Raw genomic sequence first — 42,397 nt, 5'->3', positions numbered from 1 at the left:
ACAACACCAAAAGAAGACATACTGAAATCGGAAAAGTACCTCCAAATCAAATATTTTATCAAAAACAAATGGCTTCTTAGAAATTAAAAATATCTTTATCCTGTCCTAAGCATTGGGAGTATCATATTTCTTTATTACAAAAAATATTTTTGAACTATCGTTCTTCAGTATCCTGATGAATAAATCCGTGATTAACAAGTTCATAAAAAACATTATAAATATGCTTATTACGCTCAAAATAATCAGGATGCTCTTTTAGAATTTTTAAAGAAAAACTCTTTATAGTTCCGGACATTCTGGGTCTGGTTGTCTTTTTAGGAAAGGTTGGTTTCTTTTTTATATTGAATTCTTCAAATTCATCTATTAATTGCTCCATAAACTCCTCACAAGTATAAAAAATTTCTGGAGTCAAAAAAGTGTTTTTGTACTGTCTTAAAAGCAGAACCAGAAAGTTATGAAAATCTAATTTATGATTGGCATAGGTATATTCTAAATGATGTTTTAGAAAAACATCAATGTATTTTATCCGTTCATGATACTGGCTTAACTTAAGAACAAACCAAAAATCAAAATCTTCATCTTCTTTAGGAATTTGTATCTTTTGATTATAATAAAATAAGCTGTCTCCGCTTGCAAAATATGATAAACGTATACTATCTTTTAGTTCTGCAGATTGTTGTATAAACTGTACTTGTTCGTTATAAGTATCTTGGTCTTCTTGATAGGTTAAAAACGGCTCACCTTTATCAATTATGATATCTTTCACATTTTTCTGTAGGTCTAGTATATGATCAATACCTATACGTGTTGATAAAAATACTTTCTTTTCAAAATTCCAAATATCCCCAATCTGAATTTCAAATAGTTTAAAATTTGTTTCCCCCATAGATGTATTCCTTGCCTTACTTCATGTAAATGACTTCAATAACTATTCCTTACTTCAACTTTTCCGTGATATTGAAGTATTAGGTATAATTACAGCCAATAATAAGAAAAAAACAAGATATACTGGGTTTTAAGCTTGTAATAATCACTATTTCTGTATGCAAATTATATGCACATGAAAAAAGGCTTTGAGAGAAGAAACTCTACAAAGCCTTGATTTTACTTGTGGTCCCACATGGGCTCGAACCATGGACCCCCTGATTATGAGTCAGGTGCTCTAACCAGCTGAGCTATAGGACCCCGAAACGGACGGCAAATTTAAGTAATTATATAAACAAGGCAAACATTTTTCTGTATTTTATTTAGAAAGTTTTTCTTGTTAGAAAGTGACCACTATAGTAGATCGGTAGGATCCGTTTTATTTTCTAGGATTAAGAAACAATATTTTGACAAAGCTCTACCAGCACCCCATGTGTAGTTTTAGGATGTACAAAAGCTACAAGTTTATGATCCGCTCCTTTTTTTGGAGTTGTATTGATTAATTGAAAGCCTTCATTTTCTAATCGATCTAATTCTTGCACTATATTATCTACATCAAAAGCGATATGATGGATACCTTCTCCTTTTTTAGCAATAAATTTTGCAATAGGTCCTTCCTCATGAGTACTTGCCAATAACTCAATTTTACTATCTCCCACCTTAAAGAAAGAGGTGATCACCGCTTCGCTTTCTACAGCCTCTTTTTTATAAGGAGGAACCCCCAGTAATTTTTGATATACATCATTTGCCGTATCGATATCTTTTACTGCAATACCTATATGTTCTATTTTATTAATATGATTCATCTATTTGATATTTTGCGTTTATAAATGTACAATTTAGAAATAGATAACGGATTTTGATGGGAAATAAAATAATAAACGGATAATTGTCTATTTTTGTAGCCATGGAAACAAATAGACAGAAAAAAATAGGTGGTGTATTACAAAAGGATGTGGCAGATGTGATACAACATGCATTACGTGAGGCGGGAGTACAAGGAATTTTGGTTTCTGTAACGAAAGTGAGTGTAACGACAGATTTATCGATCGCCAAAGTATATATGAGTGTTTTTCCTAATAAAGAAGGTGCCAAAGTACTGGAGGAAGTAAACGCTGTTAAATCGCAAATTAAGCATCAGGTAGCACAGCGAACTAAACATCAATTAAGGCGTATGCCAGAGCTATCCTTTTTTATAGATGATTCGCTGGAGTATATTGATAATATTGATAAAGCGATAAAGGGAAAAGAGAATCCGATCCAGAATCCTGATTTATTACCACGCCTTAAAAAGAAATAACTTTTATTCCTTTATCTTTATTTCAAAATTAGATTTATTCAGATTGCTTAATTTTCAATACATACCTTGAACTTCTCTTATTACATTGCAAAACGCTATTTATTCTCCCCAGGGAGTAGTAATGCAATTAATATAATTACCGGCATCGCGGCTTGTGGTGTTGTTATTGGATCGATGGCTTTGTTTATTGTATTATCCGGTTTTGCGGGGCTAAAGGATTTTAGTCTTCGGTTTTCTTCTTATTTTGATCCCGATCTTAAGATTTTTCCGGTAAGTGGCAAGACTTTTACGTATACAGATGCTCACAAAGAAAAACTGAAGCAACTAGGAGGGGTAGCTCATTTTTCTGAAATTATCGAAGAGCGTGTCTTTTTAGAGTTCAAAGACAAACAAAAAACCGCTTTTGTAAAAGGGGTAGCTCCTGCCTATTCTAAGGTAATTTATACCGATAGTATTTTATCATATGGTACTTGGTTGACAGGCAATAATGCTCAGATTGTAGCAGGTGCTGGTATTAGTATGGAGTTAGGCATGGGGGTAGAGCAGGTATACACTAATTTTCTGAATATTTATGTTCCAAAACCAGGTACAGGAATTCCGAATGATCCTGCTAAGGCTTTCAGAAAAAAAACGGCTGTGAATATAGGAGTGTATTCTGTAAATGAAGATCTGGATAATACTTATATCTTTTCTACACTCGAATTAGCAAGAGATTTATTACAATTACCGGAAGACCGGGTTACTCATATCGAATTGAAATTGTCTCCTGATGCTGATGAAAAGGTGGTAGCTGACGCCTTGCAATCGATATTTGACCATCAGATAGTTATAAAAAACAGGGAGCAACTAAATGATACGTTGTATAAAATGCTTAATACAGAAAACCTGGCCTCTTATCTGGTAGTTACTTTAATCGCCATTATTGCATTATTTAATGTAGCAGGTGCCATCATTATGATGATTATTGATAAGAAAAATAATATCAAAACATTGTATAATCTGGGTGCTACCTTATATAAAATAAGAGCCATATTTTTATTTCAGGGCTCTTTAATGACCGTGTTAGGAGCATCCTTGGGATTGCTTTTAGGTTTTATCATTATTACATTACAACAAAAGTTAGGACTTTTAATGATCACGCCCTCCTTGCCATATCCTACACGAATCACTGCGGTTAGTTTTATAGTTGTATTCCTTACTATTACGGTCATAGGATGTGTTGCATCCTTGCTAGCTTCGAGTAGAATAAATAAACGTCTAGTAAAGGCTCCTTAATTTTAAAGTATTGCAAGCAGAGACGTGCAAGATATCCCCTTGCGCTTAATACTTTGTATCAGATTTAAGCAAACTCAAACCCTGCAAATTTTTTCTCGATTTCATCAAATACATCAAATACATCGATAGCATCATCGCTGGTTACCATTTTCATTCGGTACTCTTTAAAATGAGGGATTCCTTTAAAGTAATTTGTATAATGTCTTCTGGTTTCAAACACGCCTAATTTTTCTCCTTTCCAATCAATTGCCATTTGCAGATGTCTGCGCGCAGCGACCACTCGTTCTTTTAGTGTAGGTGGAGGTAAGTGTTCTCCGGTTTTAAAAAAGTGTTTCACCTCTTTAAAAAACCAAGGATATCCAATGGTTGCACGACCGATCATAGCGCCGTCAAGACCAAATTCATCTCTCATTGCTACGGCACGTTCCGGAGTGTCTACATCGCCATTGCCAAAAACAGGAATGTGCATTCTTTGATTATTTTTTACATCAGCAATGGGTTTCCAGTTCGCGTTACCCTTATACATTTGTGCTCTGGTACGCCCATGGATAGCAATTGCTTTTGCTCCAACATCTTGTAATCGCTCTGCTACTTCAACTATTTTAATAGAGGCGTCATCCCAACCCAATCGAGTTTTTATAGTAACAGGTAGTTTAGTGTGTTTTACCATGGCTTCTGTTAAAGAAACCATTAGATCAATATCTTTTAGAATTCCGGCACCTGCACCTTTGCTCACCACCTTTTTTACAGGACACCCAAAATTAATATCAATAATATCCGGTTTAGAGGCTTCTACAATCTCCACCGATTTTAACATAGAATCCAGATTCGCACCAAAAATCTGAATACCGACCGGACGTTCTTTTTCATAGATATCCAGTTTCATCACACTTTTTGCAGCATCACGAATTAGTCCTTCGCTCGAAATAAATTCTGTGTATACGACATCAGCTCCCTGCTCCTTGCATAATGCTCTAAAAGGAGGATCACTTACATCTTCCATCGGTGCTAATAACAAAGGAAATTCTCCTACATCTATGTCTCCTATTTTTGCCACTATGTATATGTGTTAAATTACAGTTTGTGATTTCGTGAACAAAAATACAAATTCTTTATGATCTGTAAATTTTAAAAATCATAGTTGCTTTTTAATCTATAGAATCCCCAGAGACTTTGCCGTGGGTGTAGCTAATGAAACCAGCATATAGATGCTTAAAACTTATAAAAACAGTTTTGTTTTTTAGCTCTTGTAATAAAGTGATCTTGCTTCTGATACCTTGTGCCCTTGGGTTGAGGTACTTCATTTACTGGTGTGTCTTATTGATTCGCTATGTGTATTATTCATTTTAATTGTATATTTACCTATAATTAATATGCTCGTGCTGTTTTAAAATTTAGGAAACTAAGTCATTAAAAATGCTCCATAAAAAAAGCACTAATGTCTAAGCTACCTAAAAATCATCAATTTATCGACCTCTCGGATTACGGAAGATCACCAGCCAGATTTATCGCTAATTCGCTAAAGAATACTAATTGCACTCCTATCCATGTTACTATAGCATTTATTATTTCTGGAATGATGGCTATTGCTTGTATGGTATATGGTTATTTCTGGGCTGCTGCTTTCTTCTTAATTTTTAAATCTATTCTGGATGCTGCTGATGGTGAGCTGGCGAGAGTAAAAAACACACCTTCATACACGGGGCGCTATTTTGACTCCGTAGCGGATATCATATTGAATCTTTTTATTTTCATTGCACTTTGGCAAATTACTAATGCTAATCTGGGGTATACTATTTTTGCTTTTTTAAGTATACAATTGCAGGGTACGTTGTATAATTATTATTATGTGATTTTAAGAAATCAGGTGAATGGAGATACGACCAGCAGGGTTTTTGAAAACGAAATACCTATTGCTATGAAAGGAGAGAAGCAAACAACCGTGAATATACTATTTGCCTGTTATAAAGCGCTGTACGGGATCTTTGATAAAATAATTTATATATTGGATAGTAATGCTTCTGAAAGTAAGTATCTGCCAAAATGGTTGATGACCGGGGTATCAACTTTTGGCCTGGGCTTTCAACTTTTAATCATAAGTGGGATGTTAGTACTAGGATGGAAAGAGTATATAATTCCATTTTTTATCAGCTATTCTATTATGATATTAGTTTTTATTGGTATCCGAAAATTATTATAACAAACACATTATTAGATCAGGGTAAGAGATACCCATAAAAAATCAATTATATTTGCATTCTCCTTTCTTGCATACTAGTACGGTATGAGCAATGAGAGTGCTATTCGCTGGGAGTTATCAGTGGGTATAATGTACAGCAAGACTTGGAGGAGACAGGTGTATCCTACTAATCGAATTGAAGAAAAAGAATGAAGAACATACGAAATTTTTGCATTATTGCACATATAGATCATGGTAAGAGTACACTTGCGGATCGATTGTTAGACTTTACAGGATCTGTAACGGCTCGTGAGGCGCAGGCACAATTACTGGATAGCATGGATCTGGAACGTGAACGTGGTATTACGATCAAAAGTCATGCAATACAGATGGAGTATACATATAAAGGAGAAGAATATATTCTCAATCTTATTGATACTCCGGGGCATGTGGATTTTTCTTATGAAGTTTCTCGTTCCATTGCGGCTTGCGAAGGTGCTCTGTTAATTGTAGATGCAGCTCAAAGCATACAAGCACAGACAATTTCTAACTTATACCTGGCATTAGAAAATGATCTGGAGATTATTCCGGTATTAAATAAAGTAGATTTACCAAGTGCCAATCCAGAAGAGGTAACTGATGATATTGTAGATCTTTTAGGTTGTGATGCAGAAGAAGTGATTCCTGCCAGTGCTAAAACAGGTATTGGGATCGAAGAAATTCTTACAGCAATCATAGAGCGAGTTCCCGCTCCGGAAGGAAATCCAGAAGAGCCGCTACAGGCGCTGATCTTTGATTCTGTCTATAATTCTTTCAGAGGGGTAGAGACTTATTTTAAAGTGGTTAATGGAGAGATCAAAAAAGGACAGCAAATTAAGTTTGTAGCTACCGGAAAAACTTATTTTGCCGATGAGGTAGGAACTTTAAAATTAAATCAGGTTGTCAAGAAAACCATAAAAACTGGTGATGTAGGTTATTTAATCACAGGGATAAAAGATGCACGGGATGTAAAGGTAGGAGATACGATTACAGATGCTAAAACCCCTACACAAAATGCCATCGCTGGTTTTGAAGATGTGAAACCGATGGTATTTGCAGGGATCTATCCTGTAGATACAGAGGATTATGAAGAACTGCGTTCTTCTATGGAAAAATTACAATTAAATGATGCATCCTTAGTATTCTTACCAGAGAGTTCAGCAGCACTGGGCTTTGGTTTTAGATGTGGTTTCTTAGGAATGTTGCACATGGAAATTATCCAGGAGCGACTAGAGCGAGAGTTTAATATGACCGTGATTACTACGGTACCCAATGTGTCATATCATGCATTTACTAATAAAAATCCTGATGATATTATTATTGTAAATAATCCATCAGATTTGCCGGAGCCATCTTCTTTAAATCGTGTGGAGGAACCGTTTATTAAGGCTTCTATAATTACCAAAGCTGATTTTGTAGGATCAGTAATGTCATTATGTATTGAAAAACGTGGTGAGATTACTAATCAGACCTATCTGACTACAGAACGTGTAGAGCTGACTTTTGATATGCCATTAGCAGAAATTGTTTTTGATTTTTATGATCGTTTAAAAACGGTGTCTAAAGGGTATGCTTCTTTTGATTATGCACCTATCGGTATGCGGGAATCAAAACTGGTAAAGGTTGATTTATTGCTTAATGGAAGTATTGTGGATGCTCTTTCTGCATTATTACATAAAGATAATGCTTACGGAATTGGTAAAAAAATCTGTGAGAAATTAAAAGAACTGATCCCACGTCAACAATTTGATATTCCAATTCAGGCAGCTATTGGAGCTAAGTTTATAGCCCGTGAAACAGTAAAAGCATTACGTAAAGATGTAACAGCAAAGTGTTATGGAGGTGATATCTCGCGTAAACGTAAATTACTGGAAAAGCAGAAAAAAGGGAAGAAACGTATGCGTCAGGTAGGAAATGTAGAAATTCCACAGGAAGCATTTATGGCCGTGTTAAAATTGAATGATTAAGGTGTAAAAAACTAATTATAAAAAAACGTATTTGGTTTTTCTGAGACAGTCTTTTTAAACACCAAATGTTGCTTTTTTAGCTTCAATCATCTTGGCTAACATGTATTCTACGCCTTGATTGTTGTTACTTTTAGTAGTGTATTTAGCGACTGCTTTTACATTAGGATGTGCGTTTTCCATAGCGAAGCTATATGATGCCTGATCCATCATCTCCAGGTCATTATTATAGTCTCCAAAAACCATAGTTTCTTTTATTGATATATCTAAGCGCTCTTGCAATTGCTTGAGTGCATTTCCTTTATGGGCATTGATATGAGATAAATCTAACCAGATTTCTCCTGATACTTTTACTTTTAATCGGTTTTCGAGATGTTTTAATGCGGGATACAGGTATTTTTCTGCACCTTTTTGATTGCAAATAGCAATTTTAAGGTATTGGTCGTCTATTACTTTTGATAAGTCTTTTACGATCTCATATTTCCCAAAATATTCTTTAAATATATTCTCAAAACCTTCACCATGATCCAATGCATATCCTTTTTTTCTGCCACATAAGATTACCTGAGATCCTTCTAAATCCTTAGTAGCTTCCAGTAGTTCTAAATAGGTTTCTCTGTCAATATCTGTAGTTTGTAACTCCTTACCTCGTTGCATCGTTAGTGCTCCATTTTCTGCAATAACGATAATATCGTTTTTAATAGGAGCAAGCTTATGAATAATGCTATAATATTGTCGTCCGCTGGCAGCTACAAAAGTGACTCCTAACTCCTGAAGCTCTTCAAAAAGCTCAAAAAAATGAGCGCTTACTTCTTCTTTGGCATTAAGCAGAGTACCATCCATATCTGTGGCAACCAATTTTATTTTAGATAAATCCATAGCAATAAAAATTAAGTGGCAAAGGTATTGGAGTGAGATTGATTACGGATCGTTATTACTGTAAAATTTATATTAAATTGGTGTTTCAGTAACCAAACCCATCAAAAGCGATGCAATTTTATCAAAAAGAAATACAGCTAGAACGATATGAACGCGGATTTCATCTAATTACACAAGATGTTTTGTCTAGGGTTCCGGAGATTCAACAAATAGCTGTTGGTCAATTACAAGTTTTTATCAAACATACATCTGCAAGCTTAACGATTAATGAAAACGCAGATCCTACCGTACGAATAGATTTTGAAAGTCAGATTAATGCCATGATTCCTGAAAACGAATCTTATTATACACATACGTATGAAGGGCCAGACGATATGCCGGCACATATTAAAGCGTCTTTACTAGGTGCATCTGTACAGATACCAATCACTGATGGTCAACTTAATTTAGGCATCTGGCAAGGAATATATCTATGTGAGCATAGAAATAACGGCGGACAGAGAAGGTTAGTCGTTACTGCTTTTGGGAATTCTTAAAAACTTTACTGTTTTTATCTTAAATCCAACTACTCCATGGAATTCGAGACAACATAAGAATCCATGCCAACGTATAAAATATAGCTAATTTCTTAAACTTGGGTGTAGAGGTCAACTTCTTTTTATGTTTAGAATAGCCCATAGTAATAAATACAACAGTAAGAATCATCACCGTAGGGTGTTCTACATTATACAATCTTAATAGAGGATCTTTCATAATCTGACCTACCGCAACATCACTAAACCACATAACTTTTGGAGATACAAAAAAGATAATAATTCCTATTAGCAATTGTAGGTGAGTAACAATTAAAGCAAAAAGTGATATTCTAAAATCTTTAGGACTGTATTCTTTTTTAGCAAGAAAACCAATTAGTGCATTGATAGTTGCCAGTGTAACAACAAGAACAACAAGATACGCCCAATAAGAATGAACAATTTGAATCGCTTCGTACATAGTGATGTGTTTAGTTTAGACCAAAGGTACATATTATGTATAAAAAAACCTCATTCGTTTAAACGAATGAGGTTTTTAAGATAGTCAAATTGCTTCTAATTATTAGAAATTATAGCTTATACTAGCGTTCCAAGTTCTTCCGATACCTAGAAAATATCCAAAATTATTTAACTGATTTATATAAGGTGAATTAAATACATTTTTAACATTTCCTCTAAAAATAATTTTATCATCACCAAAGTTAAGTTTATATGTAATACCAGCATCTACAAGATCGTAAGATGGTAATCTTTCTGCTTGATATGTTTCTCCATCTATAGATGCGGTTGCCACGTCTTCAGGATCTACAAAACCATATAAACCTGTATAAATATTGTAATCAGTATCGATGGATAGATTATCAGTTATGTTGAAGTATCCTCCAATACCAAAAGACGATTGTGGTGCATTACCAACTTTAGTTCCTGTTAAAGGAATCTCTCCTGATTCTATTATGGTAGCGGTTTGGTCATTTGCTAAAGTAAATGGAGAGTCTCCTTCAAATTTCCAATTACCTAAGGAACCATAGCCTCTTAGTGTTAAATTTCCATTATTTGGTTTGTATTCAAAATCAAATTCTAAACCTTGATGAATTTGTCCAACACTAGTCAGTCTATAAGTTGTAAAATCACCATTATCAAGTTCTGGACCACTAAAAGTTAAGAAACGATTTGCCCAATCTGTTCTATAAATATCTATATTTAATCTAAAATTTTTACCCTTAAAACGGTATCCTGCTTCAATACCAGTAATTTCTTCATTATCGACTCCTGGTTCAACTAGGTCGTTAGAGTTTCTGATATCTGAAAATACATTATCCAAGTAAGGTTGGCGAGAAAAGAAACCTGCGTTTCCAAAAACAGCATGTTTTTCATTAAAATTATAAGAAAGTCCTCCTTTTATATTATATCCAATTTTATTAAGCTTTTCTGATTTGCCTAAGCCATTTCCAGTTCCTGTAAAACGACCAGTTCTTTGGTAAGATTGTGTCGATAATGCTGCTTGAACAAATACTGCGAACTTTTCTGTAGAGTACTCTGCTTGACCAAAACCACCTAGATAGTTAATATTTTCTGAGTAATCGAATTGTGTTCTATTCGCTTCATCAGCAAAATTAAATAAGGATGCCCATGGATCAGCCTCATAAGTCTCAGTAAATACATAATCATCAGGTCTCTGATCATTATTAAAATTATCTACAAATCCAGTAAGCCCTAATAAATTATTTACTTGTCTAAAATGGTCCCCCTTGTATAATCTACCATCAAAACCAAGGTTAAAAGTCCAATTCTCTTCTAGTTCAATGTTAAGACTAGAAAGTAACCCATACCAATTATGGTTGTTAACTGAAGATCTTCTGATATAAGAATCCCCAAAGTTTCCAAATCCATTACTATCTGATGTTGCAATATTATTTTCTACTATTTGATCAAAATCAATTTGACCTATATCATTTCTTACTCGATTACTACTACTACCTAGGTTTCCAGTTCCACCACCACGTCCCCAAGATGCGTATAATACTGTTGATAAATCAAGTTGTTCATTAATATCAAAATCCCAGTTTAAGTTGGCAACTGGTTTATGGTAATAATTTCTACGTTCAGTAAACCGTTCCCCATCTAAAAAACCAGAATTATCGTTGTGTTTTTCACCAAATTGTTCATAATTTTCAAGATCATCAGAGAAGTTTTGATCGTGGTATTGCGGTGCACCTGTTATTAAAAAGTTGAAGGTGTTTCTATCATTAGGTTTATACCCAACGGAAAACAAGTAGTTTTGTCCTTGACCTTCTGTGCCTATAGCGTATTTTCTATGTGCTTGCCAATGATCTACTAAAACTGAAAATGCCCAACCTTTATCGTTAAGTCCAGAATTGTAACTTGCTGTACTCTTAAAATAGCTATCATTACCACCTAATAATCTTAAATAACCACCTTGTTTTTGATCGGTAGTTTTAGATATAATATTTACAGTACCCCCAACAGATGAAATCGCCAGTTTAGAAGACCCTAATCCACGCTGTATCTGAACTGCGTTAGCAACATCAGACATCCCAGCCCAATTGGACCAGAAAACTCTACCATCTTCAGGGCTATTAATAGGTTGCCCATTTAATAAATATGCTGTGTTAGTATCATCAAAACCTCTTAAGAAAACCTGACTATCACCAAAACCACCGGCTTGATTGGCAACATAAACAGAAGGTGTATTCTTCATAGTTTCTGTAAATTCAACATTTCCAGCTGCTTTTAACTGAATATCTTCTCCTTTTATGGTAGATACAGCAATTGGTGTTTTTCTGTCTTCTGCTAAATCAACAATTCCTGTTCCTACAATAATAATTTCTTCCAGAGAATTATCAAGCGATAAATTAATAATTCCTAAATCCTGATCTCCATTAGTAACATCGAATGCAATATTTCTAGAACCAAAACCCACATAGGTAATATTAATTTTTCCTGTAGCATTATTAGTTTTGATTGAGAATTTTCCATCAAAATCAGAAGAAGCTCCATTGCTGGTTCCTAATTCTACAATGTTTGCTCCCGGAAGTGGTCCGTTAGTAGAAGCATCATAAATTGTTCCCGTTACTGTCCCCTGTGCGTAGCCGATTGAAGCCGCTGCAAAAAGGAATACAACAAATAAAAGTGTAATCTTTTTCATTATAGCTAATTGAGTTAATTGTTTGATGCAAAAGAACAAATCTTTACACAGAAAATGTTATCTTAATGTTAAGAATTATCAAGAAGATTTCCACAAATTGTGGATAAACCGTAATGGCATAATAAACTCATTTAAAGCTATTTATAAATAATTAAGAGATAGACAATTGTTAATTTTTTAACTTAGGTATCTTTTTAACAATGTTTTTGTTGATGAATCATGCTCAGAAATCTGCGTATTATTGATTTCTGACAGAATATTTGTAGCTAATTGCTTACCTAATTCTACTCCCCATTGATCGTAACTAAAAATGTTCCAAATGACACCCTGAACAAAAATACGTTGCTCATACATGGAGATTAATGCTCCCAGACTCTTTGGGGTTAATTTGTCTATCAGAAGAGTAGTCGTTGGTTTATTGCCAGTAAATATTTTAAAAGGTATTAATTCGCGTAATTTTTCTTCTGAAAGGTTTTTGGATTTTAAATCTTGTGTGACTTCTGCTTCGGTTTTTCCATTCATTAAAGCTTCTGTCTGAGCAAAGAAATTAGCCATTAACTTGTCATGGTGATCTTTGTCATTAAATAGAGAGTGTTTAAAACCTATAAACTCAGCAGGAATTAATTTAGTACCCTGATGAATGAGTTGAAAAAATGCGTGTTGTGCATTAGTGCCGGGTTCTCCCCAGATAATAGTTCCTGTTTGATAATCAACAGGATTACCAATACGATCTACACTTTTACCATTACTTTCCATAATTCCTTGCTGAAGATAAGCCGGTAATCTATGTAAGTATTGAGAGTATGGGATGATAGCTTCACTCTCTGCTTCAAAAAAGTTATTATACCAAACGCTAAGTAATCCCAGGATCACCGGGATATTGTCCTCAAAGCTAGTGGCTCTAAAATGATCATCCATGTCGTGAGCTCCTTCTAATAAGGCCTCAAAGTTTGTATAACCTATAGAAAGACTGATGGATAATCCTACAGCACTCCATAAGGAGAATCGACCTCCTACCCAATCCCACAATGGAAAAATATTATTTTCTGCAATCCCAAATTTTGTGACATTAGGGATGTTACTGGAAACGGCTACAAAATGTTTGCTTACAGCTTCTGCTGAAGCTTGTTCTATAAACCAGCTTCTTGCAGTGGTTGCATTAGAAAGTGTTTCTTGTGTGGTAAATGTCTTAGAAACAATTACAAACAAGGTGGTTTCTGGGTTTAACGCTTTTAAACTTTGATGCACATGATCTCCATCTACATTAGATATATAATGTACGTGTAGGTGATTTTTGTAGTATGCTAATGATTCTGTAATCATAGCAGGTCCCAGATCTGATCCTCCAATACCAATATTGACAATATCAGTAAATGGTTTACCAGTATGACCTTTTAGTGTTCCATCAATTACAGTGTCACAAAACCCACTTATTTTTTTCTTTACTTCAGTAACCTCTGGTATAACATTAGTTCCATCAATCTGGATATGATGGCTGGAAGGCGCTCTTAATGCAGTGTGTAAAACAGCTCTTTCTTCGGTTTTATTGATGATATCTCCTTCAAAATAACTTTTAATGGCTTCCTCTAGTTTTACTTCTTTGGCGAGATCTATTAACAGGCGTTTGGTGGTTTCATCTATTCTGTTTTTAGAATAATCAACATAAAAATCTTTCCATGCTACAGAGAATGTAGCTGCACGTTCTGGAGATTCTGCAAACAAATCTTTGAGATGTGTGTCTTTTATATTTTGGTAATGTGCTTGTAATGCTTTCCAGGCTTTTGTGGTCGTAGGGTTGATAGTTGGTAATGCCATATGATTATAATATTTCTGGTTCCTCTTCTGGCTCCGGTTCAAAAAGTGTGGAGTCTAATTTGGTTTTTAAGGGATTGATATGTTCGAAAAAAGCAGGTTGCATTTCTTCTGATAAAGGTTTAGATGATGGTAAGTCTTCTTTAAAGGGATCTACTTCTTTACCATTTTTCCAAAATCGGTAACATACATGAGGTCCACCTGTATTACCTGTCATACCGATATAGCCGATGACATCGCCTTGTCTTACATATTCTCCTACTTTTACCGCCTGTTTACTCATGTGTAAATACTGGGTGTCATAGGTAGCATTATGTCTTATTTTTACATATTTCCCATTTCCTCCTCTTCGTTCTGATTTAGTAACAGTGCCGTCTGCTGTTGCGAGAATAGGGGTTCCTATAGGTGCAGCAAAATCAGTACCCCGATGTGGTCTGATTTTATTACCATAATATTTTATCCTTCTTTTAAGGTTATATCTGGAAGAGATTCTGCTGAACTGTACAGGTGCTGTTAAAAACGCACGTCGTAAATTGTTTGCTTCGTGATCAAAATAATCTGAGGAGTTATTAATAGTGTCATCCTCAAACTGAAAAGCATAGAGCGGTTTGCTGCGATGCTCAAAATAAGAAGCTTTTATTTCTCCAATTCCGGCAGGAATTGTATCATTAATAAATTTTTCTGTGTAGATCACTTTAAATTGGTCACCTGCCTGAAGTCTGGTAAAATCAATAGTCCAGGCATAGATGTCTGCCATTTTATAAGCGACAAGAAAACTAAGATTCATATCATCAAAAGTTTGAGATAGATTGCTTTGTATGGTGCCTACTGCTATTTTCTCTACAATTTTTACAGGTTTTGTTCTTTTTGTAGCGGTGATACTATCTCTAAAATCTACTACGGTGTATTCTATCTGGTTTTGTTGGTATACAAATACCTGCGCTTTTTCTGTAGTATCTTTAGACTTGAGCAGTGTATATGGCTTGCCTGCCATAATTCTGGCCACGTTAAAAGTGTCTTTGATTTTATTCGAAATTTCGAAAACTTTGGCTCTGGCAATTCCGTGGCTATCCAGAATAGCTCCGAAGCTATCTCCAGCGCGAACAGTATCTCTCACCACGGTAAAATTAGTAAGATCGTATCCGAATTCTTTAATAATCGGAGGAGGAGTTTCTTGTTCTGCTACTGCTGGTTCCGTATTTTTTGCTTGTTCCTTTTCTTGCTGACACGAAGTCAATACTACTGATATGAGTAGCATATAAAATATCTTCTTCAACTGACTCTATTTTGCGGTATTAAATAAATGAGTAACCCATTGCTGTCCCCAATTCTCTTTTTCTTCTGCACTCCAAAGATTAGGAAAAAATTGTATGCTCTGAAAACTAGGAGGTAAAAAACTTTTCCAATTGGTTCCTCCAGTTGCCAATACCTGTCCTTTATCTTTTTTAAGATATCTGTAGGCAGCACCCATATGCATTAATAACCAATTAATATTCACATTACTGTCAAAAGTACGTAATGCTTTAATAAGCTGTGCATTATTTCGCTCTTTTTCTGGTAGATCAAGATATTTATGATAAATAGTACTCTGTTTTACCTGATTAGCAATTCGCATCATTCTAGGGGTATAGCGATATTCAAACTGCTTAAGCGTTAATGTTTTTTCTCCGGTTTCAAGATCTGTTGCTCCGGATTTCCAGTATAAATGCTCATAGATGTCTTCTAAAAGATCTTGCTCTGAAAATTGAGATCGCTTTTTACTATCCACTAAATGGACTAATGGTGTAGAATAAATTTCAATCATTCTGAATTGTACGGATTGAAATCCGCTGGCAGGAAGTAAAGACATTCTGTATTTAAGAAATTGCTCTTTATCCATTCCTTTGATCATGACATCAAAGGAGTTGATCAATACTCTAAAATAGCGATTGATCCGGTCTAATTTGCCTGTAAAAAATTCGGCATTTTGTAATTTATCATCGATAATTTGCTTTTGCTCGTGGATGATAAGTTTAAAGTATAATTCTGTAATCTGATGATAAGTAATAAAAATTTCTTCATCAGGAAAGTGGGTTCTGGGAATCTGTAAACTCAATAAGGTATCCAGATGGATATAATCCCAATAGGTAAGGTAACGGTCGTGTAATAAACCATCTAGATAGGATCCCAAATCCTGTCCTGAATTCTTGAATTTTTTTTCTAATTGCTTTATTTTTTCAGCAATTTCGGGTTTGATGGATTTGTCCATTAATCAACTACAATTTTAAAGGGGTATTTAAGACCTTTAAAAGCCTCCAAATCTGCTTGTATAGAACCAACAAGAATATCGGCTTTAATTTTTACAGGCATGCGATTATCATCATCGCTTACCCATACAGTCAGGCTTTCTTCTTCTTTAAATACTCTGTCTGCTTGCACGATAGGGCGAAATTTTAAACAACGAATTTTGCCTACTTCTGAGTTAATAACCTCTTTACCTAAATAGCGTAATTTAAACAGGAAGTTTTCATTGTCAAAAAACATATTAACATATGTCTCATCGCCTTTCTTGAGCGAAGATACGTCAATATTATTTCTTAGGTAATAAAAAGAGGACATCATATCCTGAACGTTAGCCTTGATAGGATATGTTTTCTGAGTGCTCCGCTTTTTATCTATAACTAACGCTTCATTTTTTTCATAATCAAAATTAATTTCTGTGTTTTTTGTATGTCCCCCTTCATTAATCTTTCTAATAAATTTATAAGGCTTTACTTCATTTTTGTCAATGTAAGTCTCATAGTAATCCTCTACTTTAAAAAACACACTTAAAAATCCTGAGGATTCCCCAAATCCTTTAATATGATATACAGGTTTGCCGTTTAGGACTTCATCCTTAACTTCTAGAGTAGCATAACTTGCAGTAAATAATCCATAATGAATTCTAAACTTGAACCATTCACCACTGTCAAAAGATTTATGGTTTTCTTGTGCTATGGCTGTGCTAGTAATTACTAACAAAAGGAAAAGAATAGTATTTTTCATAATAGTTCAGGGTGTTGTTATACGTAACGAATATAGAATCAATTAAGTATTGGCAATTTCCATTCCAAAAATACTATTTAATATATTGAGATAAAAATGTATGCGTGACTTAAAAAAAAAGAGAGCCACCACAGCTCTCTTTTACTTTTATTAACCAACTAAAAACTTAAATTATGAGAATAATTATCGTTTTAGATATAAGCAGTAACCACTCCGCTTATACATGCAAATCTCAACATTTTTTGCATAATTATCATACGAAAACGTTTTTTTATTATGATTTTTAACAAATTTTTATGTTAAAATAGATAATTCCTCAATAATTACAACATATTAACGTATATAATCAGAATAGTGCAAAAATTAAGTACATCTTTTACCTTTTATAAAGTACCTCTTTCTTCCTGTTCTCTCTCAATGGCTTCAAAAAGTGCCTTAAAATTACCTTTTCCAAATGATTGTGCTCCTTTTCGCTGTATAATTTCAAAAAACATTGTAGGACGATCAAGAACTGGTTTGGTGAAAATTTGTAACAAATAGCCCTCATCATCTCTATCGATAAGAATCCCTAATTCTTTTAGCGGTTGTAAATCTTCATCTATTTCTCCCACTCTATCCAGCACAGTATCGTAATAAGAGGCTGGTACCGTTAAAAATTCCACACCCCGGTTTTGAAGTGCAGTCACGGTTTCTATAATATTATCAGTAGCCAGTGCCATATGTTGCACCCCAGCTCCATTATAAAAATCGATATATTCCTCTATTTGCGATTTTTTTCTTCCTTCTGCAGGCTCATTAATTGGAAATTTGATTCGTCCATTTCCATTACTCATCACTTTACTCATTAACGCGGTGTAGTCTGTAGAAATATCTTTATCATCAAAAGATACAAGTTGTGCAAAGCCCATTACCTTTGCATAGAACTCACACCATTTGTTCATTTCGTTCCAACCTACATTACCTACCATATGATCTATGTATTTGAGTCCTGTAGTTTCGGTTTTAAAAGGTTTGTTTACTATTTTATATCCTGGTAAGAAAGCTCCGTTGTAGTTTTTTCTTTCCACAAAAATATGGACTGTTTCTCCATATGTATGAATTCCTGATAATGTCACGGAACCATTTTGATCTTCTTCTGTAGTAGGTTTCATATATGATTTGGCTCCACGTTTTACCGTTTCCTCATAGCTTTTTGTAGCATCGTCCACCCATAAAGCAACTACTTTTACTCCATCTCCATGCGCATTGATATGTTTATTGATATCTCCATCCGGATGCAAAGGTGAGGTAAGCACCAATCGTATTTTATCTTGTTGTAATACATAAGATACCCGATCTTTGCTACCAGTCTCTAATCCTGCATAGGCAATCGGCTGGAAGCCCCAGGCGTTTTGGTAATAATAGGCTGCTTGTTTAGCATTACCTACATATAATTCTATGTAATCGGTTCCTAAAAGAGGTAGAAAATCTTCTGCTTGAGGAATTATTTTTTCTAAGTTTTGTGGTGTTATATTTTCAGACATAGTGTTTTGTTTTAATAATGAAAAAAATAATCTTAGGATTCTATATTAATGAAAAGATCTATTAGGTTTATAAAATTAACCAGTCTATATGGTAACTAATTTTCGTAAACTAATACGTTTATTCTAATTTACTACCTTATCATTATACTTACCACATTGCTCTAAGATGTGCAGTTATGTCTTTTCTATACTGTAACATGATGCGTCTTTTTGTTAAAAGTTACTTTTAGTATACACTCATTCATTATTCTAGCCATGATTTATGATACTCTTCATCTGCTATAGTCATTGCTTGTTTAGTGACCATTAAAGGTTTAAAAGTGTCTACCATAACCGCTAATTCATCGGTTTTGGTCTTGCCAATACTTCTTTCTACCGCCCCCGGATGTGGTCCGTGTGGAATTCCTGCAGGATGAAGTGATATGTGACCAGCATCAATATCATTTCTACTCATAAAATCTCCATCTACATAATATAAAACTTCGTCACTATCTATATTGCTATGATTATACGGAGCCGGAATACTATCCGGGTGATAATCATATAATCTGGGAACAAAGGAACACACTACAAAAGCATCGGTTTCAAATGTTTGATGTACTGGTGGTGGTTGATGTATTCTGCCTGTGATAGGTTCAAAATTGTGTATTGAGAAAGCATACGGAAAATTATAACCGTCATATCCTACCACATCAAATGGATGGGTAGCATAGATCATATCAAAAATTTCATCTTGCTTTTTTACTTTAATTAAAAAATCACCTTTTTCATCGTGAGATTCCAACTCAGAAGGAGCTCTTAAATCGCGTTCACAAAATGGAGCGTGCTCCAGCAGTTGACCAAACCAATTTCTATAGCTCTTAGGCGTATATATAGGGCGTCGGGATTCTACAATGAATAAACGATTATCTGTAGTGTCAAAATCAAGTTTGTAGATAGTTCCTCTTGGGACCAATATATAATCTCCATATTTGAAATCCAGATTTCCTAGATGACTTCTGAATTTTCCGGTACCCCTATGAATAAAAATTAATTCATCTGAATCTGTGTTTTTATAAAAATACTCGGAAGTGGACTCTTGTGGAGCGGATAGAACAATATGAACATCGCTATTAGTTAGTATAATTTTTCTGCTCTGTAGATAGTCCTTTTCAGGTGCTATTTTAAATCCGTGTAACCGGTAGGATTTAATATTATTTTTAATTGCAATTTCTGGAGCAACCGTATAGCTTTCTTTAATTTCTTTTACTTGTGTAGGTCTGTGGTGATGATATAAAATGGTAGACATTCCATCAAATCCAATAGTCCCGAATACTTGTTCATAGTATAGACTTTCGTCTGGTTTTCTAAAGATAGTGTGACGTTTAGGAGGGATAGAACCTAGTGAATGATAAAAAGGCATAATAAAGTGAGATTAAATATGAAATAATGCAGTAAAAAAGTAAATGTATGCGTTTCGCTACCGTCTATTCAGGGTTGCGTTTCATAAGATAATGAAGTTGTAATAGTAAATTTTGCCAAAATAAACTCATAATATCACAAATATCGGAATTTTTTATAACAAGTTATGTTAACGTATTCCTATTTGATTGTCAATGTATAGGGTGAAATTAATTGCATTTAATCAATAGCTTTTGAAAATAGAGTTAAAACCAAAACCCAAGACTAAAAAATAATTCACTTTCTTTAATCTCAGGAGAATAGGAGTATTTTACTTGTAACGGTCCAAGAAAAGTTTCAAGACCATATCCTAAGGCATACCCGGAGTATTCTGGTGCTTGTATCCAGACACCGGTATCAAAAATTTGATTCCCCACATTAGCATAGTTTGCAGCAAGGTTGATATGGTTATTTTGAAAGATTTCATAATCAAAGGTAAGCGCAGCTTTAGTGAAGCTATCTCCTACAATATTTAAAAAATCGTATCCATAAAATGGAATGTTATTATTAATTGTTTTTGCGCCATAACCACCAACAAAAAAATTAAGACTTCTGAAACTTTCTTCTCCAATTCTTGCACCGGCACCTAAGTTCAGATTTAGGGTCGCATTTTTGAATAGTGTAGTGGCATACCCAAAATTTGCTTTTGCAATAGTAAAATCACTATTCTCGCTATTCGGATTCGTGTTAAATGCATAAAAATTAATCTCTGAATCAAATAAAAATCCCGATGAAGGAAAATATTTATTGTCATAGCTATCAAATTTTAAATAAGAATAGCCACTCCAATAATTACTATTATCAAAAACAATTCTTGGTAACTGATCTTCATCTTCTCCTATGGTTTTAGAAATAAGTCTAAACCGTCTGTATTCTGCCCCAATGCCTAATGAAAAGGTCTGATTTAACAGAGTTTCCACATAAAATTGAGTTTTAAAATCTAAATAGTCAAGATTAATTTGATTTACTTCAATATCAGGCAATCTAAAATCTTCTTTTACTAGATCATAAGAAATATTCCTGCTAAACCGATTATAACTATTTTTTAACCCAATACTCCAGTAAAAACCTTTATCTATATAGTAGTCTAGATTATATCTTAGGTTATCACCCAGGCCGATATCAAGCGATAAAACATCGTTATTAAAAAGAAGGCTTTTTTTGGTGAAATTAACTAAAGCAGCAGTTTTATATAAATCATCATAATGCAGTGCAAAACGGAGTAATGTAGTGTTTTGAGATTCTTTTACGTTTATAAGTAAAGTTTTACCTTGTTTTTGATTGACTAAACGATGACTCACTCTATCAAAATTTCCTGTAGCTGATAGGTTGTTAATTCCTTCATATAACTTCTTATAGGTTGTTTTTTTAGGTATTTTTAGTTTTAACTTCCCATTTATATATGCTCTGGTATACCTTTTGTTTCCCATGACAACTACATTATTTATTTGTAAAGAATCCGAGAGTTCAGGAACGCTAACTGTAGGGATGGATTTTTTTTGAAGTGATGCGATGGTTCTTAATTCTTTATAATTTAGGAACGCAGCCTTTTTACCATTTGCTATGATTTCATCAGCATCATCAAAAGAGATCACTGAAAATTTACCTATTTCTGGCTTAATATATATGTCAGTTTCTGGTATTTTGGTTTTCATCGAATTTATTGTCCTAAAATTACTGATCTGTAACATAATATTGGTTGCAGAATTTAATTGATCTCTAGGCATCAAACTATCTTGTACATCAATTCCTATCACAATTTCTGCACCTCGATCTTTTATTTCTTGAATAGGGTAATTATTAGCCACACCACCATCAGTCATTAAAATACCTTTTAATTCTACAGGTGTAAAAATAGAAGGTAAAGCGGCACTTGCAGACACTGCATCAGGTAGATATCCTTTGTCTAACAAAATCTGCTCTCCAGTTTCAATATTTGTAGATATACAAAAAAAAGGAATAGGAAGTTTTTTAAAATCACGGATATGGTTTACATGAGAGGTCATTCTCGAAAACTCATTATAAAAATTTTGTCCTTTGGATAATCCCTGAGGTAATCCGATTTTAAAGTCGTCAAAAGGTAAACTAAGCGCATATTTTTCTGAATCCTCCCGTTCGTAAAAAGTCTTTGCACTACGGGGTAAGTCATCCTGAATTAAATTATTAAAATCAATATTTCGGACTAGCGTATCTAATTCTGCTGCGGTATATCCCGAGGCATACAGCGATCCGATAATGGCTCCCATACTAGTGCCTCCGATATAATCAATACGGATACCAGCTTTTTCTATTATTTTTAAAGCACCTATATGGGCAAGCCCTTTGGCTCCACCACCACTTAATACTAAACCTACTTTTATATCTTCTCCTGTTGTTACACTATCAACTTTTCTGCTTGAAGATATTTCCTGAGCATATAGATTAGGGCATACAAGAAGTATATAGATTAAAATTGCAAAGTTACGTATGTTGCATATTGTATTGAACATATGAATATTTACTCTTTTTTAGAAAGATAATAATTATATACTTTGGTTGCACGCGAGTTGCCAATTACTTCTGTTAGTTCTTTTTTAGAAGCTTCACCTATCCTTTTCACAGATCTAAAATGCGTTAATAGTTCTACGATGGTTTTTTGTCCAATACCCGGGATATCATCTAATTCTGTTTCTAATGCTGCTTTACTTCTTTTTTGTCTATGAAAAGTGATACCGAATCGATGTGCTTCGTTTCTGAGATGTTGAATTATTTTTAAAGATTCTGATTTTTTATCCAGGTATAATGGGATGGAATCTCCAGGGTAGTAGATTTCTTCTAGTCTTTTTGCAATCCCAATAATAGTGATTTTTCCTCTCAGGCCCAGATCTTCTAATGCTTTTAGACCAGATGATAATTGCCCTTTACCTCCATCTACAATCACTAATTGTGGAAGTGGTTCTTCTTCTTCCACTAATCTTTTATACCGTCTGTAGACAACCTCTTCCATAGAAGCAAAATCATTGGCGCCTTCTACTGTTTTAATATTGAATTTTCTATATTCTTTTTTACTGGGTTTACCGTTTTTAAAAACTACACAGGCAGCAACGGGATTCGTCCCCTGAATATTAGAATTGTCAAAACATTCAATATGTCTTGGTTCTTCTGGTAACCGCAAGTCTTTTTTCATTTGAGCCATCAAACGCTTTACATGTCGATCCGGATCTATTATTTTTATTTGTTTAAAACGCTCCTGACGATAGTATTTCGCATTACGGACAGATAAGTCTACAATCTTCTTTTTATCTCCCAACTGTGGGATTGTTATTTTTAGCTTTTCACCTACATCTACAGAGATAGGTACAAATATCTCTTTAGATGAAGAACCAAATCGTTGTCTTAATTCTACAATTGCTAATTCTAGTAATTCTTTATCTGTTTCTCCTAGCTTTTTTTTAATTTCTGTGGTATGAGAACGAATAATAGATCCATAAGAAAGTTGAAGAAAATTAACATATCCATATGATTCGTCAGAAATAATAGAAAACACATCTACATTGCTAATCTTTGGATTAACAATAGTAGATTTTGCTTGATAGTTCTCTAGTACTTTTATTTTCTCTTTAATTCTTTGTGCGTCTTCAAATTCCATCTTTGCTGCATGATCCATCATTTGTTTTCTGAATCGTTGCAACGAATCTTTAAAATTTCCTTTAACAAGCTCACGAATGGCTTCTATGTTTTCACGATATTCCTGCTCCTCTTGAAGCCCTTCACATCCTCCTTTACAATTCCCTAAATGATACTCCAGGCATACTTTATACTTTCCGTTATCTATTTTTTCTTTAGATAAATCGTAATTACAGGTTCTTAATTGATATAGTCCTTTAATTAAATCTAAAAGGGTATGAACGGTCTTAAAATTAGTATATGGACCAAAATATTCAGAGCCATCTTTGATTAAATTTCGAGTGGGGAATACTCTGGGAAACCTTTCTTTCTTTATACAAATCCAAGGATATGTTTTGTCATCCTTAAGCATGACATTAAAACGAGGCTGATGCTTTTTAATCAGATTATTTTCTAATAAAAGTGCATCTGTTTCTGACTCCACCACAATATGTTTAATTGTTCGGATTTTTTTTACCAGAACTCTGGTTCTATTATTGTCGTGGCTTTTTGTAAAGTAAGAATTAACCCTTTTTTTTAGGTTCTTTGCCTTGCCTATGTATAATAACCTGTCCTCCTTATCATAATATTGGTATACGCCTGGACTTGTGGGTAATGTTCTAACTTGTATGTCTAATGAAGGGTTTTGCATAAACTAAGTGTAAATTTAGTGCATTACCTTAATTATTATGCAAACATATTAGGTTTAATTATGTTAAAAAAATAGAGGAATTTTAACGATTAAAAACGGCAATTACATTGATAACAATGTCTTTTTTATTACATTCGTATCTTATCTCTTTTAATTTATTTTTTTGGAAAATCAAAAGAAAATCATAGGTAGAACCGATAAAGTGGATTTTCCGCTTTTTGAACTAAAAGATATTGACGTAAAGGTTGATACCGGTGCTTACACATCCTCTATCCATTGTAAAGAAATTAAAGAAGTGGGAGAACTGCTCGAGTGTCGTTTTCTAGACCCTACTCATCCAGAGTATAATGGAAAAAAATTTACTTTTAAGAATTACGATATTACTGCAGTAAAAAGTAGTAATGGAAAGGTTGAGATACGGTATGCTATCAAAACTAAAATCACACTATTTAATAAAACAAACCCTATAACACTTACCTTATCTTCTCGTGATGATATGCGATTTCCAGTTCTTATTGGTCGTAAATTTTTAAGCGGTAAATTTCTGGTAGATACACAATTAGAAGATCAGTCATATAATTTAAAATCCTAATGAATATTAAAATTTTATCTCGTAGTTCTAGTTTGTATTCTACTAATTCTCTTGTTCAGGCAGCATTGAAAAGAAAACATAATGTACAGGTCATAGATCCTTTGGGTTGCGATATTGTTATTGAAAAGAAAAATCCCGAGATTTATTATAAGGGCAAAAAATTAGAACACGTAGATGCTGTGATTCCCAGAATTGGATCCTCTATAACATTTTATGGTACAGCTGTAGTGCGACAATTCGAAATGATGAATGTCTTTACTACTGTATCTTCTCAGGCATTGGTAGAGTCCAGAGATAAATTAAGAAGCCTTCAAATATTATCAAAAGCCCGTTTAGGACTTCCTAAAACAGTTTTTACTAACTATTCTAAAGACGTTTCAGAAGTAATCTCGCACGTAGGAGGAGCTCCTTTAATTATCAAATTATTAGAAGGGACTCAAGGATTAGGAGTTGTATTAGCAGAGACAAAAACTGCAGCAGAATCAGTATTAGAAGCATTTAATGGCTTACAAGCACGAGTTATTGTACAAGAGTTTATAAAAGAAGCAAAAGGTGCGGATTTACGTGCATTGGTAGTAGATGGACAAGTAGTAGGTGCTATGAAAAGACAGGGTAAAGAAGGTGAATTTAGATCTAATTTGCATAGAGGTGGTAGTGCTCAGCTGATTGATTTAAGTGATGAAGAAGAAAATGCTGCTATAAAAGCAGTAAAAGCTTTAAAATTAGGGGTTGCAGGAGTAGATATGTTGCAGAGTGAGCGAGGACCGTTAATTCTTGAAGTGAATTCTTCTCCTGGATTAGAAGGTATAGAACTCGCTACAGGAAAAGATATTGCAAAAAGTATTATTCGTTTTATCGAGAGAAGTGTCTAGAAATTTATATGGTAGATAGTAAAGAAACAAATGTATTGAAAATTCTGGGAGAAGAAATCCAGATGAATACCAGTAAAACTATTAATTTTAATATTGCTGACCTATATACTTCAACCAAAGTAGAAATTCCAATAATTATAGAAAGGTCAAAAAATCCTGGACCAACCGTTTTAATAACCGGGGGGATTCATGGAGACGAAATAAATGGAGTAGAGGTAGTTCGCCAGATCATTGCTAAAAAAATTAATAAACCAGCAAGAGGCACAATTATATGTATTCCTATACTCAATGTCTTTGGGTTTTTAATGATGGATCGTTTTTTTCCGGATGGCAGGGATTTGAACAGGGTTTTTCCAGGGACTAAAAACGGATCTTTGGCAAGTCGTTTTGCCTATCAATTTGTCAATGAAATACTTCCTGTAGCAGACTTTTGTTTGGATTTTCATACAGGTGGTGGTAGTAGATTTAATGCCCCACATATCAGAGTAGATGGTAAAGATTCATCACTATTGGAGCTAGCATCTATTTTTAATGCTCCTTTTACAATGATTTCTAAAGAGTTGAGTGGTTCTTATAGAGCTACTTGTGCTAAAAAAGGAATTAAAATTTTATTGTTTGAAGGAGGTAAATCACAGAATAGTAATAAAGATATCGCAAGAGAAGGAGTTCTGGGTTCTATGCGTGTATTACAGCATTTAGAAATGTTAGATACTTCTTTTACCTTACCTTTAATAGAAAGAAGTACGATACTTATAAAGAAAACCACATGGATACGTGCTAAATTTAGTGGGTTATTACATCCTAAGGTTATATGTGGGCAACACGTATTAAAAGGAGAAAGCCTTGCTACCATAACAGATCCCTATGGAAAAATGAGATATGTAGTCAAAGCACCTAATGACGGCTATATTATTAATGTTAATGAAGCACCGATTACGTATCAAGGAGATGCGATTTTTCATATTTCGACAATGATTGATAATGGGTAGTATAAGCAAGAAGGATGTACGTGTTAGATATAAGATGTTAAGATCAAAACTTACAGACACTGAGATTGAAGACGGAAGTGTTGATATTGCAAATAATCTACTGCAGTTACCAATTTGGAAATATTCATTTTATCATATTTTTTTACCCATTCAAAAACAGAAAGAAATCAATACAGAGTTTATTTTACATATTCTACAGGGTAAGGATAAAAATATTGTGGTGTCAAGAAGTGATTTTGAAGAAAATAAAATGACACATTTTTTGCTAACCGATAATACAACACTTGTGCTTAATAAATGGGGAATTCCTGAGCCTACACAAGGTGTTCCAATAGCAGACGAAAGTATTGAAGTGGTCTTTATTCCCTTATTAGCATTTGATAAAAAAGGAAATCGTGTCGGTTATGGAAAAGGGTTCTATGATACTTTTTTAGCTAAATGTAAACCGGATACCATAAAGATAGGGTTATCTTTTTTTGAACCTGAACAAGAAATAACAGAGATGATACCTAGAGATGTTGGATTAGATTATTGTGCTACGCCATCAAAAGTGTATACGTTTAAGAAACTGTGAAAGTGTCTAACATCTAATGATTTATTCTGTTATGCTGCTGCTTTCTTTGGAAAGGCTCTTTTATTAAAAATAAGTAATAAAAATACACCAATACTAATAGCAGAGTCAGCGATATTAAATACAGGATCAAAGAAAGAAAAATGTTCTCCACCCCAGAAAGGAATCCAATCTGGTAAGATATCATCATAAAATCGAAATTGAATCATATCCACTACCTTACCATAGAATATACTTTCATAACCGCCACCCTCTGGCATAAATTGGGCAACTTGTGTAAATGTACTTTCATTAAAAATAATACCATATAGCATAGAGTCTATAATATTGCCAAAAGCTCCTGCAAAAATGAGGGCAATACAAAAAGTAAGTATCCAGGCGCTATTTTTTCTAACTGAGTCATACAGCCAATATCCGATACCAGAAATAGCTATTAATCTAAATAAGGTAAGTATTAATTTACCATAGCTACCGGGAAGCTCAAACCCCCACGCCATTCCTTTATTTTCTACAAATATGATACGAAACCAGCTAAATACTGACACCTCTTGGTGTAAGCTAAAATGAGTTTTAATATAAATTTTAGAAATCTGATCTATTAACAGTACTAAGATTATAACTAAAATAGATTTCTTTAAAGACATACAGTTTATTTACAATATTCTATCATTTCTAATTATGACGGACAAAAATAGTATTTTATTGGTGAGAAACTTACGTTGAAAATACTTTTTTTACTGTTTTAAAGATAAGTTGATTAAAATTAACAGGATTCAATAACGGATTGAGAACATAAAAGTCCTACTGATAGTGTATAAAATCAGGTGTTTTTATCTTTGACCTTAGGATACACTGATTTTTTAATGTTGTAAAAATAAATAATTATCAGCGTTTCCTTTTAACTGAATACGTATTCTAAAACTCTTTTATTTTATAAACGTGTATGGCACCACTATTAGATTTTAAATCAATCTCATATATTCCGGATATTTTTTCTGAGGTAACATTTCCAGATTTAGAATAAGCAGAAACAGTAGCATTTTTTGTAAATAGGGTAATAGCTCCTTTGGTACTATTAATAGTAGCATTGCCGATAAAAGAATTAAGCATACAATTCCCAGATGTTAATGCAATTAAAAGATTTTTAAACCTGGCTTGTATATTGACATTAGCAATGCTGGATTGGACATGTACAGTAATATGTGCGGGTATTTCTATTTTCATTTTGGATGCAATAACTTTATGAGCATCCAGCTTATCATTGTAGTTTGTAGAAAACGGTTGTAGATCATCTACAATGTGTATAGAATTGTTATCTCTATGAGCCTTTATTAATATCCTATTTTGATGTTCTCCTTCAGCAACAGAGTTTATGATAATTCTGTTTTCTGAGGTATTTGTAATGTCTAACTCGAAGGTATGATCAAGAATGATAAAAGCATCTTTGATGCCTGTTGCATCCATACTTTTATCTACTGTGACCTGAGCACATATTAGAAAAGAATGTAGCGATAATAGTATTGCTAGAAAAAATTGTTTCATTAGAACATATTATGATAGATTTATACAAATTTGTGTATTTCATCGAATTTATTTGCATTTAATCTTTATTATTTATATATTAGTATTGTTGTTAAAAGACATTGATGTATTTAAAAAGTTTTGTTCTGACTATTATGACGATAATAAGATAAGCATTAATTTTTAATGGATCAGGGATTAAATTAAGTGTGTGGACATTAGTTAAAAGACCCAAATCTGCCAACTGAAGAGAGTACTCAATTTGCCCAACCAGAAAGGAATTGCCCCAAAAAAAGAAAATCGTTTCATTTTAATGAAACGATTTTCTTTTGTTTAACTACCTAATTAAAATGAATTTTAAGATAAAAAACTCAATTATAAAAATAGTAAACACACAGGTAGGTACGTATGTGCTTAATTTTATGTTTTCTTAATAGGACTGTTTTTAGATACTTTATTAAAATCAAGTGATCATTTTACTACCTTGATTCAGACAAATAAGAGTATATATACTGATTTTACATTAATTTGTGTATTTCATCGAATTTATTTGCATTTAATCTTTTTTATTTATATATTAGTATTGTTGTTAAAAAACACTGATGCTTTTAAAAAGTTTTGTTCTGACTATTATGACGATAATAAGATAGCCATTCATTTTTAATAGATCAGGGATTAAATTAAGTGTGTGGACATTAGTTAAAAGACCCAAATCTGCCAACTGAAGAGAGTATTTAATTTATCCATATAGAAACAAATTACCCCAAAAAAGAAAAATCGTTTCATTTAAAAATGAAACGATTTTTCTTTTGTTTAGATAGAATTAGCTAGCTCTGCATATTCTTAGCTTCAATACTAAGCGTTGCATGCGGAACTAACTTCAATCGTTCTGGATTAATAAGTTTACCAGTTACGCGACATACACCGTATGTTTTATTCTCAATACGTAACATGGCATTCTTTAAATCTCGTACAAATTTTTCCTGTCTAATCGCAAGTTGTGTATTTGCTTCTTTAGACATGGTTTCACTTCCTTCTTCGAATGCTTTAAATGTGGGAGAGGTATCATCAGTACCATTGTTTCCATCATTTTTATAAGCACTTTGTAGCAATTCTAAATCTTTATTAGCTTTCTCGATCTTCTCAAGGATGATTACCTTGAATTTTGCTAAATCAGCATCGCTATACCTTACTTTTATATCTTCTGCCATACTTTCTTATTGTTTATTTATTATCAACTGTGTTGCAATGTCGTCAAACGCAATTTCCGTTCCATTTATTATATTTTTTGCAAAATCGATGGTTTCGGTTAAAGTTTCATTTTTAATATAAACTTCATTAGTTGCCACTGCCTCTTGTATAATTTCATTTTCCTCAATTATAATTCCGATGCGGTCTGTCACCTCTAATCCACTATCTTTACGAATATTTTGAATTCTATTTACAAGCTCTCTTGCGATACCTTCTTTTTTGAGCTCAGGAGTCATTGTTATATCCAGGGCTACAGTCAGGGAACCAGAATTAGCAACTAACCAACCTTCAATATCTTGAGAGCTGATCTCTACATCATCAGTACCTAAAGTAATAATTTTATCATTAATTTCTATATCAAAACTACCAGTTTGTTCAAGAATTTTAATAACATTTTGGTCAAAAGATTGTATCTTATTGGCTATCAGTTTCATGTCCTTTCCAAAACGTGGACCTAAATTTTTAAAATTAGGCTTAATTTGTTTAACCAGTATACCAGATGCGTCATCAATAAGCTCTATTTCCTTCACGTTTACCTCAGATTTGATTAAAGCAGCAATATCATTAATTTCAGTTTTTTCAGTATCGTTCAATACTGGTATCATAATTCGCTGTAATGGTTGCCTGACTTTTATTTTCTCTTTTTGACGTAATGAAAGTACTAATGAACATATAATTTGTGCTTTCTGCATTTTATGCTCTAATGCCTTATCCACAAAAGAGGAATCATATTCTGGAAACAGTGCTAAATGAACACTTTCTGATGATTTTTTTGCAGAATTAGATACTAAATCTTTATAAAGACGATCCATAAAAAAGGGTGCTACAGGAGCTCCTAATTTTGCAATCGTTAACATACAAGTATATAATGTCTGATATGCTGATATTTTATCTTTTTGATAATCTCCTTTCCAGAATCTTCTTCTACTTAGACGAACAAACCAATTACTTAAATTTTCCTGTACAAAATCAGAAATAGCCCGAGTCGCCTTAGTAGGTTCATACTCATTGTAATATTCATCCACACTTTTAATCAGTGTATGTAATTCGCTAAGAATCCATCTATCTATTTCTGGACGTTCTGCTAGCGGAATATTGTCTTCTGCATATGTGAAACTATCAATATTTGCATACAGCGTAAAAAATGAATAGGTGTTATACAATGTTCCAAAAAACTTACGGCGCACTTCTGCAATCCCTTCGATGTCAAATTTTAGATTGTCCCATGGATTAGCATTGCTGATCATGTACCATCTGGTAGCATCAGGACCATAGGCTTTTAATGTATCAAACGGATCTGCTGCGTTGCCCAAACGTTTAGACATTTTCTGTCCATTCTTATCGAGTACAAGTCCGTTAGAAACTACATTTTTGTAGGCAACATCATCAAAAATCATAGTAGCAATCGCGTGTAAGGTATAGAACCAACCTCGAGTTTGATCTACTCCTTCTGCTATAAAATCAGCTTTTTTCTCTCCTGATTCAACTTTTTCTTTATTCTCGAATGGATAATGCCATTGCGCATATGGCATAGATCCAGAGTCAAACCAGACATCAATCAGGTCGCTCTCTCTTTTCATTGGTTTTCCTGATGGGGAAACTAAGGTTATTGTATCTACCACATTTTTATGGAGATCAATTAGATCATAGTTCTCTTCACTCATATCACCTACGATAAAATCAGCAAAAATATCAGCTTCCAGAATTCCGGCAGCTACTGCTTTTTCCATTTCACCTTTGAGCTCTTTTACAGAACCGATCATGATTTCTTCTTTACCATCTTCAGTACGCCAGATAGGCAATGGAATTCCCCAAAAACGAGAACGCGATAGGTTCCAATCATTAGCATTAGCAAGCCAATTTCCAAAACGCCCTTCACCCGTAGATTTTGGTTTCCAATTAATTCCCAGATTAAGTTCGTGCATACGATCCTTAAAATCAGTTACCTTTATAAACCAAGAGTCTAATGGATAATAGAGTACTGGTTTATCGGTACGCCAACAATGAGGATAGCTATGGACATATTTTTCAACCTTGAAGGCTTTATTTTCTGTCTTTAATTTAATAGCAATTTCTACATCTATTGATTTCTCAGGAGCACTACCATCAGTATAGTATTCATTTTTAACATATTTACCAGCAAATTCACCTACGTGTTTGGTGAATTTACCTTGCAGATCAACCAGAGGAACCAGATTATCATCTTCATCTTTAACGAGCATTGGTGGTACTTCGGGTTTTGCCTGTTTAGCAACCATAGCATCATCTGCACCAAAAGTAGGAGCTGTGTGCACAATACCGGTACCATCTTCTGTAGTTACAAAATCGCCAGCAATTACTCTGAATGCATTTTCTGGATGGTCATTAGGCTGAACATAGTCAATTAATTGCTCATATCGTATTTCTAAGAGATCGGAACCCTTACATGTTGCTAAAATAATAAAGGGTATCTTTTTATCCCCTTGTTTGTAATCATTTATAGCATCTTCATGTGTTACTTCGACAAACTTTCCTGTAAATTGCTTTCCTACTAAGTTTTTAGCAAGAATTACATGAGTGGGTTCAAAAGTATATTGATTAAAAGTCTTCACTAAAACATACTCAATTTTTGGCCCTACAGTCAATGCTGTATTAGAGGGTAACGTCCACGGGGTAGTCGTCCAGGCAAGAAAATAAGCGTCTCCAGACTTTTCTGAAATAGAAATTTTAAAGGCTTTCTCTACAGAGTTTCTGGTTTCATCTTTAGTCGTAAGAGGGCTTTTAAACTGAGCCACTACAGTTGTATCCGTAACATCCTGATACGCGCCAGGCTGATTTACTTCGTGTGAACTTAATCCAGTTCCTGCCTTAGGAGAATAGGGCTGTATGGTATATCCTTTGTATAATAACCCTTTGTCGTAAATTTGTTTTAATAACCACCATACCGTTTCCATGTATTTTGGCTTGTAGGTGACGTATGGATCTTCCATGTCGACCCAATATCCTATTTTCTGAGTTAGATCGTTCCAGATATCTGTATAACGCATGACCGCCTTTTTACAGGCTTCATTATACTCTTCTACAGAAATTTTTGTACCGATATCCTCTTTAGTAATTCCTAATTCTTTTTCTACTCCTAATTCTACAGGGAGTCCATGAGTATCCCATCCGGCTTTTCTTTTTACCTGAAATCCTTTTTGAGTTTTATACCGACAAAAAATATCCTTAATAGCTCGCGCCATTACATGGTGAATTCCAGGAAGTCCATTAGCAGATGGAGGTCCTTCAAAAAATACAAAAGGTGTTGCACCTTCTCTTTCTGTGATACTCTTTTCAAAAATATCCTGCTGTTGCCAGAAATCAAGTATGTCATCTGCTACTTTTGGCAGGTCAAGTCCTTTATATTCAGGAAACTTAGTGCTCATGGGATCGTTCTTTCTATTAAGTCTGCGAAAATAAGGATTTTCTGGAAAAATGCCGAGGGTTTATCGAGAATACATATAATTAGATGCACCTTAGTATTAGGAAATCTTTTGGGTCTCGTATTTCTTAAATAATAATGCTTGTTTTGTAGTAAGTATAAAATTAAAAAGTGACCTTATTAAATGTTTAAATTTGTAAGAAATCAAACTAATTTATGAAAAATAGAAATAGTGGGTCTGTTTTGATAAGTACCTTGGGTAGAAAAGAATATGAAATATAAAAATTTGATATGATAAAAGAAACATTGAATTTGGCACTCATTCAATCTCATATCGCATGGGAGAATCCTGTTCAAAACCGAGCGGTTTTTGAAGAAAACACAAATGCGATTTTCCCTGAAGTAGATGTAATTATTTTACCAGAAATGTTTACCACAGGGTTTACTATGAATGCGGTAAAAGTTTGTGAAAGTATGGACGGAGAAACGATAGAATGGATGAAAAAGATGGCGGTAAAAAAAAATTGTGCAGTATGTGGTAGTATAGTGATTAGAGAAGAAAACAAATTTTATAACCGGTTTATATTTGTTGAAGAACATGGCAGATTATATTATTATGATAAACATCAACTTTTTACCTTAGCCAGAGAAGAAGAAACGTATACGGCAGGACAGGATCGTGTAATAATTGAGTATAAAGGGTGGAAAATCAAACCACAGGTGTGCTATGATCTTAGATTTCCGGTGTGGGCAAGAAATACTGAAGCCTACGATATATTATTATATGTAGCAAGCTGGCCAAAAAAGAGAATACAGGCCTGGGATACATTATTAAAAGCAAGAGCTATTGAAAATATGAGCTATTGTATTGGTGTTAATCGTGTAGGTTTAGATGGTAATGGATATGAGTACAATGGACATTCTGGAGTGTATGATGTTTTGGGAAATACTATTTTAGAAGAAAACTCATTAGAGAAAGAAAGCATTTTGTATGCGGTTTTAAATCATTCACATATTCAAAAAATCCGAAAAAGATTAGGCTTTCTCAATGATGCAGATCGCTTTGATTTTTTATAAAGCTATTCTAAAGTGAAGGTCTGTTTAAGTTCCCAATTAGAGCGTACTTCAATAAGTTCGGGGAAATATATGATTTTTTCCGGCTGCAGTACTTGTAAAAAATTACCAGTGTCCCATATGCCGTTTTTATTAGCATCTAAAATGACTCTGATATTGTATTTAGCAGGCTCTAAATTGTCAAAAACAATTACTTCTGCATTTTGTACATTTTTTTTTGTCACTAGTTCCCCTTTTTCAGAAGTAAGTTCTACTAATACTGGGTATTCTTTAACATTTTCCAGAGTAAGGAAAATAGTGCCATAATCTGCTAACTTTTTAGTTCTAAAGTTAAAATTAATAGTATCATTTACATTGCCGATGAAATCTTTGATAGCTTCTGGTAGTAATTGAACTTTGTAAGTATTGCTCTCTGTTCTTTCAAAGGTAAAAGTAACTTCATTTTCTAAGGTATCTAATTGAATAGAAAAAGGAACTGCAAGGGTATCTTTATCCGTAAACTCTATTAATTTTTCATTTATAGAATCCAGAGGCGTATTGGCAGAAAGAATAAAATTTTTATTAAAAGCCAGATTGCCACTTATATTACTTTTCACAAGTAAAGAGTCTTTATATTGATCCTTTAATCGTGTAATTACGGTATCTCTGGATTTTTTTGCTGAGGTAATTTCAAAAATTAAAGTATCTGCTTCAAAAGGAGGTTTGAACCAATAGTGCAATGTATCTTTTTCTTTATCCTTTAGTATTCTAGTTGTGTAATTTTCTGGAACCACACTATCGGGAACAGTACTTAATAAATGGATATTTACAGAGTCAGCTACACCTTCATATCCAAAAATTAGTTCATTTTTAGAAACCTGCTTTGGTTTTGCTGGTATAAAATCAAGTAATTCCTTAAAAAGATTCACTTTAAATGCCTTTGCAGTATCAGCTGGTAAGGTTACAATTTCTTCATAAAACCCAATTTTATCCTGTTTTGCATCATATTTGTAATTAAGTGATGCATCTTTTATAGCAATTAATTTATAGGTGCCTTCTTTTATATTATCAATATTAAAATTAATGCTATCTAATGTACTAGTAATATATCTGGGAACTTCTTTGTAAACAATAGAATCAGAATATTCTTCGTTGACTTCATATAATGCAACGGTTATGAAGTCCTCAGTCTCTTTTTCTAAAGCATCACTAACGGTTCCTTGTATGCTAAGTGAGTCCAAAAAGTTTCCGGTTGAAAAAACGTATCTAAAGTATGGAGTTGGATTACCTTCGTTGTTATCTACAATGCTTTCACCAAAATTGATACTATAAGTAGTATTTTCAAGTAAAGTATCTAGAAACTCTATTTTTACATATTTACTGGTACCACCTAATGGTGTAATTATGGGTTTAGGATCCATAGGAGGTGATACGATAATTTGTTTTTGGGCATCATTTAACTTTATAAACTCATCAAAATAGATTCGTATTTCTTTTGCATTAAAATTAGTAGAAAAATTAGGAGGCATTGCTTTAATGAATACAGGTGGAATTTCATCTTTTTCTCCACCCGTTATACTACCTTTTTTAGCGCAACTCAGGATGAGCATAAAAGAGAAAATAGTAAGTAATATAGTATTGGATCGTTTATACATATGATGCGTAACAATTTTTAAAAACACAAAGAAACGACTATTTACAATAAACAAAAAATCTATATAGTCATCGCCATAGAAGCAATACTTATTTTAATACCAGATATGGATTTTAATTCATGTATGCAGGCTTCTAAGGTAGCTCCCGTTGTCACAATATCATCCACTATCAAAATATGCTTGTCTACTAATAAGGACTCGTTTTCTGTTCCAAATGTTTCAGAAGTATTTATCCATCGCGTAAATCTACCATGTTTTGATTGTTTTTTATTGTAGGAATTTTTTTTCAAAACAAAATCAATGTATTCAGCTTCAATTTTTTTAGCAATTTCCTGCCCGAATTTTTCTACTTGATTAAAGCCTCTTTCGCGTAATCTAATCCGATGTAATGGTACTGGGATAACAATATCAATAGACTGGTAAGCAGGTATTTGACTAAGTTCTTCGCCTAGCCAGTTACCTAATTCAAACCCTATTTCTTCCTGTCCTCTATACTTGAGATTATGTATTAGATTTTGGACTAAACCCTCCTTCTCAAACACGAATAAAGAGGTGATATTTTCAATTTTGGCACGTCCGTAAAATACTTTTTCGATCTTTTTGGCGTTTACCTTATGAAAATTACCCAGAGGAAGCTTGTGTCGGCATCGTGTACAAAGCATCCTTTCGTTTTTATAGAGAGGTTTGTCACAAGCGGCACAATATATTGGGTAAAATAAATAAATTAAGTCTTTTAACATTTAAAATGAATTAACAATAATCATTATATTTAACTAAATTTACTGTTTTAAAAATAACCATCAAAAATTAGAAATTTATTATGACAACTCAAAAAAATAACTTAACCCTCAAAATTTTAATAGGGGTTCTCGGAGCGTTATTATTAATTCTCGGGATTTACACGTATAAAATTTTTAACGAAGAAAAACGTGAAAAAGCACAATTGCAACAAGAAAAAGATCTTATTGAAAGTGAATTAGGAGAGTTAATTACAAAGTATGATAACGCAATTGCTTTAAATGAGGTAATGGATGATCATCTACTTAAGGAAAAACAAAGAGTAGTTGTATTGTTAGATAGTCTAAAGGATTTTGATGCAAATGTATCTTTAATTATCAGGTATAGAAAAGAGGTTGGTAAATTGAAAAAAGAGCGTGAGCGATTGTTCAGACTGGCAGACAGTTTAACAACACAGAATGCACAACTGACTACGGATTTAGATAGTACCTCTACTGCTTTAAGTGAGCGAATTGTATTCTCGGATTCTCTGGCTACTCAAAATGAGAAATTGGCTGGAATCGTAGAAAGAGGTTCTGCATTAACTGCATCTAATATTAGAGCAGAAGGTGTACGTGTGAAAAGTAGTGGTAAAATAACAACAACTGCAAGATCCAGTAGAGCAGAAAAAGTAAGAGTTTGCTTTACTTTATCTCCTAATAAATTAACAGAAAAAGGAGACAAAGAATTATTTGTTCAGGTAATCAACCCACAAAATAACCTGATAGGAGACAAAATTTCAGTAAATTTTGATGATGCCGTACTTACTTATAGTGGTCGTAATAAAGTATTCTACGAAAATGATGCATTAGATGTTTGTGTATTAGTTGATGCAGCACAAGCAGAATTAGTAGAAGGGAATTATATCGTGAACCTGTTTTCAGGACCAAAAATGATTGCCAATACGCAGTTTGAATTAAAGTAAATTCTCATTCATATAATAGTGAAACCACCATAGAGACTAATCTTTATGGTGGTTTTTTTGTATCTAATCATTTCTTTACATTATTTCTTTATCATTTTGAAGTAATACTTTTTCAATTCTTGTAAATTCATTTATTTTTGCGCCATGGCAAATCAAGAAGATAAATTTAAAAAAGTGATAGCTCATGCTAAGGAGTATGGGTATATATTTGGTTCTAGTGAGATCTATGATGGGTTAAGTGCGGTATATGATTATGGACAAAACGGGGCAGAACTCAAGAAAAATATACGTGATTATTGGTGGAAGAGTATGGTGTACATGCACCAAAATATCGTTGGGCTGGATGCCGCAATATTAATGCATCCTACAACTTGGAAAGCTTCTGGTCATGTGGATGCTTTTAATGATCCGCTGATAGATAATAAAGATTCTAAAAAAAGATACAGAGCTGATGTTCTTATAGAAGATTATGCAGAAAAACAGTATCAAAAGGCTCAAAAAGAAATTGTAAAAGCAAAAAAACGTTTTGGCGAAGCTTTTAATGAAGAAGAATTTATAGCTACAAACTCCAGAGTGGTTAAGTACCTGGATACACAACAATCCGTATTGAAACGTTTAGCATCGTATCTTGAAGATGAAGATCTGGATTCTGTAAAGGTGCTGATAGAAGAATTAGGAATTGCAGATCCGGATACAGGGTCTAAAAACTGGACAGAAGTACGTCAGTTTAATCTTATGTTTGGCACAAAATTGGGTGCTTCTGCTGATACTGCAATGGATTTATACTTGAGACCAGAGACGGCACAAGGTATTTTCGTGAATTTTTTGAATGTTCAGAAAACAGGACGTATGAAAATTCCTTTTGGGATTGCGCAAACCGGAAAAGCATTTAGAAATGAAATTGTAGCGCGTCAGTTTATCTTCAGAATGCGAGAATTTGAACAAATGGAAATGCAATTTTTTGTGCGTCCGGGAGAAGAAATGAAGTGGTATGAGTATTGGAAAGAAACACGTCTCAACTGGCATTTATCGCTAGGTCTTGGAGCAGAAAATTATCGTTTTCACGATCACGATAAATTGGCACATTATGCAAATGCTGCCGCTGATATAGAATTCAATTTTCCATTCGGTTTTAAAGAGTTAGAAGGGATTCATTCCAGAACCGATTTTGATTTAAAAGCTCACGAAGAACACTCTGGTAAAAAATTACAGTTTTTTGACCCGGAGTTAAAAGAGAATTACGTACCCTATGTTGTAGAAACATCTGTTGGATTAGATAGAATGTTCTTATCTATATTTTCTACAGCACTACAGAATGAAGAATTAGCTGATGGTTCCAGTAGGGTAGTATTAAAGTTACCTGCGGTGGTTGCACCTGTAAAAGCAGCGATCTTACCATTAGTGAAAAAGGATGGATTGCCAGAGGTTGCACAGAAAATTGTAGAAGAGTTAAAATGGAAATTTAATGTTATTTATGATGAAAAGGATGCCATAGGACGACGGTATAGAAGACAGGATGCTAATGGTACCCCGTTTTGTATTACAGTAGATCATGATACATTAAATGATGAGTCAGTAACGATAAGAGATAGAGATACAATGGAGCAAAAGCGTGTACCTATTGCAGCACTTAAATCTATGATCTCAGAAAAAGTAGATGCAGAATATTGGTTAAAATAAAAAAACGACATATTGATACTATAAAAGCACTGGTAAGTTTTTACCGGTGCTTTTTATTTTAAATCCATTGAGTTATCGTTTTAAAATTTTTCCTACTTGCGCATTGGATCCATTAGTAAGTGCTACGATGTAGATACCAGTAGCAGCATAAGACATATCTAACTGATAAGTATAGCCCCCATCTTTATTTTGTAAAGTTTGATGTAATACTTTTTGACCCATAGCATTGTACACCTGTAAATCTAACATTTCAGTGATTTCTGTAGTTAAAAAACTAATATCATATTGATTATTACCTTTATCAATAATAAGTAATTCTGAAGATTCTTCAAAATCTTCACCTACTACAGCGAGAACCGGGTTGCCATCGCAAAGCTGAAGAGTCCAATCTAGCAGTTGCCCTCCATCCTGATTAAAGCCATCTTCAATAAATAGAGTCCAGTCTCCTAAAGAAGATGAGCCATCTAAGTTTCCTAAATTTTCTTCTGGAGTAAATGACCCTGTAAAAGGAGCACTGCCATCTGTAATGGATTCAGTTGCTTCATCGTCAAAAATTGTGTTTGTATAGTTATCAGAAGCTCCTCCATTTTCAGAAGATAATTGTACTTCTGTAATGCCATCTGGTGCGATCAGTGTTATGGTAAGGTCTTCAGTATACGTGTGTTCTATATTTATACCAACATTAACATCGGTTAGTACAAAATCATTTTCAATAGTAATAATAGAAGTAGCAGAATCACCTGCACCTGTGCCTATGCTTTGAGGAGTATTGTTTGTAAAGGATTGACAAGCTTGATTTTCTACTGCAATCGTGGCGCTATCATTATCGGGAACTGCATCGCTGGCAAGTAGGGTTGTAGCAGTAATTTCATAAAATTCTGGAACTGACAGATCTGCTGGTGTGCTAAAGGTATATGAACTGGAGCTAATAGGGTCTATGGTTCCAGAAAAGGTTTCTATAACAGGAGTGCCTCCATCAATACGATAAGAAATATCAAAACCTGATTGTGGTTCTCCTCCATAATTTTGTATAGTAACGGTAACTAATTCTGTACCCAGATCTTCGCCCGTAGCAGGCGAGGTAATGGTTGTGATGCCGAGATTATTAGAATAAAGGTTGGTTACTTCAATTGTTGTTTCATCATTAAAACTAGTTTGATCATTGACGAGGTCAGTAGCAGAGGTAATGATATAGGTTTGTCCTTCTATAGAAAGATCAGCAGATTGTGCAAATGTAAAGTCTGCGGTTGTATTAGAAGCTATTGTGCCTGTGAATGTTTCTGTAATCAGAGTACCTTCATCTATTTGATAAGTTACATCAAAATTGGTAGCTGGATCTGTTCCGTAATTAAAAATAGATACGGTGATATCCTGAGTAGCACTAAAAACTTCAGAATCCGGAAGGTTAATACTAATGATACCTACATCATTCTGTTTGTCTGGTGCTATCTGAAAAACTCCTACTACATTAGCTCGATCTGTATTCATATATTCATTGATGTGCCAAAAGGTTCTATCATTAACCGGGTCAATATCCATTTTGCCATAATCACCATATCTTCCACTATTATCACTACTGTCGCTCACAGGAATATTTCCTGTTCCTGCTGCTATCAATGTCTCAGAGATACTCATAGTTCCTAGAGGGTCACTGCTAAACCTTCCGCTATAATAGGAGCTGACAAATGTATCTGTAGTGCCTCCCATACCAGAATAACCCAAAGCAATATTACCAGCATCATCCATCATCATACTTCCATTCCATGCATGTTTTCCATTTGTAGAGGTATAAGTTCCTTCCTGATAGATAGACCAGGGCTGCCCATCACCAGCTTGTCTTAATTCATACCAGCGTATGCCTGCGAGGTCTTCTGTACTTCCATCTGTATCCACAGCAAAACTAAAAACAGCACTATTATAGGTGTCAAATTTTCTGAATTGTGCTTGATTCATAACAGTTGCTTGTAATGCATCTAGTAAGGCTCCTCCGTTAGGTTGTTGTAAATTGGCAAAACTTCCTCCATTAAAAACACTTACAAAAGGTGTGGTAACTAATTCTACAGGTTGAGAAATAGTAGCATTAGCAGGTGTTTCAAAATCAACATTGACGGTCCATATTTTTAGGTGATCTTCTGTGATTCCTGTAAACGCATCATCTTGCATATATACGATAGGAGCATTGCCAGTTGCAGGTAAAACAGCATTACTTACATTAAATGCTTGTGGGCTGTAAAACCCTCCACCTGTTTCTATACCGGGTAAAGAGAATGCTATGATCTGAGCTGTTTCTTCGCCTGCTAACATAGCATTACGGTCCAGTGCAAAAATGACATCTTCTGTATCCGCATTTGCACTATTTACATTCGCTGTCATATAATAGGCATCTGACCATACTGATAGTTTCTGGTAATCAGAAATATCATCGTATCGATAGACAGACCAAGTATCGTTAAGAGGGTCAGGTCCCTGAGATACAGCAATTTCTACAGCACCACTAAAAAATAAATAAGAAATTACCCATCTGTTTGCAGCATTATCATAAGATACAGTGAGATCACAACAACCACCGGAAGAAAAAATATTCTCTACAGCTAGTTGATCTGTTAAGGGTGTTCCGCTTTTATCAAAAATTCTATATCCAGTATTAAATACAGCAATCACATGATCCAACCCAATTGCAATAGATGGATCTGTAGGAGCTGAAGATGTAATAGCGCTATCAAACACTAATTCAGGTGTTTTTCCCTTTATTTTTT

33 protein-coding genes and 1 tRNA gene (1 of these 34 only partly in view) are annotated in these 42,397 nt (G+C 33.9%); 12 read left to right on the top strand and 22 right to left on the bottom strand.

All coding sequences use genetic code 11. The annotated features are described in order from the left end of the window. Positions 1–154: 154 nt before the first annotated feature. From ABD816_RS08860 to mce, 3 genes are all read right to left on the bottom strand, one after another. The gene (locus ABD816_RS08860; RefSeq protein ID WP_344926549.1) at positions 155–886 is read right to left on the bottom strand and encodes a hypothetical protein; all 732 of its coding nucleotides are present in this window, start codon (positions 884–886) and stop codon (positions 155–157) included. A 225-nt stretch (positions 887–1,111) separates the two neighbouring features. After that, positions 1,112–1,185, bottom strand: a tRNA-Ile gene (locus ABD816_RS08855). 131 nt (positions 1,186–1,316) lie between these two features. Continuing rightward, positions 1,317–1,721 (bottom strand): methylmalonyl-CoA epimerase, encoded by a 405-nt coding sequence (mce, locus tag ABD816_RS08850; protein WP_344926555.1) that lies wholly within the window; start codon positions 1,719–1,721, stop codon positions 1,317–1,319. 110 nt (positions 1,722–1,831) lie between these two features. On the opposite strand from mce, the gene rbfA reads away from it, so the two are divergent. Then, positions 1,832–2,224 carry a 30S ribosome-binding factor RbfA gene (rbfA, locus tag ABD816_RS08845; protein ID WP_344926547.1) on the top strand — a complete coding sequence of 131 codons (393 nt, stop codon included), beginning with the start codon at positions 1,832–1,834 and terminating at the stop codon, positions 2,222–2,224. Positions 2,225–2,290: 66 nt separating this feature from the next. Beyond that, positions 2,291–3,499 carry an ABC transporter permease gene (locus ABD816_RS08840; RefSeq protein WP_344926545.1) on the top strand — a complete coding sequence of 403 codons (1,209 nt, stop codon included), beginning with the start codon at positions 2,291–2,293 and terminating at the stop codon, positions 3,497–3,499. Positions 3,500–3,563: 64 nt separating this feature from the next. Here ABD816_RS08840 and dusB read toward each other — a convergent pair whose 3' ends face one another. Then, the gene (dusB, locus tag ABD816_RS08835) at positions 3,564–4,556 is read right to left on the bottom strand and encodes a tRNA dihydrouridine synthase DusB (RefSeq protein ID WP_344926543.1); all 993 of its coding nucleotides are present in this window, start codon (positions 4,554–4,556) and stop codon (positions 3,564–3,566) included. A 381-nt stretch (positions 4,557–4,937) separates the two neighbouring features. Between dusB and ABD816_RS08830 the strand changes: the two genes are divergently transcribed. Further along, positions 4,938–5,699, top strand: a complete 762-nt coding sequence (locus ABD816_RS08830; RefSeq protein WP_344926541.1) for a CDP-alcohol phosphatidyltransferase family protein — start codon at positions 4,938–4,940, stop codon at positions 5,697–5,699. Positions 5,700–5,887: 188 nt separating this feature from the next. Beyond that, complete coding sequence (gene lepA, locus ABD816_RS08825) at positions 5,888–7,684, top strand: translation elongation factor 4 (protein WP_344926539.1); 1,797 nt, start codon at positions 5,888–5,890, stop codon at positions 7,682–7,684. Positions 7,685–7,738: 54 nt separating this feature from the next. Here lepA and ABD816_RS08820 read toward each other — a convergent pair whose 3' ends face one another. Continuing rightward, the gene (locus tag ABD816_RS08820) at positions 7,739–8,560 is read right to left on the bottom strand and encodes an HAD family hydrolase (protein ID WP_344926537.1); all 822 of its coding nucleotides are present in this window, start codon (positions 8,558–8,560) and stop codon (positions 7,739–7,741) included. Between the two features lie 110 nt (positions 8,561–8,670). Between ABD816_RS08820 and ABD816_RS08815 the strand changes: the two genes are divergently transcribed. Continuing rightward, positions 8,671–9,096 (top strand): secondary thiamine-phosphate synthase enzyme YjbQ, encoded by a 426-nt coding sequence (locus tag ABD816_RS08815; protein WP_344926535.1) that lies wholly within the window; start codon positions 8,671–8,673, stop codon positions 9,094–9,096. Between the two features lie 19 nt (positions 9,097–9,115). On the opposite strand, the gene ABD816_RS08810 is transcribed toward ABD816_RS08815, so the two are convergent. The 10 genes from ABD816_RS08810 to uvrC form a co-directional block, all read right to left on the bottom strand. Then, positions 9,116–9,553 carry a hypothetical protein gene (locus tag ABD816_RS08810; protein ID WP_344926533.1) on the bottom strand — a complete coding sequence of 146 codons (438 nt, stop codon included), beginning with the start codon at positions 9,551–9,553 and terminating at the stop codon, positions 9,116–9,118. A gap of 102 nt (positions 9,554–9,655) precedes the next feature. Then, positions 9,656–12,259, bottom strand: coding sequence for a TonB-dependent receptor (locus ABD816_RS08805; protein ID WP_344926532.1), 2,604 nt, complete (start codon positions 12,257–12,259; stop codon positions 9,656–9,658). A 177-nt stretch (positions 12,260–12,436) separates the two neighbouring features. Beyond that, a complete protein-coding gene (pgi, locus tag ABD816_RS08800) occupies positions 12,437–14,074 on the bottom strand; it encodes a glucose-6-phosphate isomerase (protein ID WP_344926530.1) in 1,638 nt (545 codons plus the stop codon). A gap of 4 nt (positions 14,075–14,078) precedes the next feature. Beyond that, the gene (locus tag ABD816_RS08795) at positions 14,079–15,347 is read right to left on the bottom strand and encodes a peptidoglycan DD-metalloendopeptidase family protein (RefSeq protein WP_344926528.1); all 1,269 of its coding nucleotides are present in this window, start codon (positions 15,345–15,347) and stop codon (positions 14,079–14,081) included. 6 nt (positions 15,348–15,353) lie between these two features. Next, positions 15,354–16,319, bottom strand: coding sequence for a tryptophan 2,3-dioxygenase family protein (locus ABD816_RS08790; protein ID WP_344926526.1), 966 nt, complete (start codon positions 16,317–16,319; stop codon positions 15,354–15,356). Next, entirely contained in the window at positions 16,319–17,095 is a 777-nt protein-coding gene (locus ABD816_RS08785) for a DUF3108 domain-containing protein (RefSeq protein ID WP_344926525.1), read from the bottom strand. Before ABD816_RS08785 ends, ABD816_RS08790 begins: the two co-directional genes overlap by 1 nt. 383 nt (positions 17,096–17,478) lie before the next feature. After that, the gene (gene hppD, locus ABD816_RS08780; RefSeq protein ID WP_344926524.1) at positions 17,479–18,618 is read right to left on the bottom strand and encodes a 4-hydroxyphenylpyruvate dioxygenase; all 1,140 of its coding nucleotides are present in this window, start codon (positions 18,616–18,618) and stop codon (positions 17,479–17,481) included. 244 nt (positions 18,619–18,862) lie between these two features. Further along, positions 18,863–20,020, bottom strand: a complete 1,158-nt coding sequence (locus ABD816_RS08775) for a homogentisate 1,2-dioxygenase (RefSeq protein WP_344926523.1) — start codon at positions 20,018–20,020, stop codon at positions 18,863–18,865. 244 nt (positions 20,021–20,264) lie between these two features. After that, positions 20,265–22,547, bottom strand: coding sequence for a patatin-like phospholipase family protein (locus tag ABD816_RS08770; protein WP_344926521.1), 2,283 nt, complete (start codon positions 22,545–22,547; stop codon positions 20,265–20,267). A gap of 8 nt (positions 22,548–22,555) precedes the next feature. Then, positions 22,556–24,355, bottom strand: a complete 1,800-nt coding sequence (gene uvrC, locus ABD816_RS08765; protein ID WP_344926519.1) for an excinuclease ABC subunit UvrC — start codon at positions 24,353–24,355, stop codon at positions 22,556–22,558. Positions 24,356–24,518: 163 nt separating this feature from the next. On the opposite strand from uvrC, the gene ABD816_RS08760 reads away from it, so the two are divergent. Genes ABD816_RS08760 through ABD816_RS08745 form a run of 4 tightly spaced genes read left to right on the top strand, consistent with a single transcriptional unit; the run spans position 24,519 to position 27,382 of the window. Next, positions 24,519–24,947, top strand: coding sequence for an ATP-dependent zinc protease family protein (locus ABD816_RS08760; RefSeq protein WP_344926517.1), 429 nt, complete (start codon positions 24,519–24,521; stop codon positions 24,945–24,947). Continuing rightward, complete coding sequence (gene rimK, locus ABD816_RS08755; protein WP_344926515.1) at positions 24,947–25,819, top strand: 30S ribosomal protein S6--L-glutamate ligase; 873 nt, start codon at positions 24,947–24,949, stop codon at positions 25,817–25,819. Before ABD816_RS08760 ends, rimK begins: the two co-directional genes overlap by 1 nt. 8 nt (positions 25,820–25,827) lie before the next feature. Next, the gene (locus tag ABD816_RS08750) at positions 25,828–26,808 is read left to right on the top strand and encodes a succinylglutamate desuccinylase/aspartoacylase family protein (RefSeq protein WP_344926514.1); all 981 of its coding nucleotides are present in this window, start codon (positions 25,828–25,830) and stop codon (positions 26,806–26,808) included. A gap of 1 nt (position 26,809) precedes the next feature. Next, the gene (locus ABD816_RS08745; protein ID WP_344926553.1) at positions 26,810–27,382 is read left to right on the top strand and encodes a 5-formyltetrahydrofolate cyclo-ligase; all 573 of its coding nucleotides are present in this window, start codon (positions 26,810–26,812) and stop codon (positions 27,380–27,382) included. 29 nt (positions 27,383–27,411) lie between these two features. Here the strand turns inward: ABD816_RS08745 and ABD816_RS08740 are convergent, their stop codons facing one another. From ABD816_RS08740 to ileS, 4 genes are all read right to left on the bottom strand, one after another. Further along, the gene (locus tag ABD816_RS08740) at positions 27,412–28,023 is read right to left on the bottom strand and encodes a lipoprotein signal peptidase (protein ID WP_344926512.1); all 612 of its coding nucleotides are present in this window, start codon (positions 28,021–28,023) and stop codon (positions 27,412–27,414) included. A 271-nt stretch (positions 28,024–28,294) separates the two neighbouring features. Beyond that, positions 28,295–28,921 (bottom strand): Rossmann-fold NAD(P)-binding domain-containing protein, encoded by a 627-nt coding sequence (locus ABD816_RS08735; protein WP_344926511.1) that lies wholly within the window; start codon positions 28,919–28,921, stop codon positions 28,295–28,297. Between the two features lie 806 nt (positions 28,922–29,727). After that, entirely contained in the window at positions 29,728–30,111 is a 384-nt protein-coding gene (locus ABD816_RS08730; RefSeq protein WP_344926509.1) for a TraR/DksA family transcriptional regulator, read from the bottom strand. 6 nt (positions 30,112–30,117) lie between these two features. Further along, positions 30,118–33,555 carry an isoleucine--tRNA ligase gene (ileS, locus tag ABD816_RS08725; RefSeq protein ID WP_344926507.1) on the bottom strand — a complete coding sequence of 1,146 codons (3,438 nt, stop codon included), beginning with the start codon at positions 33,553–33,555 and terminating at the stop codon, positions 30,118–30,120. Positions 33,556–33,842: 287 nt separating this feature from the next. Between ileS and ABD816_RS08720 the strand changes: the two genes are divergently transcribed. After that, positions 33,843–34,628, top strand: coding sequence for an amidohydrolase (locus ABD816_RS08720; RefSeq protein WP_344926505.1), 786 nt, complete (start codon positions 33,843–33,845; stop codon positions 34,626–34,628). Positions 34,629–34,630: 2 nt separating this feature from the next. On the opposite strand, the gene ABD816_RS08715 is transcribed toward ABD816_RS08720, so the two are convergent. Together ABD816_RS08715 and ABD816_RS08710 are read right to left on the bottom strand one after the other, a co-directional pair. Then, positions 34,631–36,259, bottom strand: a complete 1,629-nt coding sequence (locus ABD816_RS08715) for an Ig-like domain-containing protein (RefSeq protein WP_344926503.1) — start codon at positions 36,257–36,259, stop codon at positions 34,631–34,633. A gap of 59 nt (positions 36,260–36,318) precedes the next feature. Beyond that, the gene (locus ABD816_RS08710) at positions 36,319–36,921 is read right to left on the bottom strand and encodes a ComF family protein (protein WP_344926501.1); all 603 of its coding nucleotides are present in this window, start codon (positions 36,919–36,921) and stop codon (positions 36,319–36,321) included. Positions 36,922–37,079: 158 nt separating this feature from the next. Between ABD816_RS08710 and ABD816_RS08705 the strand changes: the two genes are divergently transcribed. Then, a complete protein-coding gene (locus tag ABD816_RS08705) occupies positions 37,080–37,961 on the top strand; it encodes a hypothetical protein (protein ID WP_344926498.1) in 882 nt (293 codons plus the stop codon). Between the two features lie 144 nt (positions 37,962–38,105). After that, positions 38,106–39,641: a glycine--tRNA ligase gene (locus ABD816_RS08700; RefSeq protein ID WP_344926496.1), complete on the top strand. Its 1,536-nt coding sequence runs from the start codon at positions 38,106–38,108 to the stop codon at positions 39,639–39,641. A gap of 72 nt (positions 39,642–39,713) precedes the next feature. On the opposite strand, the gene ABD816_RS08695 is transcribed toward ABD816_RS08700, so the two are convergent. Further along, positions 39,714–42,397: the 3' portion of a proprotein convertase P-domain-containing protein gene (locus ABD816_RS08695; RefSeq protein WP_344926495.1), read on the bottom strand. It continues 283 nt past the right edge of the window; 2,684 of the gene's 2,967 nt are visible here — the last part of the coding sequence; its start codon lies off the right edge, out of view; the stop codon is at positions 39,714–39,716.

Source organism: Aquimarina addita, assembly GCF_039539305.1.
Taxonomy (GTDB): domain Bacteria; phylum Bacteroidota; class Bacteroidia; order Flavobacteriales; family Flavobacteriaceae; genus Aquimarina; species Aquimarina addita.
This window is presented reverse-complemented; position numbering and strand designations above follow the sequence as displayed.

What these genes read in the sequence shown, in the direction of transcription:
- ABD816_RS08785 (WP_344926525.1), bottom strand. Translation starts at nt 17,095, where the DNA reads ATGAAAAATACTATTCTTTTCCTTTTGTTAGTAATTACTAGCACAGCC.
- ABD816_RS08805 (WP_344926532.1), bottom strand. Translation starts at nt 12,259, where the DNA reads ATGAAAAAGATTACACTTTTATTTGTTGTATTCCTTTTTGCAGCGGCT.
- ABD816_RS08860 (WP_344926549.1), bottom strand. Translation starts at nt 886, where the DNA reads ATGGGGGAAACAAATTTTAAACTATTTGAAATTCAGATTGGGGATATT.
- ABD816_RS08810 (WP_344926533.1), bottom strand. Translation starts at nt 9,553, where the DNA reads ATGTACGAAGCGATTCAAATTGTTCATTCTTATTGGGCGTATCTTGTT.
- rbfA (WP_344926547.1), top strand. Translation starts at nt 1,832, where the DNA reads ATGGAAACAAATAGACAGAAAAAAATAGGTGGTGTATTACAAAAGGAT.
- ABD816_RS08700 (WP_344926496.1), top strand. Translation starts at nt 38,106, where the DNA reads ATGGCAAATCAAGAAGATAAATTTAAAAAAGTGATAGCTCATGCTAAG.
- ABD816_RS08730 (WP_344926509.1), bottom strand. Translation starts at nt 30,111, where the DNA reads ATGGCAGAAGATATAAAAGTAAGGTATAGCGATGCTGATTTAGCAAAA.
- uvrC (WP_344926519.1), bottom strand. Translation starts at nt 24,355, where the DNA reads ATGCAAAACCCTTCATTAGACATACAAGTTAGAACATTACCCACAAGT.
- ABD816_RS08820 (WP_344926537.1), bottom strand. Translation starts at nt 8,560, where the DNA reads ATGGATTTATCTAAAATAAAATTGGTTGCCACAGATATGGATGGTACT.
- ABD816_RS08770 (WP_344926521.1), bottom strand. Translation starts at nt 22,547, where the DNA reads ATGTTCAATACAATATGCAACATACGTAACTTTGCAATTTTAATCTAT.
- ABD816_RS08715 (WP_344926503.1), bottom strand. Translation starts at nt 36,259, where the DNA reads ATGTATAAACGATCCAATACTATATTACTTACTATTTTCTCTTTTATG.
- ABD816_RS08790 (WP_344926526.1), bottom strand. Translation starts at nt 16,319, where the DNA reads ATGGACAAATCCATCAAACCCGAAATTGCTGAAAAAATAAAGCAATTA.
- ABD816_RS08710 (WP_344926501.1), bottom strand. Translation starts at nt 36,921, where the DNA reads ATGCTTTGTACACGATGCCGACACAAGCTTCCTCTGGGTAATTTTCAT.
- ileS (WP_344926507.1), bottom strand. Translation starts at nt 33,555, where the DNA reads ATGAGCACTAAGTTTCCTGAATATAAAGGACTTGACCTGCCAAAAGTA.
- ABD816_RS08830 (WP_344926541.1), top strand. Translation starts at nt 4,938, where the DNA reads ATGTCTAAGCTACCTAAAAATCATCAATTTATCGACCTCTCGGATTAC.
- ABD816_RS08775 (WP_344926523.1), bottom strand. Translation starts at nt 20,020, where the DNA reads ATGCCTTTTTATCATTCACTAGGTTCTATCCCTCCTAAACGTCACACT.
- ABD816_RS08750 (WP_344926514.1), top strand. Translation starts at nt 25,828, where the DNA reads ATGGTAGATAGTAAAGAAACAAATGTATTGAAAATTCTGGGAGAAGAA.
- rimK (WP_344926515.1), top strand. Translation starts at nt 24,947, where the DNA reads ATGAATATTAAAATTTTATCTCGTAGTTCTAGTTTGTATTCTACTAAT.
- hppD (WP_344926524.1), bottom strand. Translation starts at nt 18,618, where the DNA reads ATGTCTGAAAATATAACACCACAAAACTTAGAAAAAATAATTCCTCAA.
- ABD816_RS08740 (WP_344926512.1), bottom strand. Translation starts at nt 28,023, where the DNA reads ATGTCTTTAAAGAAATCTATTTTAGTTATAATCTTAGTACTGTTAATA.
- ABD816_RS08705 (WP_344926498.1), top strand. Translation starts at nt 37,080, where the DNA reads ATGACAACTCAAAAAAATAACTTAACCCTCAAAATTTTAATAGGGGTT.
- lepA (WP_344926539.1), top strand. Translation starts at nt 5,888, where the DNA reads ATGAAGAACATACGAAATTTTTGCATTATTGCACATATAGATCATGGT.
- ABD816_RS08735 (WP_344926511.1), bottom strand. Translation starts at nt 28,921, where the DNA reads ATGAAACAATTTTTTCTAGCAATACTATTATCGCTACATTCTTTTCTA.
- ABD816_RS08815 (WP_344926535.1), top strand. Translation starts at nt 8,671, where the DNA reads ATGCAATTTTATCAAAAAGAAATACAGCTAGAACGATATGAACGCGGA.
- pgi (WP_344926530.1), bottom strand. Translation starts at nt 14,074, where the DNA reads ATGGCATTACCAACTATCAACCCTACGACCACAAAAGCCTGGAAAGCA.
- ABD816_RS08720 (WP_344926505.1), top strand. Translation starts at nt 33,843, where the DNA reads ATGATAAAAGAAACATTGAATTTGGCACTCATTCAATCTCATATCGCA.